The organism is Amycolatopsis sp. CA-128772 (assembly GCF_002904295.1).
GTDB lineage: Bacteria > Actinomycetota > Actinomycetes > Mycobacteriales > Pseudonocardiaceae > Amycolatopsis.
Map to the genome: position 1 here is coordinate 54,251 of NZ_PPHG01000013.1, position 40,669 is coordinate 94,919.

The window sequence follows — 40,669 nt, forward strand, 5'->3', positions numbered from 1 at the left end:
CCGGAGCCGTTCGGTGGCCGCGGACGCGCTGAGGTTCACCCGGCGGCCCAGCTCGGTGAGCGGCAACCGGGCGTCGCGCTGGAGCTCGGCCAGGATGGCCCAGTCCGTCGGATCGAGACTCTCGGTCATGGGCCGAAGATACCGTGGGATCCACGGCCGGAGGCGCCGAACGCCGTGATCGTTCCCTTCCCGCCGGGGCCGTGGCGTCGATAGCCTTTCCGGCGTGAAGATCGGCGTGAACGTCCCCAACTTCGGGCCCGGCACGGATCCGGGCGTCCTGCGCGCCTGGGCGCAGACGGTCGAGGGCCTCGGCTTCGACTTGCTGATGGTGTCCGACCACGTCGCCATCACGCCGGACGTCGCCGGGCAGTACCCGGCGCCGTTCTACGAGCCGTTCACGACGTTGTCCTGGCTGGCCGGTGTGACGCAGCGGGTGCGGCTGGGCACCACGGTGCTGGTGGTGCCGTACCGGCATCCCCTGCTGGTGGCGCGGATGGCGGCGAACCTCGACGCGCTCAGCGGCGGCCGGCTCGTGCTCGGTGCCGGGATCGGCTGGGCGAAGCAGGAATTCGAGGCGCTGGGCGTGCCGTTCGAACAGCGCGGCAAGCTCACCACCGAACACCTGCGGGCGATCCGCGCCGCGTGGGCCGACCGCGACGACTACCGCGCGGGGCCGATCCCGCTCTGGCTCGGCGGGCACAGCGACGCGGGGCTGCGCCGCGCGATCGAGCTCGGCGACGCGTGGCACCCGCTGCGGCTGACGCCGGCCGGCTTCCGCGACGGGTTGGCGCGCCTGGAAAAGCTGGCCGGCGACCGGCCGGTGCCGGCCTTCGCGCCCCGGATCCTGCTGCGGGTGACCGGCGCCCCGGTGACCGGGCCGGACCGGCGTGCCGGGGAAGGCACGCTCGACCAGGTCCTCGGCGACCTGGCGCAGCTGCAGGCGCTGGGCGCGGACACCGTCGTGCTCGACCCGTTCGACTCGGACCCCGCCGAAACCCGCCACCCGGAGGTGGCGTGGCGTGACCTCGCGGCGGTGGCCGCATCCTGGAAGGAGAACCGGTGAAGGACACCGAAGAAGCCCTGCTGCGGCGGGCGATCGAGCTGGCCCGCGAGGCACGCGAGGAACACGGCAACCCGCCGTTCGGCTCCCTGCTGGCCGACGCCGAAGGCAGGATCCTGGCCGAGGACCGCAACACGTCGTTGACGGACAACGACATCACGGCCCACCCGGAGCTGAAGCTGGCCCGCTGGGCGGCGCAGAACCTGGACCCGCAGACCGCGGCGGCCACCACGATGTTCACCAGCACCCAGCCGTGCGGCATGTGCACGGGCGCGATCGAGCGGTCCGGGCTCGGGCGGGTCGTGTACGCGTTGTCGACGGAACAGTTCCTGACGCTGCGCCCGCCCCTCACGTGGGGCGGGGCCGCGCTGGAGGGGCCGGCCCTGTTCGACGAGGCGCGCGTACCGGTCGAGGGCTACTACCGGTGACGACCTACCCCGTGCGGCCGGTGGGCCGGGTGGAGTCGCCCCTCGACCTCACCACGGCCCCGAAACAGGGCGACGAGGGCGCGCCACCGGCCCGCGTGGTGTTCGACCCGGAGTTCCACGCCGCGGCCGCCGACCTCCGGCCGGGAGATCGCCTGGTCCTCCTGACCTGGCTGCACGCAGCGGACCGCGGGGTCCAGGCGGTCCACCCCCGCGGCGACCGGGACCGGCCCCGGCAGGGCGTGTTCTCGACCCGCTCACCGGACCGCCCGAACCCGATCGGCCTCCACACGGTCACGGTGACGGCGGTCGACGGCGCCACCCTCACGGTGAGCGGCCTGGAAGCCGTCGACGGCACACCGGTCCTCGACGCGAAACCGGTCCTCGGCGAGGTGGCCGAGCGCTGATCAGTAGTCCTTGAAGCCCTTCCCGGTCTTCCGGCCCAGCCGGCCGGCCGTGACGAGGTGCTCCAGCAGGGGCGCCGGCGCGAAGCCTTCCTCCCGGAACTCGTTGTACAGCGTCCGCTGGATGGCCAGCGACACGTCCAGGCCGACGACGTCCAGCAGCTCGAACGGGCCCATCGGCAGGCCGCAGCCCACCTTCATGGCCGTGTCGATGTCGTCCGCGCCCGCGTAGTGCGCCTCCAGCATCTTCACCGCGTCGTTGAGGTACGGGAACAGCAACGCGTTGACGATGAACCCCGCCCGGTCACCGCAGTGCACCGCGTGCTTGCCCACCGATGCGCAGACCGCGCTCGCCGTCGCCACCACGTCGGGGGCGGTCGCGATCGTCGAGACCACCTCGACCAGCTTCATCACCGGGGCCGGGTTGAAGAAGTGGAGACCGACCACATCGGACGGCCGGGACGTTGCGGCCGCGCACTCGATCACCGGCAGCGACGAGGTCGTCGTCGCCAGGACCGCGCCGGGGCGGACCACCTCGTCGAGGGCCGCGAACACCGCCTGCTTCACCGGCAGCTCCTCGGCCACCGCCTCGACGACCAGGTCGACGTCGGCGAGCGCCTCGAAATCCGTCACCGGGGTGATGCGTGCCAGGGCGGCGGCAGCGTCCTCTTCGGACAGCTTGCCCTTGACCACGGCCTTGTCGAGCGACTTCTTCACCTTCGCGACGGACGCCTGCGCCTTCTCCAGGCTCCGCGCCCGCAGCACGACGTCGAGGCCGCGCTTGGCGAACACCTCCGCGATCCCCGTGGCCATCGTCCCCGTGCCGACCACGCCCACGCGCGCCACCGGGCGCGGCGGAACGTCGTCCACTGTGGACACGGCGCCGGACGGAACCACGGTGGGCGAATCCGGGGCGTCGTAGGTGTAGAAGCCGCGGCCGGTCTTGCGGCCGAGCAGGCCCGCCGTGATCATCTGCTTGAGCAAAGGGGCCGGCGCGTGCAGGCGGTTGCGGGACTGGTGGTACATCGTGTCGAGGATTTCGTTCGCGGTGTCCAGCCCGATCAGGTCGAGCAGCGCGAGCGGGCCCATCGGGTAGCCACAGCCGAAGCGCATGGCGGCGTCGAGGTCCTCGCGCGTCGCGTAACGCTGCTCGTACATCCGCACCGCGTGGTTGAGGTAGCCGAACAGCAGCGCGTTGGCGATGAAGCCGGCCCGGTCGCCGATGACCACCGGCACCTTGCCCAGCCGCTCGGCGAACTCGACCACCTCGGTGACCACGTCCGGCTCGGTCACCACCGTCTTCACGATCTCGACGAGCTTCTGCACCGGCGCCGGGTTGAAGAAGTGCATCCCGACGACCTTGCCGGGCCGTGCGGTGTGCACGCCGATCTCGGTGATCGACAGCGACGACGTGTTGGAGGCGAAGACGACCTCGGGCCGGGTGATCTTGTCCAGCTCGGCGAAGACGTCGGCCTTCGCCGCCAGGCTTTCCGGGATCGCCTCGATCACCAGGTCCACTTCGGACAGATCCGACAGCGACGTGCTGTAGCGGATCCGGCCCAGCAGCGCTTCGCGCCCGGTCGCGTCCAGCTTGCCGCCGGAGCGCGCCCGTTCGGTGGAGTGCTCGAGGTGCTCGCGGCCGCGGGCGACCCCGGCCTCGTCGAGCTCCACCGTGACGACGTCGAGCCCGCTGCGCGCGAGCACTTCGGCGATTCCGGAGCCCATGGTGCCCAGGCCGACCACACCGACCGTCGAGATTTCCCGCGCCATCGAGGCCTCCAGAGATGTTACTCGCTGGTAATTGGCCTCGATACTGCCACGCGGCACCGCCGCAAGCCCAGACGGAATCGAGTCAGTACCGCGCAAGTCACCCGGTCGGCGAGCCCCGCTTCACTCGCCGAAATTGCCGTCCACCAGCTCCTTCACCTTGTCCAGCGCGGCGGAAGCCTGCGGCCCGCTGGCCCGCACGCGGATCCGGTCGCCCTGCCGCGCACCGAGCGACATGAGGCCCAGCACGCTGTGGGCGTCGGCCTCCTGGTCGCCCAGGCGCACGGTGACGTCGGCGTCGAACGCGCTCAGCGAGCGCACCAGCAACCCGGCCGGCCGGGCGTGCAGCCCGACCTCGTTGCGCAGCTCCAGCTCGAGCTCGGCGCCGTCGGCGGCGGGCTCGGCCGGCTCCAGGTCCTCGGGCATCCCGGCGGCCGCGGCCGCCTCCGCCACCGCCTTGCGGTCCCCGCCCGCCTGCGCCGCGACCGCCGCCGCGATCGCGCCCTCGACCAGCGGGCCGTCCGCGACGATCGCGGCCGAGGGATCGGCCAGCGACTCGACCGCCAGCTCCGCGGTCATCTGCGCGCTGCCGAGGTCGTAGAGCAGCACGACGCCGTCGCCGCGGTCGGCACGCTGGGTGGCGGCGACGACGTCGTCGTAGACCGTGCCGATCGAGCCGTCGGAGAGGCCGCCCGCGGGCACGATGGTGACGTCCGGCGCCATCTGGGCGGCCAGCTCGGCCAGGCCTTCGGCGAGCTTCGCACTGTGCGACACGAGCACGATTCCCACGCTCACCGGGCCGCCTCCGCGAACGCCCGCAGCAGCAGCGCCGACGACCGGGCGCCGGGATCCAGGTGCCCGACCGCGCGCTCGCCGAGGTAGGACGCCCGGCCCTTCCGCGGCACCAGGTCCACAGTGGACTCGGCGCCGGTGTCGGCCGCCTCGGCCGCCGCGGTCAGCACCGCGGCGACGTCCCCGCCGTCCGCGGCCGCCTTCTCCGCGGCCGACACCGCGGGGATCAGGGCGTCGACCATGGTCGCGTCGCCGCCGACGGCCTTGCCGCGCGCCTGGACGCCTTCGAGGCCGGCGCGCAGGGCCTCCAGCAGCGCCGGGACGTCGAGGTCCGCCGCGGTGCCCAGCTTGGCCGAGGCACGCAGGAAAGCCGTGCCGTACAACGGGCCAGCGGCCCCGCCGACCTTGGAGATCAACGTCGTCGCGACGAGCTTCAGGACGCCGCCGGGCGTGTCCGGGACCGCGGAATCGAGCGCCGCGACGACGGCCGCGAAGCCGCGGTTGAGGTTCTCGCCGTGGTCGCCGTCGCCGATGGCGCGGTCGAGCTCGATCAGCTCCACGCGGTGCTCGGCGACCACCGCCGCGGCGGCGCGCACGGCCGCCGCGACCCCTTCGGCCGTGCAGGCCATCAGAGCCCCCACCGCAGGGCCGCGGTGTTGACCGGCGCGTCCCAGAGCTCGGTCAGCTCGTCGTCCAGTTTGAGCAACGTCAGACTCATCCCCTGCATCTCGAGGCTGGTAATGTACGGGCCGACCAGCCGGCGCTCGACCACGATCCCACGGTCGGCCAGCAGCCGCTCGGCGATGCCGTGGGCCAGGTAGAGCTCGACCAGCGGGGTGCCGCCCATCGAGTTGGTGAACAGCAGCACGCGGTCACCGGAAGCGAACGGCAGGTCCGACACGACCGCCTCGACCATCCGCGCCACCAGCGCGTCGGCCGGCTCGGCCGGAATCCGCTCGCGGCCGGGCTCGCCGTGGATGCCGATGCCGAACTCGATCTCGTTCTCGTCGAGGTCGAAGCTGGGGGTGCCGGCGTGCGGCACGGTCGGCGCGGTGAGCGCGACGCCGATCGAGCGAACCTGCCCGATCACCTTCTGCGCCAGCGCGGTCACGGCGTCGAGCGAGTCACCCCGCTCGGCGGCGGCGCCGGTGATCTTCTCCAGCAGCACCGTCCCGCCGACGCCGCGGCGGCCCGCGGTGTACGTCGAGTCCTTGACCGCGACGTCGTCGTCGATCACGACGCTGCGCACCTCGAGGCCCTCGGCGGCGGCCAGTTCGGCGGCCGTCTCGAAGTTCAGCACGTCACCGGTGTAGTTCTTCACGATGAGCAGCGCGCCCGCGTCGCCGGTGGTGGCGGTGACCGCGGCCTGCACCGCGTCCGGCGTCGGCGAGGTGAACACCGCGCCCGGCACGGCGGCGGCGAGCATGCCCGGTCCGACGAAACCGCCGTGCAGCGGCTCGTGACCGGACCCGCCGCCGGAGATGACGGCGACCTTGCCCGCGACCGGCGCGTCGGCTCTGAGCACGACAGCCGGGTCGTACTGGACGCGCAGGACGTCGGCGTGCGCGGCGGCGAGCCCCCGCAGCGACTCGGCGACCACGTTCGCCGGATCGTTGATGATCTTCTTCACGGCAGCCTCCGGCACATCGGCGGGTGGGGTGCCCCCTTCCTACCTGTCCGCGCGGCCCGCCGCCAGATCAGGGTTTGGGGAGCTTGGTGACGACGTTCTTCGCGACGGTCACGGCGTTGCCGCACGGATCGGCGGCGCTGTCGTCGTAACCCCGGAAGTCCACCTGGGCCAGTTCGACGTCGTCGCCCTGCCACGGCCGGTGCTGCCACTCGACCGTGCACCGGGAGTCGCCGCTCTGCTGTTTCTTGAACGCGGTCACCCCGTTGCCGAGGTCCACCTTGGAGTAACCGTCGCCGACGATCGGGGGCAGGCCCGGCCGGAACCCGACCGTCACCGCCGGGCCCCGGTCCCGCCACTCGCACGAGTGCAGTCCCGTGGGCGCGGCCTTCGCCGACGGCACGGCGGCGGTCACCACCGCGGTGTCGGCCATCGCGCACGGGTCGGCGGTCAGCACGGTGCCCGCCGGGGTCGGGTACTTCTCCGGCGAGTTGTGCACCTTCTGGACGACGGCCTCCACCAGCGCCTGCCCGGGGCGGCAGGGGTCGCCGGCGTAGGTGACCGTCACCGCGAACGCCATGTCCGGGTTCAGCGCGGTCATCGCCGCGACGGCGCAGTCGGTGTCGCCGGTCTTGTTCACCCGCAGCGGCAGCCCGCCGGCCTGGCCGGTCGTCTTGTCGGCGTGGGGCAGCAGGGTGCCGCCGATCTCGAGTTCGAGCCGGATCTCCTTGCCGCCGGGGTCCTTCACCTTGTTGCGGCAGGTGTCGAAGGCGATCGACGACGGCGACGGGTCGTCCTCGACCGTGCCGAGGCCCAGCGCCCCGAGGGCGTCCTTGGTCAGGAACTGGCACGGCTGGATGGTGCGAAGCACGCCGGCCGCCACCGCGGCGTCGGTGATCGGGCCGTCGGCGACCTGGCCGGTGCCGGCCGCCGCGGGCACCGTCGTCCGGGCGAAGTTGGACTTGCCGAGGTCCTGCCCGCACGCCGTCAGCGGCAGCGCGAACGCGGTGACCAGCAGGAACAACTTCAGGAACCGGCCGCGCCGGACGTCTGGGAACACGCCGAGCACGGTAGCGGCCGGTGCGCGCCGGTGTCCGGACAACCCGGTTATTCGCCGGCGACGGCCGGTGTGTCGTCGCTCTCGGTCTCCGGCTCGGCCGGCACGACGAGCGGCCGGACCAGGGCCCAGGTGACGAACAGCGCGGCGACCACCAGCATGCCGATGCCGGCCCACAGGTTGATGTTGACGTCGGCCGACTTCTTGATCTCCTCGGCGGAGGTGAAGGCGATGCCCATCACGGTCAGGATGATGCCGTAGACGCCGATCAGCAGGGCGATGATCAGCCGGATGTCGAAGGCGCCGGCCTTGTGTGCGCGCGGCTGCGACTCGGTAGCCATGCCGTCCTCCTAGAAGATGGCGTTGAGGGCGATGGTCAGGATGAGCACGATGCCGGCGAGCAGGCCCGGCTTGCGGTACCAGCCCGCGTTCTCGCCGGTCGAGTCGTGCTGACGGGTTTCCTTCGGCGTCAGCGAGTAGACCAGGCCGACCAGTTCCTCGTCCGGCTTCGGCTTGGTCGCCAGCGAGACGACGACGCTCACCACGATGTCGACCACGAAGGCGACGCCGGCGGCCACGAAGCTGGTGCCCTGGCCCTCCAGGCCGATCACCCCGGCCTGCGACAGGCCCCAGATCGTGATCGCGGAGGCGGTACCGAGCACCAGGCCGCTCCAGCCGGCGTGCGGGGTCATCCGCTTCCAGAACATGCCCAGGATGAACGTCGCGAACAGCGGCGCGTTGAAGAAGGAGAACAGGTCCTGCAGGTAGTTCAGGATGTTGCCGGAGTTCGACGCGATGAACGCGGTGCCGATCGCGAGGATCGTGCCCGCCGAGGTCACCACGCGGCCCAGGTTCAGGTAGTAGTGGTCCGGCTTGTCCTTCTTCACGTACGTCTGCCAGATGTCGTACGTGAAGACGGTGTTGAACGAGCTCAGGTTCGCCGCCATGCCGGCCATGAACGAGGCCAGCAGGCCCGCGATGGCGATGCCGAGCATGCCGTTCGGCAGCAGGTCGCGCATCAGCAGCAGGAGCGCGTTGTTGAAGGTGACGCCGCTTTCGGCCTTGCCGCCGTCGAGCAGCACCTGCTTGTCCTTGACGTACTCGGACACGGTGACCGCGGCGATCATGCCGGGAATGATCACGATGAACGGGACGAACATCTTCGGGAACGCGCCGATGATCGGGGTGCGCCGCGCGGCGGACATGCTCTTCGACGCCATCGCGCGCTGGACCTCGACGAAGTTCGTCGTCCAGTAGCCGAAGGAGAGCACGAACCCGAGGCCGAACACGATGCCCAGCACCGAAAGCAGGCTGTTGCCGAAGCCGGTCAGGTTGTCACCGGGCCACGAGTGCAGCTGCGCGGTGCCGCCCGGGCTGTTCGTCACCTTGTCGACCAGGCCCTGCCAGCCGCCCACCTTGACCAGGCCGATGATCGTCAGCGGCACCAGCGCGATGACGATGACGAAGAACTGCAGGACCTCGTTGTAGATGGCGGCGGAGAGGCCGCCGAGCGCGGTGTAGGAGAGCACGATCGCGGCGGCGATGATGATCGACACCCACAGCGGCCAGCCCAGCAGCAGGTTCACCACGCTGGCCAGCAGGAAGAGGTTGGCGCCCGCGATGAGGATCTGGGCGGCGGCGAAGCTGACGCCGTTGACCAGGTGGGCCGGCTTGCCGAAGCGCCGCCGCATGAACTCGGGGACGCTGCGGACCTTCGAGCCGTAGTAGAAGGGCATCATCACGATGCCGAGGAACAGCATCGCCGGGATGGCGCCGATCCAGAAGTAGTGCACGGTCGGCAGGCCGTACTGGGCGCCGTTGGCCGACATGCCCATCACCTCGACCGCGCCGAGGTTCGCCGAGATGAAGGCCAGGCCCGTGACCCAGGCGGGCAGCGAGCGGCCGGACAGGAAGAAGTCGAGGCTGCTCGACACCTGCCGCCGCGCCAGGTACCCGATGCCGAGCACGAGCGCGAAGTAGAACGCCAGCTCGATGTAGTCGATCGCGTTCGCGTCGAGTCGCAGGTTCGCATCGGCTAGGACGAGCACCCGACCCACCTCCGGCAGTTCCATTTGAAGCAGGACAAGATCCGACAGGAATCGCCACGATCCTGTCGGATCCGGACAGTACTGCATGGATTCAGGGTCGGCACGCTGACCTGTCCACAATAGACGGAAGGCGCGCCTCCCCCGGCTTTCACCAGGGAAAACGCGCCTCCCGTCCGGCGCCGCGGGAGCGGCCGGGTACTACCGGTCGGTCGGGACGGCGATCTCTCCCTCCTCGTCGATCAGCTTGGCGAGCACCTCGTCGGGCAGGTAGGTCCGGTGCGGGAAGCCCGGGCCCCAGGAGTTGAGGATCGGCACGGCGCCGAGCGCGTCGGCCCGCGGGTTGGCGAGCACGGAGTGGACGTCGTCGACCGACTTCGCCCAGCGGAACGCCTTGATGCCCTGCTTGGCCTCGGGGGTGTACTTCTCGCGCGTCTGCCAGTCGTCGTTCGCGTACGAGTCGTCCCACAGGACGTGCCCGGTCTCCTTGAGGACCTCGGCCGCGGCCCGGACCGACGTGCCGTTCTCGTCACCCGGGTTGGTTTCGGGCCATTCGTCGCGCTTTTTGGCCGCGTCCCAGAGCCAGCGGGCCGCGTACTCGCTGCCGTTGAAGATCGTCATGCACCGGGACCAGCCGAAGCCGACGCAGGCGCCTTCGTGGCCCTGGTCGTAGAAGGCGTACCAGGCGTCGGTGTCCGGAGTGCCGCCCGGCTCGAGGCAGACGCAGTGGCCGCCGCGGATCCGGCCGAGCTTGGCGACGCCGGCCTTCGCGATGAAGAACTCGCCGGACGTTTCGTCCTGTTCCGGGGTGTCGAACGCCGAGTACCAGTTGACGCCGATCACGACCGGCGACCGGGTGGGCCGGTCCTCCTCGGCCAGTGCGCCGAGCGGATACCTTTCGACGTGCCGCCAGTCGTCCGGAATGAACCGGCCCAGGCGCGGGTCGGCCGGATCGGAACCGAGTGGGCGATAACGCATGACTTCCTCCTCCGTGCAGGCATAAATTGCGCACACGCCGGCCGGATGGCATGCGCACCCCGAGCTCGAAGGCGGACTGAAACGTTGGCACGACGAAGAAAGACGGCCGAGCGCACCACCCTCCGGCCACGCCGGACGCACCGGCGGAACCCCTCGAACCGAGTGTCGCACAGCACCGTCGAATAAGAGCCCGAGCTCACCCGATCAGCGCACGAATAGCCGTGGAAGAATCCCTTTTCACCGCGCGGCGGCCTATCGGGTTGACGATTTCCTGGCGGAGCGGGAATCAACGAAACAGATACATCGATTTCGGCATCGATCCGGTATCGGGACCGAGACCGCCCCTTCGGGCAGCCGGGGGGTCAGTTTTTCAACGACCCGGTCAGTCCGCCACCCGCCGGAAGCGCGGCACGCGGCCGGCGGACGTCTCCACCGTCTCGGTGAACATCGCCGCGGGACGGACCCACAGGCCCCTCTCGCCGTAGAGCGCCCGGTACACCACGAGCTGCTCTTCGGTTTCGCTGTGCCGGGCCACGCCGAGCACCTCGTACTCGCCGCCCTTGTGGTGGACGTACCGGCCGGGCTCGACGCCGGACACGTCAGAACAGCCGGAACTCGTCGGACTCGATGCCGCGGAGTTCGTCGTAGTCCAGCGTGAGGCAGCGGATGCCGCGGTCCTCGGCCAGCGTGCGGGCCTGCGGCTTGATCATCTGGGCCGCGAACACGCCCTGCACCGGGGCCAGCAGCGGGTCGCGGTTGAGCAGCTCCAGGTAACGGGTGAGCTGCTCGACGCCGTCGATTTCGCCGCGGCGCTTGATTTCGACCGCCACCGACTTGCCGTCGGCGTCGCGGGCCATGATGTCGACGGGGCCGATCGCCGTCGGGAATTCGCGGCGGACCAGCGTGTAGCCGTCGCCGAGGGTCTTGATGTGCTCGGCCAGCAGTTCCTGCAGGTGCGCTTCGACGCCGTCCTTCTGCAGGCCCGGTTCCGCGCCCAGGGCCTGGGAGTAGTCGTGGAAGACCTCTTCGATCGAGATCACCAGCTTCTCGCCCTGCTTGTTTTCGACGATCCAGAGCTTGCCGTCCTCGATCAGCCAGCACGGCGGGCTCATCCAGTTCAACGGCTTGTACGCACGGTCGTCGGAGTGCACCGACACCGAGCCGTCGGACTTGACGAGCAGCAGGCGGGTGGCCATCGGCAGGTGGGCGGTGAGCCGGCCGGCGTAGTCGACCTGGCACCGCGCGATCACGAGACGCACCCGAGGAGGGTAGGACAGGGTCGGTGATACTGGGCGCGTGGACCCCATTCAGCGTGTCGCGTCCCGCGAGGTGTACCGGAACAACTGGATGACCGTGCGGGAGGACGAGATCCGCCGCCCCGACGGCTCGGCGGGCATCTACGGCGTGATCGACAAACCCACCTACGCGCTCGTGATCGCCCGCGACGGCGACCGGTTCCGGCTGGTCGAGCAGTTCCGCTACCCGCTCGGCGAGCGGCGCTGGGAGTTCCCGCAGGGCACCGCACCGGACCTGGCCGACGTGCCGCCGGCCGAGCTCGCCGCGCGGGAGCTGCGCGAGGAGACGGGCCTGCGCGCGGGTTCGCTGGCCGCGCTCGGCAAGCTCGACGTCGCGGCGGGCATGAGCAGCCAGCGCGGCTGGGTGTTCCTCGCCACGGACATCACCGAAGGCGAGCCGGAGCGCGAGCACGAGGAACAGGACATGCGCAGCGCGTGGTTCGCCCGCGAGGACGTCGACCGGATGATCCGCACCGGCGAGATCACCGACGCGCAGTCGATCGCCGCGTGGGCCCAGCTCATGCTGGCCGAGCCGCGCCTGCCTTGAGCATCCCCCGGATCACCAGGTGGTGGAACGGCTTGATCAGCGCGAAGTAGACCGGGCCGACGCGGTTGTGGAACCGCACGACCGTGCCGAGCCGGAAGCCGCGGGGCAGCGCCTCGACCGTGAGGTACCCGGTCAGGTGACTGTCGTCCACGCCCGCCACCAGGTAGCGCTCCGGATCGCCGGCCCGGACGGTGAAGAAGGCCACCCGGTCGCCGGGTGCGAACCCGACGTCTTCGGGGCGCAGCCGGCCGGTCCGCGGTACCGACGCGGTCTCCAGCCGCAGGGCCTTGGCGAGCAGGTACCGGACGCCGAACAGGGCCTTCACCCAGGGCGGCGACCAGCCGAAGACGCCGGCGACGAACTCGCGCAGGCTGTTCTCGCTGTCGGTTTCCTTGAACTCGACGTAGTCCGCGCCGTCGAGGTAGGGCTCCAGTCCGGTCATGTCCTTCTCCCCAGTACGAGTTCCAACGCGCTTTTGAGCTGCCGGCCGGTCAGCGGGGGCACGACCTGCCCGGCGCCGACGACGACCAGGTACAACGCCTGCGCCAGGCCGGCGTCGCCGCTGATCTCGGCCAGGTAGGCCACCCGGGTCCGGTCGACGCGCTCCTGGACCGCCCTCGCCCCGCCGTCCTGCAGGGCCCACGCCCGGACGGCGATCTCGAGGGCGAGGCCGGATCCGGGGGCGAGCACGAGCTTCAGCAGGGCACCCAGCCGGTCGTCCCCGGCCGCTTCGGCCTGCTCCACGAACCGGGTCGTGCGTTCGGCCTCGAAGTGCTCCAGCAGGGCGGCCCGGTAGCCGGTGATGCCCTTGAAGTGGTGGTAGAAGGAGCCTTTCGACAGGCCGAGCCGCTCGGTGAGCCGCTCGATGGTCACCGCGGGCGCGCCCTGCTCCGCCAGCAGCACCAGCCCCGCGTCCAGCCAGTCCCGTTTGCCCGCCATGGCCATACCATACCGTATGGTACGGTCCGCGCCGGCGAAAGCGGCACTTTCACGTGAAAGTGCCGCTCGTGGTCAGTCGGGCCAGGAGGGTTTGCGCTTCTCCAGGAAGGCCGCCATACCTTCGCGCGCGCCGGGCAGCTGAGACGCTGCCGCCATGACCTCCAGCGCGATCGCGTACGCGTCGGCCTCGGGCCGGTCGAGCTGGGCGTAGAGCGTCACCTTGCCCATCGACTTGCCGGCGCGGCTGCCGCGCGTCGCCCGCGCCAGCAGCTCGGCCACAGCGTCGTCGAGCTGCTCATCGGGGACCACCCGGTTGACCAAGCCCCAGTCGAGCGCCGTCGCCGCGTCGATGACGTCGCCGGTCAGGGCCAGCTCCATCAGCCGCTTGCGGCCGATCGAGCGCGCCACCGGGACCGCCGGCGTGTGGCAGAACCAGCCGCCCTTGCCGCCCGGCAGCGCGAAGCCGGCCGACCCGGCGGCCACGGCGAGGTCGCACGACGCCACCAGCTGGCAGCCCGCCGCGGTGGCCAGGCCGTGCACCCGCGCGATGACGACCTGCGGGATCGACTGCATGGTCTTCATCAGGTCGGTGCACAACGTCAGCAGCGCGCGCACCCCCATCAGGTCACGCGCGGCGACGTCGGCGAAGTCGTGCCCGGCGGAGAACACCGGGCCGTCGCCGGCCAGCACGACCCCGGTCGCGTCGGAGGTGCCCGCCTCGCGGAAGGCGGCCAGCAGCTCGGCGAGGTGGTCCGCGGACAGCGAGTTGCGCCGCGCCGCCCGGTTCATCGTGATCGTGACGGTGTCACCGTCGCGCTTGACCAGGATGTGCTGGTACTCGGTCATGCTCCGACGGTAGTCCTCCGGAACGTGCGGCGGTAACCGTCCGGCCCGACCCCGACCTCGGCACGCATCCGCCGCCGCAGGTTGGCCGCCGTGCCGAGCCCGGACCGTTCGGCGACCCGGTCGACCGGCAGCGACGTCGTCTCCAGCAGCCGCTGCGCATACCGGACGCGCTGGACGCGCAGCCAGCGCCCCGGCGTCACGCCGGTGGCCGCGGCGAACTCGCGGTGGAACGTCCGCTCGCTCATCCGCGCGTGCCCGACCAGGTCCTCGACGCCGATCCCGGTCCCCAGCCGGGTCAGCGCCCAGTCCATCGTGGACGCCAGGCCCGGCTGGGCCGCCGACGGCGGCAGCGGGTGGTCGACGTACTGCCGCTGCCCGCCCTCGCGCGCCGGCGGCATCACGAGCCGGCGGGCGAGCGACGCGGCGACGTCGGCGCCGTGGTCGCGCCGGACCAGATACAGGCAGAGGTCGAGGCCGCCGACGACACCCGCGGAGGTCAGGACACCGCCGTCGTCGGTGTAGAGCACGTCACGCTGCAGGTCCGCGCGCGGGGCGGCATCGGCGAGGGCGTCGAGGTCGCGCCAGTGCGTGGTGGCCGGGCGGCCGTCGAGCAGGCCGGCGGCGGCGAGGGTGAACGCGCCGGAGCACAGCCCGGCGACGGTCGTCCCGGCCCGGTGGGCCCGGCGCAGCGCCGCGACGGCGGCCGGCGGGACCGGGGAGCGCGGGTCGTCGCGGCCCGGTGCCAGCACGAGGTCGCAGCCGTCGAGGCCGGCGAGCCCGTGCGTGGCCGCGACGTCGCCGAACGGCGACAGGGACGTGCGCACCCGGCCCGGGCTGCACAGCCGGACCGTGAACGGGCCGATCCCGCTGTCGGTCCGGTCCTGGGCCCAGACCTCGCCGAGCACGGCGAGGTCGAACGTCCGGGTCCCCGGCAGCAGCAGGACGCCGATGGTGCGCATGGCAGGAAAGTACCGCATCGCGCACCTTCTGCCACTCCCTTCGGGCGTCCGGTAGCGGCGAGACTCGGGGACATGACGCAAACGGCACTCATCCTGATCGACGTCCAGCGCGGGTTCGACCAGCCGGGGTTCTGGGGCTCCCGCAACAACCCGGGCGCCGAAGCGAACATGAAGGCCCTGCTCGACGCGTGGCAGGAAAGACGGCTCCCCGTGGTGCTCGTGCACCACGACTCCGCGGAACCGGGCTCGCCGCTGCGGCCCGGTCAGCCGGGCAACGACTTCAAGCCCGAACTCGACGGCGCACGGCCGGACCTGGTGTTCGGCAAGAAGGTCAACTCGGCGTTCCTCGGCGACGTCGACCTCGACGCGTGGCTGCGCAAGCGCGGCATCACGACCTTCGTCCTGGGCGGCATCCAGACGAACTTCTGCTGCGAAACCACCGCGCGGATGGGCGGGAACCTCGGCTACGACGTCACTTTCGCCCTCGACGCCACGTTCACCTTCGACCTGCCGGGCGTCGACGGCGACGTCGTCACGGCCGACGAGCTCTACCGCGTCACGGCGGCGAACCTGGCGAACCAGTTCGCCACCGTGAAGTCCACAAAGGACATCCTGGCCGGGCTCAGCTGAGGCCGTGCCGCTCCCGGACCAGGTCCACGATGCCCGCCATGATCCCGGTGAGCTCGTAGTCCTTGGGCGTGAACACCCGGGCGACGCCGCGGTCGAGCAGCAGCGCGGCGTCGTCCGGCGGGATGATGCCGCCGACGACCACCGGCACCTCGGCCGCCCCCGCGGCCCGCAGGCCGTTGACGACCTGCGGGACGACCTCGAGGTGCGAGCCGGAGAGCACCGACAGCCCGACGACGTGCACGCCCTCCTGCACCGCGGCCGCGGTGATCTGCTCGGGCGTCAGCCGGATGCCCTGGTAGACGACCTCGAAACCGGCGTCGCGGGCCCGGACGGCGACCTGCTCGGCGCCGTTGGAGTGCCCGTCGAGCCCCGGCTTGCCGACCAGGATCCGCAGCCGCTCGCCCAGTTCCGCCTCGGTCTCCCGCACCCGCGCGCGCACCCGCTCCAGCTCGGCGTCACCCACGCCCGCGACCGCGGAGGCGGAAACGCCGGTGGGCGCCCGGTATTCGCCGAACACCTCGCGCAGCGCGCCGGCCCACTCGCCGGTGGTCACGCCGGCCCGCGCACAGTCCACAGTGGCCTCGAAGAGGTTTTCCGCGGTCTGCGCGCGCTCCTTCAGCGTGGCCAGGGACCGCTCGACGGCGGCGTTGTCGCGCTGGCCGCGCCATTCCTCGATGGCCTGGATGGCGGCCTTCTCGGCGGCGGGATCGACCGTCTCGATCGCCTTCGCGCCCTCGGCCTGCAGCGGCGAGGGCTCGGTCGTCTCGAACTTGTTGACCCCGACCAGGACGCGCTCGCCGTGCTCCATCCCGCGGCGGTACTCGGCCAGCGACGCGACCAGCTGCGACTTCATGTAGCCGCTCTCGACCGCGGCCACCGCACCGCCGAGGTCCTGCACGCGGGCGATCTCCTCGCGGGCGCCGGCCATGATCTCGTCGACCTTGGCCTGGATGACGTGCGAGCCGTCGAAAATGTCCTCGTACTCCAGCAGGTCCGTCTCGAACGCGAGCACCTGCTGCATCCGCAGCGCCCACTGCTGGTCCCACGGGCGCGGCAGGCCGAGGGCCTCGTTCCACGCGGGCAGCTGGATCGCGCGGGCGCGGGCACCGCGGGAGAGCGACACCGCGAGCATCTCCAGCACGATCCGCTGGACGTTGTTCTCCGGCTGGGCCTCGGTCAGCCCGAGCGAGTTGACCTGGACGCCGTAGCGCAGCCGGCGCGCCTTGGGGTCGGTCACGCCGTAGCGGTCGCGGGTGACTTCGTCCCAGAGCGCGGTGAACGCGCGCATCTTGGCCATCTCCTCGACGAACCGGACCCCGGCGTTGACGAAGAAGGAGATCCGCGCGACGACCTTCGCCATGTCGGCCTGGTCGACCTGCCCCGAGTCGCGAACCGCGTCGAGCACGGCGATCGCGGTGCACAGCGCGTACGCGATCTCCTGCGTCGGCGTCGCGCCGGCTTCCTGCAGGTGGTAGCTGCAGATGTTGATCGGGTTCCACTGCGGGACGTGGTGCACGGTCCACGCGATGACGTCGGTGATCAGCCGCAGGCTCGGCCCCGGCGGGAAGATGTACGTCCCGCGGGACAGGTACTCCTTGATGATGTCGTTCTGCGTGGTGCCGGCCAGCTTCGCCAGCACCTCGTCGACGTCGCGGCCCTCGGCCTCGGCCTGCTCGCGCGCCACGGAGACGTACAGCGCGAGCAGCCACATGGCCGGCGCGTTGATGGTCATCGACGTGTTCGCCTCGGCGAGCGGGATGCCGTCGAAGAGCTGCCGCATGTCGCCGATGTGCGACACCGGCACGCCGACCTTGCCGACCTCACCGCGCGAGAGCTGGTGGTCCGGGTCGTAGCCGGTCTGGGTGGGCAGGTCGAAGGCCACCGAAAGGCCGGTCTGCCCCTTCGCGAGGTTGCGCCGGTAGAGCTCGTTCGACGCCGCCGCGGAGGAATGACCCGCGTAGGTGCGCATCACCCACGGGCGGTCTCGTTCTCGGTCCGTTGGGTACGGCACGGTGCACCTCCGGCGGTGGGCGATCCGTCGAGTGTACCCGTCGGTAACTTAGCTGGGCAGTGGAATCGGACACGTCCGGGTGACGACTGGCGCTCAGTTCCAGCCTGTTCCTCCTCGATCAGCCGGCCGAGCCGTGCGGCGTCCGGCACGGTGAACAGCTCGATCGGGACCGTCCCGTTCCGCGACGGCACCGGGACGCCGAAGACGTTCACCGACGCGTCCAGCCGCTTCAACGTCAACGTGCCGGTGCCGTCCTGGCCGGGATCCAGGATCGGTGGCTCCAGATCGCTCAGGTACTCCTCGCGGGGCCGGCCCGAGACGCGGTCGGCGACCAGGACCCGCTGATCGGTGACCGCGTACACCGCGCGGCGCCTCCTCCGGAGCCGCCACAGCACGGGCCCCCCGGCGATGACGAGACCGAAGGCCGCGAAGACCCCCGCCACGACCGGGAACCCGCCGGCCGGGTCCGACAGCCCGGCGGTGAGCGGCCCCGCCACCAGGAGCGAGCCCAGGACCAGGCGGAACCACTCACCACCGGTCGGGACGACGCGACGGGACCGTCCCGACCACAGCAGGCGCTCGCCCGGCAGCAGGACGATGATCGGCTCCTCCACGGCGCCTCCCCGGCGTTCTTTGCCGGGTGACGCTCCGGGTGGCCCCGGGGGTTGCCCGCTCAGGCGGCCGAGCTGCCCGGTTCCGGCGGCGCCTGGCGCGCCGTGGCCTCGTCGATGGCCTTGACCAGCAGGTCGCGGACGCGCTTGGGCTCGCCGATGCCCATCAGCGTCACCGTGCCCGGCCCGGCGAAGCCGATGGTCCCGGTGCGGGACGGCCCCGGTTTGAGGACCGGGGCCGGCAGGCCGGCGAGCTCGCTGGCGCGTTCCTTCTGCCGGAACAGGCCCGAGCGCGCGATGATCCGGGTGTCCGTCACGGCGTAGGTCGTGCGCCCGAGGGCCAGGTACCGGACGACGGAACGGCCGGCAGCGCCGTAGAAGCCGATGACCAGCACCACGACCGCGGCGATCATCGTGGGCCCGCTCGGCTGCTTGACCAGCAGGAACCAGAGCGCGGCCGCGGCGAGGACGAGCCCGGCGGGGGCGATCACCCCGTCCGCGGCGACGTAGAGCGGGCGCTGGACCGGCTCTCCCGCCCAGAGCACGCGCTCACCGGGCAGAAGCTCGATTTCCCCTGCTGACATGGCCGAACACTACTCTGCCGGGACCCCGTCCGCCGAGTCCCGCGACGCTGTGACCGAAATCCGCGAGACCGGGCGGCGGCCCGTCGATTAGCGTGGGCAGCCGTGACGTGGAGCGTGTACGGGAGTTACCTGGTCATCGTGGTCCTGATCGTGCTGGCGCCGGGCCCCGACACGATGGTGATGCTGAAGAACGCGCTGTCCGGCGGCTTCCGCGGCGGGCTGCTCGCGTCGCTGGGCATCTTCACCGGCAACGCCGTACAGGGCAGCGCCGCGGCGCTCGGCCTCGGCGTGCTGATCGCGCGGTCGCAGCCGGTGTTCCTCGCGCTCAAGTGGGCCGGCGCGGCCTACCTCGTCTTCCTGGGCTTCCAGGCGCTGCGCGGGGCGTTCCGCGGCCGCTACGAGGTCGTCGAGCAGGCCCAGCGCCGCCGCGGCGGCGGGTTCCGGCGGTTCCGCGAAGGCTTCCTCTCCAACATCACCAACCCGAAGGTGCTCGTGCTGTACCTGTCGGTGCTGCCGCAGTTCCTCGACCCGGTCCGCACGACGACGTGGGACGCGCTCCTGCTGGCGTACACCGTCGCCGTGCTCGGTGTGCTGTGGCTGCTGGTGCTGCTGCTGTTCGTGCGCCGCGTGCGCGCGTGGCTGGAGCGCCGCCGGGTCCGCCGCGCCCTCGACGGCGTGACCGGCACGGCCCTCCTCGGCTTCGGCGCGGCGCTCGCCCTGGAGTCCTGATGACGTGGAGCACGTACGCGGCGTTCACCGCGATGATGGCGTTCCTGGCGATGATGCCCGGCCCGGACACGATGATCGTGCTGAAGAACGCTCTGACCGGCGGCGCCCGCGGCGGCGCCTGGGCGTGCGCGGGCATCACGGTGGCGAACTTCCTCCAGGGCACGGCGGCGGCCCTCGGCCTGGGCGCGGTCGTCACGCGGTCGCAGCCGGTGTTCGAGACGGTGAAGTGGGCGGGTGCGGCGTACCTGGTGTACCTGGGCGTCCAGGCCCTGCGCGGCGCGTGGCGTGGCGACTACGACGCCCTGGACGACGTCCGTCGCGCCCGCGCGACCCGGAGCCGCCGGTTCCGGGAGGGGTTCCTCTCCAACATCACCAACCCCAAGGTGATCGTGCTGTATCTGTCGGTGCTGCCGCAGTTCCTGACGCCGGGCGTGACCGGCCAGGGTGACGCGCTGCTGCTGGCGTACACGGTCGCGGCGCTGGGCGTGCTGTGGCAGGTGCTGCTGCTGCTCTTCGTGCACCGGGTCCGCGGGTGGCTGGAGCGGCGCCGGGTCCGCCGGGTGGTGGACGGCGCGACCGGCACCGCCCTCGTCGGCTTCGGCGCCGCACTCGCCCTCGAAGGCTAGAGCGTCCGGTCCAGCCAGTCGTAGATCCGGCCCGCCGCGAGCCGCTGCGCGCCGACGTGGCAGTGCGCGTCCGCACCCTCCTCCGCGGTGAACGTCAGCAGCGTCTTCGGCGCTTCCAGGTGCGCGTACAACCGCCGGGGCTCAGTCTCCTGCGTGCCGCCGAAGAACAGGTCGTCCGCCGCTTCGCACACCAGGACCGGGCACGTGATCTTCTCCGCCACTCCCCCGTCCAGCGTGTACTCCAGGTACCTGGCGACGAACTCCCGGTCCGTCGCCGCGCCGAGCACGTAACGGCCGTGGTCGCACGCCCAGCGCAACGTCGGGCTCGCCTGCCGGCCCGCGGCGAGCAGCGCGTCGAACTCCTCGTCGTGCTCGGCCTGCGCACGGCGCGCGATCTCCTCGCGCGACCACGGCAGCGCCGACGTCACCGCGGCACCCGCGTCGTACACGCCGTCCACCGCGACGACCGCGGCCAGCCGGCTTTCGAACGCCGCCGCGCGCGGGGCGAGCATGCCGCCCAGGCTCACGCCGAGCAGGGCGATCCGCGCCGGGTCGACGCCGTCGAGCGCGAGAGCGAAGTCCACCACCGGCGTGACGACGTGCTCCCAGTCCGGGCGGAACACAAGCTTCTCCCGCCGGACCGCGCTCGGCTGGCCGGGCCCGTCGAACGTCAGCACGTGGTAGCCGCGCTCCACGCCGGCCGCCGCGCCCATGTAGTGCAGCTCCTCGGCGCTGCCGTCGAAACCGTTGTGCATGATCAGCAGCGGCTTCGGTCCCGTACCGGGCGCGCGGTAGAAGTACCCGCGCAGAACCGTTCCCTCGTAGAGGATTTCGACCGGCTCTGCGACCCCCGCGCGCCGGAAGCACTCGACGCTGCGGTCGTACGCCGCCGCGATCCGCGGGTCCGCCGGGTCGCCGTGCAGAAAGAACTCCGACGAGAAGTAGTACGTCGACGCGCGCAGCAGGAGGTCCCGCGCGGTCACCGGGCCCGCGTCGGCCGCTTCGGCGTACAGCCGGTCGGCGAGGGCGCGGTAGGCGTCGTGCCAGCTGTCGTAGTCGCCGGCCGGCACCGCCGACGCGGCGGCGAGGACCTCCCCGAAGTCGGATCCGCCGTAGGCCGCGTGGCCGAACAGGCGCAGGGTCTCGAACCAGAACTGCACGTCGTCTTCGAACATCAGCTGCTTCATCGGATTTCCTCCTGGGCGAAGGTGGCGAACGAGCGGGCGGGCCGGCCGGTGATCCGCTCGACGGCCGGGGTGACGCGGTCTTCGGAGCCGCGCCGGATGTCGTCGTCCAGCGCGGCCAGCACGCGGGCGAACCCGGCGGGGAGCCCGGCCGTGGTCAGCCGGGCGGCGAACTCCGCGACCGGGACGGGACGGTGCCGTACCGTCCTGCCGACGCGGGCGGAAACGATCGCCGCGGCTTCGGCGTAGCTGAGGGCGGCCGGGCCGGTCAGGACGTGTTCGGTGTTGTGCGGCGCCGCGTCGGTCAGGGCGCGGACGGCGACCGCGGCGATGTCGCCGGCGTCGACGAAGGCGACCCGCGCGTCACCCGTGGCCGTGACGATCTCGCCGTCCCGGACACCCTGGGCGACGAGGTGCTCGCCGGTGAAGTTCTGCATGAACCACGACGGCTTCAGCACCGCCCACTCCGGCGCCGCGCGCACCAGCCGCTGCAGCTCGCCCAAGCCCGGGGTGTCCGGCGTGACCGCCGACGAGCTCAGCAGGACGACCCGGCGGACCCCGGCGGCCCCCGCGTCGCCGAGGAACGGCTCCACCAGGCGCGCGGGCTCGGCGTCGCCGATCGGCGGCAGCAGGTACACCGCCGACACCCCGCGCAGCGCGCCGGCGTGGGTGGCGCGGTCGGCCCAGTCGAACCGGACCTGGCCGCTTTCGGCCGGCTTGCGCGTCGCCGCCCGCGTGGTGACGCCGTCCGCGCGCAGGCCCGCGACGACCCGGCGGCCGGTCGTGCCGGTGCCGCCGAGGACCAGGACGTCAGCCACCGAACGCCGCCGTCAGCTCGCCGGCGCCGCCCAGGACCTCCGCCGCGGCCAGCGGGCTCCAGTAGTCGCGGTAGGTGCGGATCTCGCCGTTGTCCACGGTGATCACCGCGATGTACGACAGCTCGTACGGCCGCTGCGTGGCCACCACGACGCCGGCGACGGTGAACTCGGCGACGACCACGGCCGGATCGGTGGTTTCGTGCACGGTCTTCGCCGTGACCGCCCGGATGTCCAGCAGGTTCGGGTAGTCGCGCAGGTAGTCGCGGATCGCGTCGCGCCCCTCGACGCGCTTCGGGTAGCCGGGGCCGGCGAACGGGAACTCGAGGACGCCGTCCTCGGCCCAGAGCCCGGCGAACCCGGCCATGTCGTGCTCGAGCAGCAACTCGAGCGCGTGCTCGACGAAGTCGCGCATCGCAGCCTCCTCCAACGTTTGGACGGTACGGTACCGTCCCGACGCCACTATAGACGGGACGGTACCGTCTCGTCCACCCGCTACACTGCGCTCATGGCACGCACCCCGACCGGCGCCGCGGTCCTCCAGCCCGAGGTCACGCAGGCCATCACCGATGCCGTCATGTGGGAACTCGCCGAGCAGGGCTACGGCCGGCTTTCGATGGAAGCGGTGGCGAAACGCGCCGGCGTGAGCAAGAGCGCGGTGTACCGGCGGTGGTCGTCGAAGGCCTACATGATCGCCTCGGTGGTGACGGAGTTCAGCGTCACCCGCGCGGCCGACGTGAACACCGGTTCACTGCGCGGCGACCTGCGCGAGACGATGCAGGCCCTGATCGACTGGCTCACCCACCCGCTGTTCTCGCGGATCCTCCCGGACCTGGTCGCGGAGGACGCCCGCAACCCGGGCTACGGCGACGGCTTGCGCGGCGCCATCGGCGGCCCCCGCCGCGAGGTCGGCGAGACGATGCTGCGCCGCGCGATCGCGCGCGGCGAGCTGCCGGAGGACCTCGACATGGAACTGGCGCTCGACGTCCTGGCGGCGCCGATCTACTGGCGCCTGGTGGTCCGGCAGGCCGAGGCGGAACCGGACTACGTGGACCGGCTGGTGGCCTACGCCCTGCGCGCGCTGGGCGCGCAGGGCGGGTGACTCACTTGCGGTCAGGATCGCCCGCGACGCGCTTGATGTTCGCGCCCAGGCGGTTGAGGTTCTCGACGAAGTGCGGGTAGCCGCGGTCGATGTGGAAGACGTCCCAGACCTCGGTGACGCCGTCCGCGCACAGGCCCGCGAGCACCAGCCCGGCCCCGGCGCGGATGTCCGACGCCCAGACCGGCGCGCTCGACAGCTTCTCGACGCCGCGGACCACCGCGTGGTGCCCGTCCGTGCGCGCGTCGCCCGACAACCTGACCATCTCTTCGATGAACCGGAACCGCGCCTCGTAGACGTTCTCCGTGATCATCGACGTGCCTTCCGACACCGCCGACAGCGCCACCGCGAACGGCTGCAGGTCGGTCGCGAAGCCGGGGTACGGCAGCGTCACCCAGTCGACCGCCTTCGGGCGCTCCGGCTGGACCACGCGGAAACCTTTGTCGCCGAACGTTTCCACGTCCGCGCCGGCCAGCTGCAGCTTGTTCAGCACCAGGTCGAGGTGGTGCGGGTTGACCCCGCGCACGGTGATGTCGCCGCGGGTCATCGAAGCGGCGAACGCCCAGGTCGCCCCGACGATCCGGTCGCCGATCACGCTGTGCGTCGTCGGGTGCAGCTGCTCCACGCCGTGCACCGTCAGCGTCGAGGTCCCGGCGCCTTCGATCTTCGCGCCCATCTCTACGAGCATCGTGCAGATGTCGACGATCTCGGGCTCGCGCGCGCAGTTGTCGATGACCGTGGTGCCCTCGGCCAGCACGGCCGCCATCAGGATGTTCTCGGTCGCGCCGACGCTCGGGAAGTCCAGCCAGATCTGCGCGCCGACCAGCGTCTCGGCCTTCGCGACGACGCAGCCGTGCTCGATGGTGCTCGTCGCGCCCAGCTTGCGCAGGCCGTTCTGGTGCATGTCCAGCGGGCGCGAACCGATCGCGTCGCCGCCCGGCAGCGCCACGACGGCCTGCTTCAGCCGGCCGACCAGCGGCCCCAGCACGCAGACGGACGCGCGCAGCTTGCCCATCGCCGCCGAGTCGGCGCGGTGCGACAGCTCGGCCGGCGTCGTGATGGTGGCGGTGTCGCCCTCGATGACGACCTCGCAGCCGACGCTCCGCAGCACGTCGCCCATCAGCGGGACGTCGAGGATCTGCGGGCAGTTCGTGATGGTCGTGGTGCCCTCCGCGAGGAGGGCGGCGGCCATCAGCTTCAGCACGCTGTTCTTGGCGCCGACCACGTCGACCTCGCCGACCAGCCGCGCTCCGCCATGCACGTCGAAGTGCTCGCTCATGGCCGCCAATCATGCCCTCTCGCCCGGATTCGGCCCGGGCGGGGGCCGCTATGGTGGGTTCATGGTCGTTCGCATCAACCGCGTCTACACGAAGGTCGGCGACAACGGCACGACCGCGCTCGGCGACGGGTCCCGCGTGCCCAAAACCTCGGCCCGCCTGGGCGCGTACGCGGACACCGACGAGACGAACTCGGTTCTCGGCCTGGCGATCGCGGTCGGCGCCCTGCCGGCCGAGGTGACGGACGTGCTGCGCACGATCCAGAACGACCTCTTCGACGTCGGCGCGGACCTCTGCCTGCCGATTTCCGACGACCCGCCGTACCCGCCGCTGCGCATCACCGAGAAGTACGTCGAGCGCCTGGAAGGCTGGTGCGACGAGTTCAACGAGCGCCTGCCGAAGCTGACGTCGTTCATCCTGCCGGGCGGCACGCCGGGAGCGGCGTTCCTGCACCAGGCGCGCACGGTCTCGCGGCGCGCAGAGCGCTCGGCGTGGGCGTTGCACGAGGCGGAGCCGGAGACGACGAACCCGGTGGCGATCAAGTACCTCAACCGGCTCTCGGACCTGCTGTTCATCCTCGCCCGGCTGGCCAACCCGGACGGCGACGTCCTGTGGCAGCCGGGCGGGCAGCCCTAGATCCCCCAGCTCTCGCGCAGGGTCCCCAGCGCCTGGTGGAAGCCGGGGAAGGTCTTCTTCACGCAGTCCGGGTCGTCCAGCGTGATGCCGTCGACCAGCAGGCCCGTGATGCTGAACGCCATCGCGATCCGGTGGTCGCGGCGGCACGTCACCAGGGTGCCCGTCGGCTCGCCCGGCCGGATCTCGATCCAGTCGCGGCCCGTCTCGACCTCGACGCCCATCGCGCGCAGGTTCTCCTCGCACGCGTCGAGCCGGTCGCACTCCTTGATGCGCGTGTTGTAGACGTCCTCGATGCGGACCGGGCCGGAGGCGAACGGCGCGATCGCCGCCAGCGTCGGGACCGTGTCCGAGATGTCGCGCATGTTCACCGTGACGCCGCGCAGGCGGTCCGACGGCCCCGCGACCGTCACCGAGTCCGGCGTCAGCTCCACGTGCGCGCCCATCTCGCGCAGCACGTCGGCGAACTTGACGTCCCCTTGCAGGGCGTCGAAGCCGAGGCCCGGGATGGTCACCGTGCGGCCGGTGACGGCCGCCGCGGCCAGGAAGTAGCTCGCCGTCGACGCGTCCGGCTCCACCGGGTACTCGCACGCGCGGTACGGCTGCGCCGGGACCACGAACGTCGGCCCTTCGCGGCGGACGTCGACGCCGAAGCGGCGCATCATTTCCAGCGTGATCTCGACGTACGGCACCGAGACGAGGTCGGTCACCGTGATCCGCAGACCCTCCGCGGTCAGCGGCCCGACCAGCAGCAACGCCGTCAGGAACTGCGACGACAGCCCCGCGTCGAGGGTCAGCTCACCGCCCTTGATGCCGTTCGCGCGGACCGTCAGCGGGTGGTGGCCCGGCTCGCCGCCGAACTCGAGGTCGACGCCCAGTTCCTGCAGGGCGTCGGTCAGCGGGCCCAGCGGACGGCGGCGCATCTGGCCGGACGCGTCGAAGGCGAACGTCCCGGTGCCGGCCGCGGCCAGCGCGGGCAGGAACCGGGCCGTCGTGGCGCCGTCGCGGCAGAAGACCTCGGCCGACGCGACGCCCGGGCCCGCCGGGCGGCCTTCGATGGTCCACGCCTCCGGCTGCCGGTCGACGCGGTAACCGAGCTTGACCAGGCCCTCGGCGAAGCCCTCGGTGTCGTCCGAGTGCAGCGGACGGCCGAGGACGGTGGTGCCGTGCGCGGCGGCGGCCAGGAACAGGCCACGGGCGGTGACGGACTTGGAGCCGGGGATCTCGACGAGGGTCACACCGCGAGTTTAGTGCGGCGAAATCTCGGCCATCGGGCCCCAGTCGGAGGCGTCCTGGACGTTGATGATGCGCGGGTTGTCGGAGAGGTGGGCCCCCAGCGTCGCCACGGCCGTCTTGAAGTGCTCCGAGCCGACGTGCGCGACCGCCGCGTCCTGGCCTTCGAAGCCCTCGACCAGCACGTATGTGTTCTTGTCGTCGACGCTGCGGGACCACTCGAAGAACTTGTTGCCCGCCTCGGCGCGGGTGCTGCGCGTGAAGTCCCCGACGATGTCGAGCCACGAATCCGCGTACTCGGGCTTCACCGGCCACTTGACCACGATGAGAATCATGGCCTCCACGGTAGGCCCGTGAGGCGCCGCCGGCCGTCTCGGAATGAGACAGCTACGAGGCGCGCGGGAGGCGCCGTCCGGGCGGGGCGGACTCGAGCCAGGAGAGGAAGCCGGTCAACGCGCCTGGGCCCATGGCGATCTCGATCGCCTCCTGGGTCTCCGACTCGCACCGCAGGACCGTCGAGCCCTCGGGCACGGCGTAGGCCTCGGTGCCGGACGGGTCGCGCCGGTCGGCGATCTGCATGCTTTCGCGCTGGAAGACGCGGTCCGGGCCGGTCCGCAGGCTCCACACCCGGTACCAGACGAACTCGTCGCCCTCGTAGCGGCCCAGCCCCAGGTGCCAGCTGGACCGCGGGTTGTCCGGACGCCACCGCAGCGCGACGCTCACGCCGCCGCCGCGGCGCATCCGGATCCACCGCTGGCCGTACCAGGCGGCCAGCACGGCGAGCACGACCGGGAGCCCGACTGCCACCACGGTGATCTCCACGGCCCCGGCTCCTGCCCGTCTCGCGCTCAGGCCGACTGACCCGCCGCGCGGAGCTGGGCCGAGGCCCTCGCCCGCTCGGTCTCGTCGTCGCCGCTCAATGCCGCCTTCGCCGCTTCGACGTCGATTTCGTCGGAAAGCTCGGCGCTCTCGGCGAGGATGCTCACCCCGGTGCCGGTGACGGAGAGGAATCCGCCGTGCACGGCCGCGCAGACCGTCTCACCGTCGGTGGTCGTCACCTTGACCACGCCACCCTCGACCAGCTGTCCGAGCACGGGTTCGTGACCGGCCATGATGCCGATCTCACCCTCGGTGGTCTGGGCCACCACGAAAGTGGCGGTACCCGACCAGAGACGGCGCTCTACGGCCACCAGCTCCACGGACATCTCAGCCACGTAGCACTCCTTCGCTCGGGGTGTTACCACCGAGTGTAATAGGTATGTCTGAAGCTATGAGAACGGCGGGGGCCCGGGTCCATAGTGGACACTGCCCCCGCCGTCGTCAGGAACTCACTTCTTGGTGATTTCCTTGTACTTCTTTTCGAGGTCTTCGAGGCCACCGATACCCAGGAACGCCTGCTCCGGGTAGTGGTCGAAGTCGCCCTTGGCGATGCGGTCGAACGACTCGATGGTCTCCGACAGCGGCACCGTCGAGCCCGGGATCTGCGTGAACGCCTCGGCGACCAGCATGTTCTGCGACAGGAACCGCTCGATGCGGCGCGCGCGCTGAACGGTCAGCTTGTCCTCTTCCGAGAGCTCGTCCATACCGAGGATCGCGATGATGTCCTGCAGCTCCTTGTACTTCTGCAGGATCCGGATGACCTCGGAGGCGACCCGGTAGTGGTCCTCACCGACGATGGCCGGGTCGAGGATCGTCGAAGTCGACGCCAGGGGGTCCACCGCCGGGAAGATGCCCTTCTGGAACACCGACCGGGAGAGCTCGGTGGTGGCGTCCAGGTGGGCGAACGTCGCGGCCGGGGCCGGGTCGGTGTAGTCGTCCGCGGGGACGTAGATCGCCTGCATCGAGGTGATCGAGCGACCCCGGGTCGAGGTGATCCGCTCCTGCAGCTGACCCATCTCGTCGGCCAGCGTCGGCTGGTAACCCACGGCGGACGGCATGCGGCCCAGCAGGGTCGACACCTCCGAGCCGGCCTGGGTGAACCGGAAGATGTTGTCGATGAACAGCAGCACGTCCTGGTTCTGGACGTCGCGGAAGTACTCCGCCATGGTCAGCGCGGACAGCGCGACCCGCATGCGGGTGCCCGGCGGTTCGTCCATCTGGCCGAAGATGAGGGCGGTGTCGTTGATGACGCCGTCCTCGGACATCTCCAGGAAGAGGTCGTTGCCCTCACGGGTGCGCTCGCCGACGCCGGCGAACACCGAGGTACCACCGAAGTTCCGGGCGACGCGGGTGATCATCTCCTTGATGAGCACCGTCTTGCCCACGCCGGCGCCGCCGAACAGGCCGATCTTGCCACCCTGGACGTACGGGGTCAGCAGGTCGACGACCTTGAGGCCGGTCTCCAGCATCTCGGTCTTGCCCTCGAGCTGGTCGAAGGACGGCGCGTTGCGGTGGATGCCCCAGCGCTCGAGGTCCTCGCCGTAGCCGGGCTCGTCGAGGCACTCGCCGAGGGCGTTGTAGACGTGGCCCTTGACCTTGTCGCCGACCGGGACGGTGATCGGGCCGCCGGTGTCGGTGACCTCCGCGCCGCGCACCAGGCCGTCCTGCGGCTGCAGGGAGATGGTGCGGACGAGGTTGTCACCCAGGTGGCTGGCGACCTCGAGGGTCACCGTCTTGCGCAGCTGCTCGAACTCGATCTCGACCTTGAGCGCGTTGAACTGGTCGGGCACGGAACCGCGCGGGAACTCGACGTCGACGACCGGACCGGTCACCGACACGATGCGCCCCTTGGCGCGCGGGGCTTCAGTACTGGTCATCAATCATCACTTCCTGCTGCGGTGAGCGCGTTTGCGCCACCGACGATTTCGGAGATCTCCTGGGTGATCTGCGCCTGGCGGGCCTGGTTCATCTCCCGGGTCAGGTTGCCGACCAGTTCGTTCGCGTTGTCCGACGCCGACTTCATCGCCGTCCGGCGGGCGGCCAGCTCCGAAGCCGCCGCCTCCAGCAGCGCCGCGTAGATGCGCGTGTTGATGTACTTCGGCAGCAGGGAGTCCAGCAGCTTGTCGGCACTCGGCTCGAACTCGTAGCTGGGGAGCAGCTCGCCGGGCTCCGGCTTGCGCTCCTCCTCACCGTCGGTGTACTCGACCTCGAGCGGCGCGACGCGCTTGGCGGTCGGCCGCTGGGTCAGCATCGACACGAACTCGGTGTAGACGATGTGGATCTCGTCGACACCCGTGATGCCGTCGGCGTTGCCGTGCTCGTCGTCGGCACCCTGCATGAACGACTCGACCAGGGTCTCGCCGGCCGACACCGCATCGGCGTAACCCGGCTGGTCGGAGAAACCCGTCCAGCTGTCCTCGACCGGGCGGTCGCGGAACCGGTAGTAGTTCAGCCCCTTGTTCCCGGTGACGTAGACCTGCGGCTCCTTGCCCTCGTCACGGAGGAGGGAGAGCAGCTCTTCGGTCGCGCGCAGCACGTTGGAGTTGTACCCACCGCACTGGCCCTTGTCACTGGTCACGACCAGGACGGCGGCCCGCTTCGGGTTCGGGCGCTCGACCAGCAGCGGGTGGTCGAGGTTGGCCGCCGCACCGGCCAGCGCCGAGAGCACCTTGGTGATCTCGTCCGCGTACGGCCGGGAAGCGGCGACCTTCGCCCGCGCCTTCGTGATGCGCGCGGTGGCGATGAGCTCCATCGCCTTGGTGATCTTGCCGATCGACTTGGTCGCCTTGATGCGCGACCGGAGTTCCCGGAGTTGTGCGGCCATGAGCTATCAGCTCACTTCTTCGGGGCGGGCTTGTTGACCTTGACGGTCTCGTGCCCGACCTTGTCGGAGTCCATCGCGTCGGCGTCCGCCTCGACCAGGGACGTGCCCTCGGACGTGGTGAACTCCTTCTTGAACTCGTTCACCGCGGCGACCAGCTTGTCGGCCGTCTCGTCCTCGAACTTCCCGGAGTCGCGGATCGCGCCCAGGATGTCCGAGTGCTTGCGGCGGGCCGAGTCGAGGAACTCGAGGTTGAAGCGGCGGACGTCCTCGACCGGGACCGAGTCGTAGTGGCCGTTCGTGCCCAGCCACACCGTGCAGACCTGCTCCTCGACCGGGATCGGCGAGTACTGCGGCTGCTTGAGCACCTCGTACAGGCGGGCACCGCGCTCGAGCTGCGCCTTCGAGGCGTCGTCGAGGTCCGAGGCGAAGGCCGCGAAGGCCTCCAGCTCGCGGTACTGCGAGAGGTCGATCCGGAGCGAACCGGAGACCGACTTCATCGCCTTGACCTGCGCGGCACCACCCACGCGGGAGACCGAGATACCCACGTCGATGGCCGGGCGCTGACCGGCGTTGAACAGGTCCGACTGGAAGAAGCACTGACCGTCGGTGATCGAGATGACGTTGGTCGGGATGTAGGCCGACACGTCGTTCGCCTTGGTCTCGATGATCGGGAGACCGGTCAGCGAGCCGGCGCCCAGCTCGTCCGACAGCTTCGCGCAACGCTCCAGCAGGCGGGAGTGCAAGTAGAAGACGTCGCCGGGGAACGCTTCGCGGCCCGGCGGGCGGCGCAGCAGCAGCGAAATCGCGCGGTAGGCGTCGGCCTGCTTGGTCAGGTCGTCGAACACGATGAGGACGTGCTTGCCCTCGTACATCCAGTGCTGGCCGATGGCCGAGCCGGTGTACGGCGCGATCCACTTGAAGCCGGCCGAGTCGGACGCGGGGGCCGCGACGATCGTCGTGTACTCCAGCGCGCCGGCGTCCTCGAGGGACTTCTTCACGGCGGCGATCGTGGAGCCCTTCTGGCCGACCGCGACGTAGATGCAGCGGACCTGCTTCTTCGGGTCGCCGGTCTCCCAGTTGGCCTTCTGGTTGATGATCGTGTCCACGGCGACGGCGGTCTTGCCCGTCTTGCGGTCACCGATGATCAGCTGGCGCTGGCCGCGGCCGATCGGCGTCATCGCGTCGATGGCGGTGATGCCGGTCTGCAGCGGCTCCGACACCGGCTGGCGCTCGACCACCGAGGCGGCCTTGAGCTCCAGGGCGCGGCGGTCGGTGGTCTCGATGTCGCCGAGACCGTCGATGGCCTGGCCCAGCGGGTTGACGACGCGGCCGAGGTAGCCGTCACCGACCGGCACCGACAGGACCTGGCCGGTGCGCTTGACCTGCTGGCCCTCTTCGATGCTTTCGAAGTCGCCGAGGATCGCGGCACCGATGGAGCGCGCGTCCAGGTTCAGGGCGACGCCCAGGACGCCGCCGGGGAACTCGAGCAGCTCGTTGGCCATGGCCGAGGGCAGGCCCTCGACGTGGGCGATGCCGTCGCCGGCGTCCACCACGGTGCCAACTTCTTCCCGGCTCACGTCCGGGGCGTAACTCGAGATGTAGTTCTCGATCGCGCTACGGATCTCATCCGAGGAGATCGTCAGCTCGGCCATGTCTTTCCCGCTCTCGCTTCGTTCTTGCCAGTATGCAAAGTCTTGGGTGACCCGGCGCTATGCCCGGGACAGCCGCCTGCGCAGGGCCGCCAGCTGACCCGCCGCGCTCCCGTCGATGACCTCGTCGCCGACGCGGACGACGAGCCCGCCGCCGAGCCGGGGGTCGACCTCGACGTGCAGCGCGATCGGCCGCCCGTAGATGTCGTCGAGCTTCGCGCCCAGCTGCGCGACCTGCTCGTCGGACAGGGCGTTCGCGCTGGTCACGTAGGCCACCGAGCGCTGACGCCGCTCCGCGGCCAGCTTGACCAGCTTGTCGAGCCCGATGCCGACGCCGCGGCCCTTGGCCCGGCGCACGACCTGCTCGACGAGGGTCTCGGTGACCACGTCCACCTTGTCGGCGAACAGCCCGCGCACCAGCGTGCGCTTCGCGTCGGCGGAACCGGTCAGGTCCGACAGCGCCTTCTCGAGCTCCGGGTGGTTGGCCACGACCCGCGCGACCTGGAAGAGCTGGGATTCGACGGTGTCGACGTTCCCGGTCTTCTCCGCGGAGGTGAGCAGGGCCGAGCGCCCGAGCGACTCGAGCCCGTCGGTCAGCTCACGGGGGCTGGACCAGCGGCTGCCCGCCACGGCGTCGAGCACCTTCAGGGCCGGTTCGGACAGCTTGCCGTCGAACAGCCGGCGCACCAGCGCGGTGCGCGCCTCCGGCGTCGCCGAGGCGTCGCTCACCGCCCGGCGCAGGCCGATCTCCCGGTCCAGCAGGTCGACGACCGAGAGCAGCTCGTCGCCGACCGTGGCCGCGTCGGCTCCCGCGTCGGCCAGAACCTCGCCGAGGCGTTCCTCGGCGAGGCCGAGCGCTTCACGGCTCGCAGCATGCAGCGTCATTCCGGTTACTTCCCCGCTCCGTTGGAGGCACCGGTGGTCTCCAGCTCCGCGAGGAACCGGTCGACGGTGCCACGGCGGCGCACCTCGTCCTCGAGCGACTCGCCGACGATCCGGCTGGCCAGCTCGACGGCGTTGCGGCCCATGTCGGCCCGCAGCTCGGCGATGATCTGCGCCTTCTGGGCCTGCAGCTGAGCCTGGCCCTGGGCGACGATGCGCTGGGACTCGGCCTCGGCCTCGGCCCGCAGCTCCGCCTTGATCTGCTCGGCTTCGAGCCGGGCGTCGTCGCGGATCTTCGCGGCTTCGGTGCGGGCCTCCCTGAGCTGCGCCTGGTACTTCGCCAGCGCCTCCTCGGCCTCGGCCTGGGCCTTTTCCGCCTTCTCGATGCCGCCTTCGATCATCTTGGCGCGCTCTTCGTACGCCGCTTCGAACCGCGGGACGACGTACTTCTTGAGGACGAACAGCAGGATGAGGAAGGCGACGAGCCCGAGGATGACCTCGGGAATGTGCGGGATGATCGGGTTGGGCGCCTCTTCGGCGGCCAACACCAGGTCCGTCTTCAGCACAACGTCTCCTTAAGCGATGAGCTAACCGAACTCAGGCGGCGGAGGCGATGAAGTAGATGACGATGCCGATCAGGGCGAGGACCTCGGTCAGCACGAAGGTCGAGAAGCCGATGCCCTGCAGCTTGCCCTGCGCCTCCGGCTGACGCGCGGTGCCGTTGATGACGGCGGCGAAGATCAGACCCACACCGATGCCCGGGCCGATCGCGCCCAGGCCGTAACCGATGGCGGCGAGACCGGGGTTGATGTTGACGGCCTGCTCCGCGGCCTGGGCCAGAACGATGTTGCTCACGTGCGTTTCCCTTCACTTCGGTCCACGCGCTCGCGTGGATCGGGGGCTTGTGTTTCTCAGTGCTCCGACGCCAGCGCGGCGCCGATGTACCCGGCCGACAGCAGGGCGAAGATGAAGGCCTGCAGCACCTGGATGAAGGCCTCGAGGAAGGTCATCAGGATGGCGAAGATGAACGCCACCGGCGAAACCAGCTTCAGGCCGAAGCCGTCGGTCTCCGTCAGCAGGAAGCTGCCGCCGAGCGTGAACACCATGATGATGAGGTGCCCGGCGAACATCGCGGAGAAGACTCGGATGGCCAGCGTGGCCGGCGCGATGAAGAACTTCTGCGCGAACTCGATGGTCGAGTACAGCGGCAGCACGAACCCGGGGATGCCCGGCGGCGCCAGCTCCTTCTTCAGGTAGTGCCCGAGGCCGTGGCGCTTGATGCCGACGTAGTGGTACACCGGATAAACGACCAGGACGGACAGCGCGAGCGGGAAGCCGATCCGCGCCATCGTCGGGAACTGGAAGAACGGGATGATCCCGAACAGGTTGTTCACCAGCACGAAGATGAACAGGCCGAGCACCAGCGGGATGAACGGCTTGAAGTCCTTCGAGCCGATCTGCTCCCGCGCGATGTTGTTGCGGCCGAAGTTGTAGATCGATTCGGCGACGAACTGTCCCTTGCCGGGGACGACCTTCAGCTTCCGGGACGCCAGCATGAAGTAGGCGACGATGATGACCAGCGAGATCACCACGAGCAGCATCGGCTTGGTGAAGCTGCCCCAGTACCCGGAGCCGAAGAGAGGCGGCAGGTTGAAGTCCGCCACACCGGGGGGCGTGAAAGTGCCACCCTCGGTCAGTACCAGCGCGCCCACTGGGCTCCTTCCGGTTCTCCCGGCCGGCGTTCACTCCGCCGGGGGAATCGTCACGATCTGGACTTAACGTACCCGATACGTATCGGGACGCCGGAGGCGGCTACCCCACGGTTCGCAGAACACACCTTCACGTTCTGCACACGGGGTTGTCTCGCGTGAACACTGCCCTGCGGTCTACTCCGGACCAGCGGCACGGGGGCGGAACCAGTCGGTCGCCACACTGCTGATCGCGGTTCGTCCAAGGGAGCGCGCGGCCGAGGCCGCCACCCTTGACGCGGACCATACCAGCAGGTCAATCCGTGCCGTACAGCCGTACTCCATCCCCACCGATCAGCCCAGGACTTAGGTCCCGGGTCGACCCGGGACCCAGGTCCGGCGCGGGCCGGGACCGGCTCCGGATCACCGCAGGCGAGGGGTCCCGGTCACTGTCCGCAGTCCGCACGAAAACGCACCCTTGTGACCCCGGTCACACTCAAGCGGCCGCAGGCGGGTGCACGAAGAGTAACGGAAGCTCGCGGCAAAACGGACCGCGTCAGGACGGGATGATCGTCGGGATCTTGGTCTTGCGGAACGCGGCGAACTCGGCCGCGGCGGCGAGCAGGATGGCGACGATCATCGTGATGCCGAGCGACATCGGGTGCAGTGCGGTGACGCCCTTCAGCAGCGTCAGCGCCCCGAAGAGCAGGACGACCTTCACGACGTACCCGCCGAGCGCGATGACCATGACGAACATCGGGTCCTGGCCGGCGCTGAACTTCATCATGCCCAGCGTGGACAGCGACGCCAGCATCGCGAGCACGCCGCCGACCAGCGAGCCCAGGAATCCGGGCAGGCCGTTGAGGATGCTGAACAAGGCGATGCAGACGATCACCGCGGGCGGGGTCACCAGCAGCGAAGCCTTCGTCATCGCGCGGGCGGCCTGCAGCACCACCGCGGCGTGCGGGTTCTCCTGCTCGGACGTTTCGGATTCGCTCACACTGGCTCCCTGCTCGGTTCGCCACCGAGTGTAGAGAACACCGCTGGTCAGGTTCCGGGCTGGTTGCGCGAGCGCAGCCGCGGCACGATCGAAACGGCCACCGCGAACAGCAGCCCGACGCCGATGATCCAGAGCGCCGCGGCGTCGTCGAACAGCGTCACCGACACCGCGCCGAAGGCGAGGATCCCGGCCCACAAGTAGATCAGCAGGACCGCCCGCCGCTGGGAATGGCCGATCTCCAGCAGCCGGTGGTGCAGGTGCATCTTGTCGGCCGCGAACGGGCTTTCGCCGCGCCGGGTCCGCCGGACGACCGCCATGATCAGGTCCAGCATCGGCACGAACAGCACCGCCGCGACGACGACCAGCGGCGACAGCAGCGCGATCGCGTCCTTGCCGCTGAACTGCGGGTACGGCACGCGGCCGGAGGCCGACGTCGTCGCGCCCGCGAGCATCAGGCCGATCATCATCGACCCGGAGTCGCCCATGAAGATCTTCGCGGGCTGGAAGTTGTACGGCAGGAAACCCAGACAGGCACCGGCGAGGGTGGCGGCGATCAGCGCGGGCGGGTAGGTGCCGACGTCACCGCCGGAGCTGTCGAGCAGCCCGAGGGAGAACGCGCAGGTGGCGGCGGCCGCGATGAAGCCGAGGCCGCCGGCCAGCCCGTCGAGGCCGTCGACGAAGTTCATCGCGTTGACCATCACCACGACCATCACGACGGTGAGCAGCGCACCCTGGTTCTTGTCGAGCACCAGCACCGAGCCGAACGAGCCGCCGGTGCCGCCCCACGGCACCCAGAACGACACCCACTGCACGCCGAAGATGACCAGGATCCCGGCGCACATCACCTGGCCGGCGAGCTTCGTCCAGGCGTCCAGCTCGAACCGGTCGTCGAGCGCGCCGATCAGCGAGATGACCCCGGCGGCGAGCAGCACGCCGACCGAGTCGAAGGAGGCGTCGAAGCCGTGCGACAGCGCGGGCAGCTGGTGGGCCAGGCCCATCGCGCCGGCGACGCCGAGGAAGATGCCGACCCCGCCCATCCGCGGGATCGGCGCCACGTGCACGTCGCGAGCACGCGGGTTGGCGATCGCCCCGACCCGGATCGCGATCCGGCGCACGACACCGGTGAGCAGGTAGGTCACGGCCGTCGCGGTCAGCGCGACGAGGATGTATTCCCGGATGGGGAGGAGACCGGATGTGGGCGGCACGGGTGCGTCACGCTCGCGGGGTCGGGGTCACCCGCGACACGCTATCGTGCCGCGGATCCACCCGTGATCCGGCTTCAGGCCAACGATTCCGCGGGTACACCGAGCACCTCCGCGATGGCGTCCTTGCCGACCGCGCCCTCGCGCAGCACGACCGGTTCGGCGCCGGTGAGGTCCACGATGCTCGACGCGACGGGCGCGCCGCTCGACCCGCCGTCGAGGTACACCGCGACGGAGTCGCCGAGCTGTTCCTGCGCTTCCTGCGCGGTGCTGGCGGGCGGCCGTCCGGAGACGTTCGCGCTGGAGACGGCCATCGGGCCGACGTCGCGCAGCAGTTCCAGGGCCACCGGGTGCAGCGGCATCCGGAGCATCACGGTGCCGCGGGCGTCGCCGAGGTTCCACTGCAGGCTCGGCGCGTGCGGCAGCACGATGGAGAGGTCCCCGGGCCAGAAGGCTTCGATGAGCGCCCGTGCCTGCGGCGGCACCCCGAGCACCAGACCGTCCACAGTGGACCATGAGCCGACGAGCACGCCGACCGGCATGTCCGGGCCGCGGTTCTTCGCGCGCAGCAGCGCCTGGACGGCGCCCGCGTCGAAGGCGTCGGCACCGATGCCGTAGACCGTGTCGGTCGGCAGGACGACCAGCCTGCTCGAACGCACCGCACCCGCCGCCGCGGCCAGCCCGTCGGCCCGGGTCTCCCGCTTGCTGCAGTCGTAGACCACGCTCATGGGCGCCAAGGGTAGTCCGGCCGTCCGCGGGGACGTTCGCCGCGTCACACCGGCCCGGGAGCGCGTGTCTCTATCGGTGATAGGGACGCGCGCGGCGCGCAGCCCGGCCGCCCCCGACCGGCAGCCGGGATGTTTCCCGATCACCGATAGGGACAGCGCGGCTCGCAGCGCCGCAACGGCCAGACTTTCGTCGTGGGGCAAGCGGGTGGACCTCGCCGCGAGGCGGAACCGGGACAGCGCGGCTCAATACGGTCGATCTTCGGGAACCACCAACCCCCGTGGGTTCCCAGCGAAGGAGCCGCAAATGCGTTCCAGAATCCCGAAGGCGCTCGTCCTGCTCGCCGCGGTCGCCGTCCTGACCGGGCTCGGCACGGGCACGGCCGCGGCGGAGCCGCTCACCCGTGGCTGGCCCGCCCCGATCGACGCCGCGCACTGGGAAAACCAGGACCACATGACCTGGTCCGACTACCGCAAGGTCCCCGGCACGAACTGGGCCGACCCCACCCTCAAGCCGACCCAGCGCACCTTCAAGGGCGCCGTCGTCCTCGCCGACTACCCGGACCAGGACTTCGTCGTCACCCGCCCGGCCCGTTCGACCGTCTTCGGCAACCCCGCGCCCACCGCGGCCGACATCCCGCGGACCCAGGTCGCGCAGTACTACCAGGACTTCCTCAACAAGCCCGAGGCGCTCAACAACGGCCACACGATCAACGAGTACTGGATGGAGGACTCCGGCGGCCGGTTCGGCGTGCAGCTGACCGCGTTCGGGCCGTACCGGATGCCCGGCAAGTCCTACGAGTACGGCATGGAGTTCCAGCCGAGCGCCTGCCCGCCCGGCGCGGACTGCAGCCGTGACCTCCGCAAGGACGCCGGCGACGCCTGGCGCGCCGACGTCGGCGACACCGCGAAGCAGTTCGACTTCGTCTTCTACCTCTCCGCCGGCCAGGACGAGAGCTCGACCTGGCAGGAGTTCGGCGAGATGAAGTTCGGCACGAAGGAGAACGTGCCCGACAGCTTCGGGCCGCCGAACCACGACCTGCCCAACTACGCGGCGACGCGGTACGTGCCGTGGACGTCGTGGGCGTCGGCCGCCAGCATCTGGCCGAACGCCCAGGACGGCAGCTCGGTGCAGGCCGAGAGCTCCGGGCAGTCGACCTACGCCCACGAGTTCAGCCACATCCTGGGCATCGGCGACAACTACAACAACCCGTTCGGCGTCCCGCCGTCACGCAGCTACAGCGGCCCGTGGGACATGCTGTCGCGCGGGACGTTCAACGGCCCGGGCGGCCCGCACACCCGCTGGCAGATCCCGGCGACGCAGGGCAGTTCGATGGGCGCGCAGCACCAGCTGCGCAACAAGCTGAAGCTCGGCATCGTCGACCCCGCCGACGTCCTGCAGCTGGACCGCACCGAGCTGGCGTCGACCGGCCCGGTGTCGGCGCGGTTGACCGCGCGCGAGACCGAGGCGCAGCCGGGCGCGTTCACCGGCCTGAACATCAAGCTCACCGGTGGCGACAAGGCCCCGAAGTGCGACCGTTCGCAGGACCCGTTCTGCGACGGCGGCGGCTACGACAACTACACGGTCGAGGTCGTCGACCGGATGGGCGCGGACTCCTTCGCCCCTGATTCGGGCGTGCTGATCACGAAGACGAAGAACAAGGACAACGCCCCGTTCGACTGGGTGATCGACGCCAACCCGCAGGACATCGGCATCACGGACTACACGAAGCCGGACGGCACCCCGGTGAAGATCACCATCGGTGACTACCGCCAGCTCAACGACGCCCTGTTCAAGGCGGGCACGGAGGCGGCGAGCCCGTACGAATACACGGACGAGGCCAACCGCCTGCACTTCCTGATCACGGACCTGGCCCGCGACCGCACCGGCGTCCTGTCGTACACGGTGACGGTGGCTTCCCTGGACGGCGCGGGCAGCCAGCTCCGCGGCGCGGCCCTGACACCGGCGTGGCCGGCGTTCGCCCGCGGCGGCCTGGCCACGTGCGACTTCGGCCTGTTCAACACGGGCGCGGCGCGCGGAGCAAAGGCACCGTACGACACGGACACGTACCGCTTGAGCGTGTCGACGGACGCACGCGGCTGGGAGGTCCGCTTGCCGAACGAGCTGGCCACGGCCAAGTTCGGCGGCCACCTGAAGGTCCCCGCGTACGCCAAGCGCAGCCAGGGCGGCGACCTGACGGCCCGGGTGAAGCTGACGGCGACATCGGTGAGCGACCCGTCGAAGACGGCGACGGCGAGCTGCACGGCCTTCGGCTTCTGAGCCGTGACGCCGGGGGCTGCTGCCGCGGCGGCAGCCCCCGGCGGTCGTTGAGGTCCCCTGCGGGCCGCTCAGCCCAGCCGGCGAGCCGTCACGAACCGCGCCCGGCCCGTCAGGTCCGCGTGGTCCTCCACCCCCGTCAACACCCGCCGGGCCCGTACCAGGGCCGGGACCGCCGAGCCATGGGTGTCGTCGTGCTCGATGGCCAGGCCGCCGCCCGGTCTGAGGAGCCGTGCTCCCGCCGCGATCGCGTGGCGGATCACCGCCAGGCCGCTCTCCTCCGCGAACACCGCCCGCGGCGGGTCGTGCTCCGCCACCTCCGGGGGCACCGGGGTGCCTTCCGGGACGTACGGGGGGTTGCACAGGACCAGGTCGACCAGGCCGTCGAGCTCCGCGAACATCGTCGGGTCGCCGATGTCGCCCGAGTACAGGCGGATCGGGGTGTGGCCGGCGTCCGCGTGGACGTCCGCGTTGTGGCGGGCCCAGGCCAGGGCCTGCGGGTCGATGTCCACCGCGTACACCACCGCGTCCGGCCGGGCGTGGGCCACCGCCAGTGCCAGCGCGCCCGATCCGGTGCACAGGTCCACCACCACCGGGAACTCGCGGCCCTGCAGGAACTTGACGCCCCACTCGAGCAGCAGCTCCGTCTCCGGCCGGGGGACGAACACCCCCGCGCCGACCGCCACCGTGATCTCGCCCAGGGCCGCCCAGCCGGTCAGGTACTGCAGGGGGATGCGCTTCGCGCGCTGCTGGACGAGCTGGCCGATGGCCTCGATCACCGGCGGGTCGACCAGCGGCACCATCGGCAGCCGGCCGCGTTCGACGCCGAGCACGTGCGCCGCGATCACCTCGGCGTCGAACCGCGGCGAGGCGACGCCCGCCCGCTCGAGGATCCGGGTGGCCTCGATGATGGCCAGGCGCAGCGGCTGCCGATTCACTCGTCGTCCTTCACCTCGTCAAGCCTGGCACACCAGGCGGAACTCCCCCGTGAGGACACGCGCCGGTCCTACGCCGTCCAGCGTATCGAGGCACCGGCACGTCCCGGCGGACAAGTACCCGGCGGCCGGCGAACAGCCGCGAAACACCGGTCACGGCCAGAATGGCACCGCCGTCGCGTGATTCCGCGCGGATATCCTGGTGGACGCCGTCGCGGGTCCCCCGGGATGCCCTCGACGCCGACCTCCGGGAGCGCCAGTGCCGATCGAGCCGACCACGCGCCGCCGGGTCGCGTTCGTCTTCCCCATCCACGACGAGGAAGCGAACATCGACCTGCTGCACAAGACCGTCGACGAGGTCACCGCACCGCTGGCCGGCCGCTACGACTTCAGCTTCCTCTACGTCGACGACGGCAGCCGCGACGGCTCCCTGG

General features: G+C 70.9%; 47 protein-coding genes (1 of these 47 only partly in view). 10 read left to right on the top strand and 37 right to left on the bottom strand.

The window, feature by feature from the left end:
- On the bottom strand, positions 1-129 hold the beginning of the coding sequence (locus C2L59_RS05165) for an Lrp/AsnC family transcriptional regulator (protein ID WP_103348356.1). The gene continues 336 nt to the left of window position 1, outside the view; only the first 129 of its 465 coding nucleotides appear in the window; it begins with the start codon at positions 127-129; its stop codon lies beyond the left edge, outside the window.
- Positions 130-223: 94 nt separating this feature from the next.
- On the opposite strand from C2L59_RS05165, the gene C2L59_RS05170 reads away from it, so the two are divergent.
- From C2L59_RS05170 to tsaA, 3 genes are read left to right on the top strand one after another with little or no spacing between them, the layout of a single operon-like run.
- Positions 224-1,063 (top strand): LLM class flavin-dependent oxidoreductase, encoded by an 840-nt coding sequence (locus C2L59_RS05170; protein WP_103348357.1) that lies wholly within the window; start codon positions 224-226, stop codon positions 1,061-1,063.
- Entirely contained in the window at positions 1,060-1,488 is a 429-nt protein-coding gene (locus tag C2L59_RS05175; RefSeq protein WP_103348358.1) for a nucleoside deaminase, read from the top strand. Before C2L59_RS05170 ends, C2L59_RS05175 begins: the two co-directional genes overlap by 4 nt.
- On the top strand, positions 1,485-1,892 hold the full coding sequence (gene tsaA / locus C2L59_RS05180) for a tRNA (N6-threonylcarbamoyladenosine(37)-N6)-methyltransferase TrmO (RefSeq protein WP_233223281.1): 408 nt from the start codon (positions 1,485-1,487) through the stop codon (positions 1,890-1,892). Before C2L59_RS05175 ends, tsaA begins: the two co-directional genes overlap by 4 nt.
- Here the strand turns inward: tsaA and C2L59_RS05185 are convergent, their stop codons facing one another.
- The 10 genes from C2L59_RS05185 to nucS all read right to left on the bottom strand — a co-directional run bounded on the left by C2L59_RS05185 (position 1,893) and on the right by nucS (position 11,414).
- Positions 1,893-3,659, bottom strand: a complete 1,767-nt coding sequence (locus C2L59_RS05185) for a 3-hydroxyacyl-CoA dehydrogenase family protein (RefSeq protein ID WP_103348359.1) — start codon at positions 3,657-3,659, stop codon at positions 1,893-1,895.
- Positions 3,660-3,779: 120 nt separating this feature from the next.
- On the bottom strand, positions 3,780-4,451 hold the full coding sequence (gene dhaM / locus C2L59_RS05190; protein WP_103348360.1) for a dihydroxyacetone kinase phosphoryl donor subunit DhaM: 672 nt from the start codon (positions 4,449-4,451) through the stop codon (positions 3,780-3,782).
- A complete protein-coding gene (gene dhaL, locus C2L59_RS05195) occupies positions 4,448-5,077 on the bottom strand; it encodes a dihydroxyacetone kinase subunit DhaL (protein WP_103348361.1) in 630 nt (209 codons plus the stop codon). The genes dhaM and dhaL overlap by 4 nt, the downstream gene beginning before the upstream one ends.
- Complete coding sequence (dhaK, locus tag C2L59_RS05200) at positions 5,077-6,078, bottom strand: dihydroxyacetone kinase subunit DhaK (RefSeq protein ID WP_103348362.1); 1,002 nt, start codon at positions 6,076-6,078, stop codon at positions 5,077-5,079. The genes dhaL and dhaK overlap by 1 nt, the downstream gene beginning before the upstream one ends.
- 67 nt (positions 6,079-6,145) lie before the next feature.
- A complete protein-coding gene (locus C2L59_RS05205; RefSeq protein ID WP_233223283.1) occupies positions 6,146-7,135 on the bottom strand; it encodes a DUF3558 domain-containing protein in 990 nt (329 codons plus the stop codon).
- A 47-nt stretch (positions 7,136-7,182) separates the two neighbouring features.
- A complete protein-coding gene (locus tag C2L59_RS05210) occupies positions 7,183-7,473 on the bottom strand; it encodes a hypothetical protein (RefSeq protein WP_103348364.1) in 291 nt (96 codons plus the stop codon).
- A gap of 9 nt (positions 7,474-7,482) precedes the next feature.
- Positions 7,483-9,180 carry a sodium:solute symporter family protein gene (locus C2L59_RS05215; RefSeq protein ID WP_103348405.1) on the bottom strand — a complete coding sequence of 566 codons (1,698 nt, stop codon included), beginning with the start codon at positions 9,178-9,180 and terminating at the stop codon, positions 7,483-7,485.
- A 198-nt stretch (positions 9,181-9,378) separates the two neighbouring features.
- Complete coding sequence (locus C2L59_RS05220) at positions 9,379-10,155, bottom strand: hypothetical protein (RefSeq protein ID WP_103348365.1); 777 nt, start codon at positions 10,153-10,155, stop codon at positions 9,379-9,381.
- A gap of 382 nt (positions 10,156-10,537) precedes the next feature.
- Complete coding sequence (locus C2L59_RS05225; RefSeq protein WP_103348366.1) at positions 10,538-10,753, bottom strand: DUF1653 domain-containing protein; 216 nt, start codon at positions 10,751-10,753, stop codon at positions 10,538-10,540.
- A gap of 1 nt (position 10,754) precedes the next feature.
- Positions 10,755-11,414, bottom strand: coding sequence for an endonuclease NucS (nucS, locus tag C2L59_RS05230; RefSeq protein ID WP_199198923.1), 660 nt, complete (start codon positions 11,412-11,414; stop codon positions 10,755-10,757).
- 37 nt (positions 11,415-11,451) lie between these two features.
- On the opposite strand from nucS, the gene C2L59_RS05235 reads away from it, so the two are divergent.
- Complete coding sequence (locus C2L59_RS05235; protein WP_103348368.1) at positions 11,452-11,997, top strand: NUDIX hydrolase; 546 nt, start codon at positions 11,452-11,454, stop codon at positions 11,995-11,997.
- On the opposite strand, the gene C2L59_RS05240 is transcribed toward C2L59_RS05235, so the two are convergent.
- The 4 genes from C2L59_RS05240 to C2L59_RS05255 all read right to left on the bottom strand — a co-directional run bounded on the left by C2L59_RS05240 (position 11,969) and on the right by C2L59_RS05255 (position 14,741).
- On the bottom strand, positions 11,969-12,439 hold the full coding sequence (locus tag C2L59_RS05240; protein WP_103348369.1) for a DUF2867 domain-containing protein: 471 nt from the start codon (positions 12,437-12,439) through the stop codon (positions 11,969-11,971). The two genes, C2L59_RS05235 and C2L59_RS05240, sit on opposite strands and share 29 nt — an antisense overlap.
- Positions 12,436-12,936 carry a TetR/AcrR family transcriptional regulator gene (locus C2L59_RS05245; protein WP_233223284.1) on the bottom strand — a complete coding sequence of 167 codons (501 nt, stop codon included), beginning with the start codon at positions 12,934-12,936 and terminating at the stop codon, positions 12,436-12,438. The genes C2L59_RS05240 and C2L59_RS05245 overlap by 4 nt, the downstream gene beginning before the upstream one ends.
- Before the next feature lie 72 nt (positions 12,937-13,008).
- Positions 13,009-13,782: an enoyl-CoA hydratase-related protein gene (locus C2L59_RS05250; RefSeq protein ID WP_103348371.1), complete on the bottom strand. Its 774-nt coding sequence runs from the start codon at positions 13,780-13,782 to the stop codon at positions 13,009-13,011.
- On the bottom strand, positions 13,779-14,741 hold the full coding sequence (locus tag C2L59_RS05255) for a GlxA family transcriptional regulator (RefSeq protein ID WP_103348372.1): 963 nt from the start codon (positions 14,739-14,741) through the stop codon (positions 13,779-13,781). Before C2L59_RS05255 ends, C2L59_RS05250 begins: the two co-directional genes overlap by 4 nt.
- A gap of 72 nt (positions 14,742-14,813) precedes the next feature.
- Here C2L59_RS05255 and C2L59_RS05260 point away from each other — a divergent pair, with 72 nt between their 5' ends.
- Entirely contained in the window at positions 14,814-15,371 is a 558-nt protein-coding gene (locus tag C2L59_RS05260; protein WP_103348373.1) for a cysteine hydrolase family protein, read from the top strand.
- Here C2L59_RS05260 and C2L59_RS05265 read toward each other — a convergent pair.
- Genes C2L59_RS05265 through C2L59_RS05275 form a run of 3 tightly spaced genes read right to left on the bottom strand, consistent with a single transcriptional unit; the run spans position 15,364 to position 18,577 of the window.
- Positions 15,364-17,340 carry a protein meaA gene (locus C2L59_RS05265; RefSeq protein WP_233223285.1) on the bottom strand — a complete coding sequence of 659 codons (1,977 nt, stop codon included), beginning with the start codon at positions 17,338-17,340 and terminating at the stop codon, positions 15,364-15,366. The two genes, C2L59_RS05260 and C2L59_RS05265, sit on opposite strands and share 8 nt — an antisense overlap.
- Entirely contained in the window at positions 17,340-17,996 is a 657-nt protein-coding gene (locus tag C2L59_RS05270) for a hypothetical protein (RefSeq protein ID WP_103348375.1), read from the bottom strand. The genes C2L59_RS05265 and C2L59_RS05270 overlap by 1 nt, the downstream gene beginning before the upstream one ends.
- A 59-nt stretch (positions 17,997-18,055) precedes the next feature.
- On the bottom strand, positions 18,056-18,577 hold the full coding sequence (locus C2L59_RS05275; RefSeq protein ID WP_103348376.1) for a PH domain-containing protein: 522 nt from the start codon (positions 18,575-18,577) through the stop codon (positions 18,056-18,058).
- A 102-nt stretch (positions 18,578-18,679) separates the two neighbouring features.
- Between C2L59_RS05275 and C2L59_RS05280 the strand changes: the two genes are divergently transcribed.
- Both C2L59_RS05280 and C2L59_RS05285 read left to right on the top strand, forming a co-directional pair.
- Positions 18,680-19,306: a LysE family translocator gene (locus C2L59_RS05280; protein WP_103348377.1), complete on the top strand. Its 627-nt coding sequence runs from the start codon at positions 18,680-18,682 to the stop codon at positions 19,304-19,306.
- Complete coding sequence (locus tag C2L59_RS05285) at positions 19,306-19,932, top strand: LysE family translocator (protein WP_103348378.1); 627 nt, start codon at positions 19,306-19,308, stop codon at positions 19,930-19,932. Before C2L59_RS05280 ends, C2L59_RS05285 begins: the two co-directional genes overlap by 1 nt.
- Here C2L59_RS05285 and C2L59_RS05290 read toward each other — a convergent pair.
- Genes C2L59_RS05290 through C2L59_RS05300 form a run of 3 tightly spaced genes read right to left on the bottom strand, consistent with a single transcriptional unit; the run spans position 19,929 to position 22,361 of the window.
- Positions 19,929-21,119, bottom strand: coding sequence for a S9 family peptidase (locus tag C2L59_RS05290; protein ID WP_103348379.1), 1,191 nt, complete (start codon positions 21,117-21,119; stop codon positions 19,929-19,931). The genes C2L59_RS05285 and C2L59_RS05290 overlap by 4 nt on opposite strands.
- Positions 21,116-21,934, bottom strand: a complete 819-nt coding sequence (locus tag C2L59_RS05295; protein WP_103348380.1) for an NmrA family NAD(P)-binding protein — start codon at positions 21,932-21,934, stop codon at positions 21,116-21,118. The genes C2L59_RS05290 and C2L59_RS05295 overlap by 4 nt, the downstream gene beginning before the upstream one ends.
- Complete coding sequence (locus tag C2L59_RS05300; protein WP_255410240.1) at positions 21,927-22,361, bottom strand: nuclear transport factor 2 family protein; 435 nt, start codon at positions 22,359-22,361, stop codon at positions 21,927-21,929. Before C2L59_RS05300 ends, C2L59_RS05295 begins: the two co-directional genes overlap by 8 nt.
- Positions 22,362-22,439: 78 nt before the next feature.
- Here C2L59_RS05300 and C2L59_RS05305 point away from each other — a divergent pair, with 78 nt between their 5' ends.
- Positions 22,440-23,033 carry a TetR/AcrR family transcriptional regulator gene (locus C2L59_RS05305; RefSeq protein ID WP_103348382.1) on the top strand — a complete coding sequence of 198 codons (594 nt, stop codon included), beginning with the start codon at positions 22,440-22,442 and terminating at the stop codon, positions 23,031-23,033.
- Between the two features lies 1 nt (position 23,034).
- Here C2L59_RS05305 and murA read toward each other — a convergent pair whose 3' ends face one another.
- Positions 23,035-24,309 (bottom strand): UDP-N-acetylglucosamine 1-carboxyvinyltransferase, encoded by a 1,275-nt coding sequence (gene murA / locus C2L59_RS05310; RefSeq protein WP_103348383.1) that lies wholly within the window; start codon positions 24,307-24,309, stop codon positions 23,035-23,037.
- 61 nt (positions 24,310-24,370) lie between these two features.
- Between murA and C2L59_RS05315 the strand changes: the two genes are divergently transcribed.
- Positions 24,371-24,943 carry a cob(I)yrinic acid a,c-diamide adenosyltransferase gene (locus tag C2L59_RS05315; RefSeq protein ID WP_103348384.1) on the top strand — a complete coding sequence of 191 codons (573 nt, stop codon included), beginning with the start codon at positions 24,371-24,373 and terminating at the stop codon, positions 24,941-24,943.
- Here the strand turns inward: C2L59_RS05315 and aroA are convergent.
- The 14 genes from aroA to C2L59_RS05385 form a co-directional block, all read right to left on the bottom strand.
- Positions 24,940-26,178: a 3-phosphoshikimate 1-carboxyvinyltransferase gene (gene aroA / locus C2L59_RS05320; RefSeq protein ID WP_103348385.1), complete on the bottom strand. Its 1,239-nt coding sequence runs from the start codon at positions 26,176-26,178 to the stop codon at positions 24,940-24,942. The two genes, C2L59_RS05315 and aroA, sit on opposite strands and share 4 nt — an antisense overlap.
- Positions 26,179-26,187: 9 nt before the next feature.
- A complete protein-coding gene (locus C2L59_RS05325) occupies positions 26,188-26,508 on the bottom strand; it encodes a putative quinol monooxygenase (RefSeq protein WP_103348386.1) in 321 nt (106 codons plus the stop codon).
- A gap of 52 nt (positions 26,509-26,560) precedes the next feature.
- On the bottom strand, positions 26,561-26,995 hold the full coding sequence (locus C2L59_RS05330; protein ID WP_103348387.1) for a DUF2550 domain-containing protein: 435 nt from the start codon (positions 26,993-26,995) through the stop codon (positions 26,561-26,563).
- 26 nt (positions 26,996-27,021) lie between these two features.
- The gene (locus C2L59_RS05335) at positions 27,022-27,387 is read right to left on the bottom strand and encodes a F0F1 ATP synthase subunit epsilon (RefSeq protein WP_103348388.1); all 366 of its coding nucleotides are present in this window, start codon (positions 27,385-27,387) and stop codon (positions 27,022-27,024) included.
- A gap of 114 nt (positions 27,388-27,501) precedes the next feature.
- Positions 27,502-28,929, bottom strand: coding sequence for a F0F1 ATP synthase subunit beta (atpD, locus tag C2L59_RS05340; protein WP_103348389.1), 1,428 nt, complete (start codon positions 28,927-28,929; stop codon positions 27,502-27,504).
- Entirely contained in the window at positions 28,929-29,876 is a 948-nt protein-coding gene (locus C2L59_RS05345) for a F0F1 ATP synthase subunit gamma (RefSeq protein ID WP_103348390.1), read from the bottom strand. Before C2L59_RS05345 ends, atpD begins: the two co-directional genes overlap by 1 nt.
- Positions 29,877-29,887: 11 nt before the next feature.
- A complete protein-coding gene (gene atpA / locus C2L59_RS05350; protein ID WP_103348391.1) occupies positions 29,888-31,528 on the bottom strand; it encodes a F0F1 ATP synthase subunit alpha in 1,641 nt (546 codons plus the stop codon).
- Between the two features lie 57 nt (positions 31,529-31,585).
- Positions 31,586-32,410, bottom strand: a complete 825-nt coding sequence (locus C2L59_RS05355) for a F0F1 ATP synthase subunit delta (protein WP_103348392.1) — start codon at positions 32,408-32,410, stop codon at positions 31,586-31,588.
- A gap of 5 nt (positions 32,411-32,415) precedes the next feature.
- Complete coding sequence (locus C2L59_RS05360) at positions 32,416-32,973, bottom strand: F0F1 ATP synthase subunit B (RefSeq protein WP_103348393.1); 558 nt, start codon at positions 32,971-32,973, stop codon at positions 32,416-32,418.
- A 31-nt stretch (positions 32,974-33,004) separates the two neighbouring features.
- Positions 33,005-33,262: an ATP F0F1 synthase subunit C gene (locus tag C2L59_RS05365; RefSeq protein WP_026468506.1), complete on the bottom strand. Its 258-nt coding sequence runs from the start codon at positions 33,260-33,262 to the stop codon at positions 33,005-33,007.
- 56 nt (positions 33,263-33,318) lie between these two features.
- Positions 33,319-34,119 carry a F0F1 ATP synthase subunit A gene (atpB, locus tag C2L59_RS05370; protein WP_103348394.1) on the bottom strand — a complete coding sequence of 267 codons (801 nt, stop codon included), beginning with the start codon at positions 34,117-34,119 and terminating at the stop codon, positions 33,319-33,321.
- A 532-nt stretch (positions 34,120-34,651) separates the two neighbouring features.
- Positions 34,652-35,095 carry a hypothetical protein gene (locus C2L59_RS05375; RefSeq protein ID WP_103348395.1) on the bottom strand — a complete coding sequence of 148 codons (444 nt, stop codon included), beginning with the start codon at positions 35,093-35,095 and terminating at the stop codon, positions 34,652-34,654.
- Between the two features lie 47 nt (positions 35,096-35,142).
- Positions 35,143-36,300 carry a glycosyltransferase family 4 protein gene (locus tag C2L59_RS05380; protein WP_103348396.1) on the bottom strand — a complete coding sequence of 386 codons (1,158 nt, stop codon included), beginning with the start codon at positions 36,298-36,300 and terminating at the stop codon, positions 35,143-35,145.
- A gap of 74 nt (positions 36,301-36,374) precedes the next feature.
- On the bottom strand, positions 36,375-37,025 hold the full coding sequence (locus C2L59_RS05385) for an L-threonylcarbamoyladenylate synthase (protein WP_103348397.1): 651 nt from the start codon (positions 37,023-37,025) through the stop codon (positions 36,375-36,377).
- Between the two features lie 304 nt (positions 37,026-37,329).
- On the opposite strand from C2L59_RS05385, the gene C2L59_RS05390 reads away from it, so the two are divergent.
- Positions 37,330-39,303, top strand: a complete 1,974-nt coding sequence (locus C2L59_RS05390; protein WP_103348398.1) for a M6 family metalloprotease domain-containing protein — start codon at positions 37,330-37,332, stop codon at positions 39,301-39,303.
- A gap of 68 nt (positions 39,304-39,371) precedes the next feature.
- On the opposite strand, the gene prmC is transcribed toward C2L59_RS05390, so the two are convergent.
- Positions 39,372-40,238, bottom strand: a complete 867-nt coding sequence (gene prmC / locus C2L59_RS05395; RefSeq protein WP_103348399.1) for a peptide chain release factor N(5)-glutamine methyltransferase — start codon at positions 40,236-40,238, stop codon at positions 39,372-39,374.
- Between the last annotated feature and the right edge of the window lie 431 nt (positions 40,239-40,669).

Bases quoted from the DNA above. Each gene is read 5' to 3' on its own strand.
- C2L59_RS05185 (WP_103348359.1), bottom strand. From the start codon at position 3,659: ATGGCGCGGGAAATCTCGACGGTCGGTGTGGTCGGCCTGGGCACCATG.
- dhaL (WP_103348361.1), bottom strand. From the start codon at position 5,077: ATGGCCTGCACGGCCGAAGGGGTCGCGGCGGCCGTGCGCGCCGCCGCG.
- C2L59_RS05210 (WP_103348364.1), bottom strand. From the start codon at position 7,473: ATGGCTACCGAGTCGCAGCCGCGCGCACACAAGGCCGGCGCCTTCGAC.
- C2L59_RS05220 (WP_103348365.1), bottom strand. From the start codon at position 10,155: ATGCGTTATCGCCCACTCGGTTCCGATCCGGCCGACCCGCGCCTGGGC.
- C2L59_RS05240 (WP_103348369.1), bottom strand. From the start codon at position 12,439: ATGACCGGACTGGAGCCCTACCTCGACGGCGCGGACTACGTCGAGTTC.
- C2L59_RS05245 (WP_233223284.1), bottom strand. From the start codon at position 12,936: ATGGCGGGCAAACGGGACTGGCTGGACGCGGGGCTGGTGCTGCTGGCG.
- C2L59_RS05250 (WP_103348371.1), bottom strand. From the start codon at position 13,782: ATGACCGAGTACCAGCACATCCTGGTCAAGCGCGACGGTGACACCGTC.
- C2L59_RS05255 (WP_103348372.1), bottom strand. From the start codon at position 14,741: ATGCGCACCATCGGCGTCCTGCTGCTGCCGGGGACCCGGACGTTCGAC.
- C2L59_RS05260 (WP_103348373.1), top strand. From the start codon at position 14,814: ATGACGCAAACGGCACTCATCCTGATCGACGTCCAGCGCGGGTTCGAC.
- C2L59_RS05265 (WP_233223285.1), bottom strand. From the start codon at position 17,340: ATGCGCACCTACGCGGGTCATTCCTCCGCGGCGGCGTCGAACGAGCTC.
- C2L59_RS05275 (WP_103348376.1), bottom strand. From the start codon at position 18,577: ATGTCAGCAGGGGAAATCGAGCTTCTGCCCGGTGAGCGCGTGCTCTGG.
- C2L59_RS05285 (WP_103348378.1), top strand. From the start codon at position 19,306: ATGACGTGGAGCACGTACGCGGCGTTCACCGCGATGATGGCGTTCCTG.
- C2L59_RS05290 (WP_103348379.1), bottom strand. From the start codon at position 21,119: ATGAAGCAGCTGATGTTCGAAGACGACGTGCAGTTCTGGTTCGAGACC.
- C2L59_RS05305 (WP_103348382.1), top strand. From the start codon at position 22,440: ATGGCACGCACCCCGACCGGCGCCGCGGTCCTCCAGCCCGAGGTCACG.
- murA (WP_103348383.1), bottom strand. From the start codon at position 24,309: ATGAGCGAGCACTTCGACGTGCATGGCGGAGCGCGGCTGGTCGGCGAG.
- C2L59_RS05315 (WP_103348384.1), top strand. From the start codon at position 24,371: ATGGTCGTTCGCATCAACCGCGTCTACACGAAGGTCGGCGACAACGGC.
- C2L59_RS05325 (WP_103348386.1), bottom strand. From the start codon at position 26,508: ATGATTCTCATCGTGGTCAAGTGGCCGGTGAAGCCCGAGTACGCGGAT.
- atpD (WP_103348389.1), bottom strand. From the start codon at position 28,929: ATGACCAGTACTGAAGCCCCGCGCGCCAAGGGGCGCATCGTGTCGGTG.
- C2L59_RS05345 (WP_103348390.1), bottom strand. From the start codon at position 29,876: ATGGCCGCACAACTCCGGGAACTCCGGTCGCGCATCAAGGCGACCAAG.
- atpA (WP_103348391.1), bottom strand. From the start codon at position 31,528: ATGGCCGAGCTGACGATCTCCTCGGATGAGATCCGTAGCGCGATCGAG.
- C2L59_RS05355 (WP_103348392.1), bottom strand. From the start codon at position 32,410: ATGACGCTGCATGCTGCGAGCCGTGAAGCGCTCGGCCTCGCCGAGGAA.
- C2L59_RS05385 (WP_103348397.1), bottom strand. From the start codon at position 37,025: ATGAGCGTGGTCTACGACTGCAGCAAGCGGGAGACCCGGGCCGACGGG.
- C2L59_RS05390 (WP_103348398.1), top strand. From the start codon at position 37,330: ATGCGTTCCAGAATCCCGAAGGCGCTCGTCCTGCTCGCCGCGGTCGCC.